The sequence below is a fragment of the Tropicimonas aquimaris genome, assembly GCF_042676185.1.
In the GTDB taxonomy this organism is placed as follows: Bacteria; Pseudomonadota; Alphaproteobacteria; order Rhodobacterales; family Rhodobacteraceae; genus Tropicimonas; species Tropicimonas aquimaris.
Window position 1 is genome coordinate 57,672 of sequence record NZ_JBHTJT010000006.1, and the last position, 56,455, is coordinate 114,126.

Sequence of the window (56,455 nt, forward strand, 5' to 3'; positions counted from 1 at the left end):
AGCTCGCCTACGGGCAGGTCTTCGTGTTGCTCGCAGCCTCCAGCGCCAAGCTGGCCGGCCACCCGGACGCCGACCGCCTGCTCGCCGATGTCTCCGAGGTGATCGACCGCCACTATTGGGACGAGGCCCCGGGCCTGCTGCGCGACGAATACACCCGCGACTGGCAGCCGTTCTCGACCTATCGCGGCATGAATGCCAACATGCACGGGGTCGAGGCGCATCTCGCCGCCTTCGAGGCCACCGGAGAGCGGCTCTATCTCGACCGGGCCGGGCGGATCCTCGATTTCTTCATCACCCGGATGGCCGCCGGAAACGACTGGCGCGTTCCCGAGCATTACACCGACGCCTGGGAGGTCGACCCGGATTATGCCGGCAACCCGATGTTCCGCCCCGCCGGTACCACGCCCGGCCATTCGCTGGAACTCGGCCGCCTGACGCTGCAGCACTGGGATCTCGCCGGCCGCCCCGACGACGGCGCACCCGAACGCGCGCGTCACTTGGTCGAGCGCGCACTGGCGGATGCCTGGGCGCCCGAGGGCGGCATCGTCTATACGCTCGACCACGGCGGCGCGGTGGCGATTCCGGACCGCTACTGGTGGCCGGTCTCCGAGGCGATCGGAGCGGTCGCGGCACTCATCAAGGCGCAGCCCACCCCCGGCGACGAGACCTGGTATCGCAGGCTCTGGACCTTTGCCGACACCGCCTTCATCGACCACGACCACGGCGGCTGGTTCCCCGAGATCGACCCCGCGGGCAAGCCGACGGGCCGCCAGTTCCACGGAAAGCCCGACATCTACCACTCGCTCCAGGCGGCGCTCTACCCGTCGCTGACCAGCCTTTCTCGCCACGTCGAGGAACTTGCCCGGGAGCGCTAGCGCGGCCTGAAACTGTCGTTCCGGAAGAAAAAACCGCCTGTCAGCCCATCGCTGGCGGGCGAATTTCTTCGTAAAATCGACAAGAACTTCAAAATTATTTCAATGACTTGAGATCATCTCCGGAATGATCACCGCCAAAAAATGTAATAACTCTTCACATCAACTATTGAACCGGGCCGCGACTCCTCCCATCTTCCGTAATGTGAAAGGTATTCACATCATTTCGCAACGAGGAGCAAGACATGACCACCGCACAAGCCGCCAACCCGTCCTGGTTCGCCCGGACCGAGGCCTGGCTCGACGATCGCGGCAAGGGTGCATGGATCGCAGTCATGGTTCTGGGATTCATTTTCTTCTGGCCCGTCGGCCTCGCCCTTCTCGCCTACATGATCTGGAGCAAACGCATGTTCAGCAAAGGCTGCCGCCATTCGCGGCGCGCGCAATACCACGGCTTCCGGGCCGCCATGAAACCCAGCGGCAACACCGCCTTCGACGCCTACAAGGCCGATACGCTGCGCCGGCTGGAAGAGGAACAGGATGCCTTCGAGGCCTTCCTGCAGCGGCTCCGCGAAGCCAAGGACAAGCAGGAGTTCGACGCCTTCATGGAGGACCGTTCCCGCGCAGCCAAGGCGACCAACGGTGACGAGAGCCTGCCGGAAAACGCCACCCCGGCGTGATCCGCTTCCGGTGCCCCGCTTCCCCCTGGGCGGGGCACCATGAGACCGGCGGCGTGCGGCATGGATGGCGCGCGCCGCAAGTTCCAGAGGCCGTTGAATTTCACGGAGACACAGTGCACATGAGCCTTATGACCGAACCCTCCTGGGGCCTGCCCGACCCCGAGTACAACGCAGAACTCTACGCCGATGTGCCGGTCAAGCGGGCCATCGCATGGATCGTCGATGCCCTTGTGATTTTCGGGCTTACGCTGCTGGTCCTGCCCTTCACCGCCTTTACTGCGCTTTTCTTCTACCCACTGCTCTGGCTGTTCGTGAGCTTTCTCTACCGGACGTTTACCATCGCCAACGGCTCGGCCACGCTCGGAATGCGGCTGATGTCCATCGAGCTGCGCACTTTCCGCGGCGAGCGGTTCAGCCTTCCCGATGCGGCAATGCACACGCTGATGCACATGGTTTGCTTCTCGTTTCTGCTTCCGCAGGTCGCCTCCGGGATCCTCATGCTGACCACGACGCGCGGCCAGGGATTGCCCGATCTCGCACTCGGGTCGACGGCGCTCAACCGAACCCGCTGAAGACACAGGACAAACGGGGGTTGGCGAGTTGGCCAACCCCTGCTACCGTTTTCCCAAGTTTTCACGAATTCACGTCAGCCGGCATGCGCCATACACTTCCAATTGCTCCGCAGTTCTATGTAACTGCCCCACAGCCATGCCCGTACCTGAAAGGTCGCATGGAACGGAAGCTGTTCACCGCACTCCAGGGCGAACACGCCGAACAGCTCAACGATGCCTTGTCCAAGCAGGGCTTCCGCCGATCGCAGAACGTGCTCTACCGCCCGTCCTGCGCAGATTGCAATGCCTGCCTTTCCGCCCGGATCCGGGTAGCCGATTTCCAGCCCAGCCGCAGCCAGCGCCGCGCCATGCGCAAGAACAGCTCGCTGGAGCGCAACGCCACCTCGCCCTGGGCGACAGAGGCGCAATATGCGCTCTTCCGGCGCTACCTCGACAGCCGCCACGCCGATGGCGGCATGGCCGACATGGACATCTTCGAATTCGCCGCGATGGTGGAAGAGACGCCCGTGCGCTCGCGTCTTGTGGAATACCGCGAGCCCGGGCTCGATGTGCCGGAAAATCCCGAGGCCGGCGACCTCGCCGCTGTCTGCCTGACCGACGTGCTCGATGACGGGTTGAGCATGGTCTACAGCTTCTACGAGCCCAACCTCGCGCACCGGTCGCTTGGCACCTACCTGATCCTCGATCACATAGAGATCGCCCGCTCTGCCGGCCTTCCCTATGTCTACCTCGGCTATTGGGTGCCCGGCAGCCCCAAGATGGGCTACAAGGCAGGGTTCAACGCGCTGGAGATTTACAAGGGTGGCGCCTGGCAGCCCATCGGCGACCCGGAGGAGCACAGCTCCGAGACCCATCCCCTCTCCGTCGATCCGATCGCCGAACAGGTGGCGCGGATCCACCTTCCCGACACCCGCCCGACCCGCGGCTGAGATGCAGTTCGTCTCGGCCGTCTCGCTCGTCGTACCGGATTACGACGCGGCCATCGCCTTCTACTGCGGTGTGCTTGGCTGGGACCTGCTGGAAGACATCCCCCAGGGCCAGAAACGTTGGGTCACCGTGGCGCCGCCGGGTGGCCAGTGCCGGCTGGTGCTTGCCCGCGCCGACAGCCCGGAACAGGAGGCCGCCATCGGCAACCAGACCGGCGGTCGCGTGGGCTTCTTCCTCACAACCGACGATTTTGCGCGCGACCACGCGGCGATGCTGGCCGCCGGCGTGACGTTCCGCGAGCCTCCGCGCCACGAGTCCTATGGCATTGTCGCCGTCTGGGAGGATCCGTTCGGCAATGCCTGGGATCTGATCGAACCCAAGATCGCCTGACCCCTGCCCCCAAAACGGTAGCGGGGCCCGAAGGCCCCGCATTTCCACGCGCTCCACTTTCCCGCTAGTGCGGGATCAGGTCCGGCACGATGGTCACGATGGACGGCACCAGCCAGAGCAGCCCAAGCGCGCCAATCTGGATCAGCACGAAAGGCAGAACACCGCGATAGATGTGCCCTGTCGTGACCTCCTTGGGCGCCACGCCGCGCAGGTAGAACAGCGCGAAGCCGAAGGGCGGCGTGAGGAAGGAGGTCTGCAGGTTCACAGCGATCATGATCGTCACCCATTTCGGGTCCATCGTGCCGCCATAGATGACCGGCCCGACGATCGGGATGACGATGTAGATGATCTCCAGGAAGTCGAGCACGAAGCCCAGGATGAAGAGCACCAGCATCACGATCAGGAAGACGGTAATCTCGCTGTCGTAGGAGCGCAGGAACTGCTGGATGTAGTGCTCGCCCCCGAAGGAGATCACCACGAGGTTCAGCAACTGCGAGCCGATCAGGATGGTGAAGACCATCGAAGTGACCTTGGCGGTCTCGCGCACCACCGGCCGGAGCACCCCCTTGGCGAAGAGCACCCAGCAGGCATAGAGGATGCCGAACATCGCGAAGAGATAGGCGCCCTGGGCGACGATGAAGGCGATCCAGTTCTCCGCGGAGACGGAGTCCTGGTTCACCCGCAGGTCGAAGTTCACGCCAACGAGGATCATCACGATGATCGCGAAGGTGGACCAGATGATCACCCCGCCCTTGCCGTCCTCCTCCGCCAGCCGCCGATAGGCGGCCAGCATCAGAGCGCCACCGGCGCCGAGCGCCGCGGCGGGCGTCGGGTTGGTGATGCCGCCGAGGATCGAGCCGAGCACGGCGACGATCAGCACCAGCGGCGGGAAGACGACGCGCAGCAGCTCGCTCTGCCCGAGGAAGCCCGCCGCCGTCCGGCAGCCGTAGAGCACCAACGCGAGCGGGACCACCAGCAGCAGCACAGTCTGGCCCGGCGTCGTCATTGGTCCGATGAAGGCCGCGTCCACCGCAAGCGCCAGCAGGATACCTGCCCCGCCGATCCGAAGATCGCGCGGGTTGCCCGAGGGTGAAACGCCGCGCGCCGTGGTCAGCACCAGCGCGAGCAGCAGGAAGCCGGTCACGATGGAGCTCGACAGGATCGGCGCATTGGCGATCTTCTCGGCGCGGAGCGTCTGGATTTCCTCCTCGGAGAGCTTGCGGCTTTCCTCCACCCCGCCGGCAGCGTCGATCTCGGCCTGCTGGGCGACGGCGGTATCCCAGGCCTCCTGCCCGTGCAGCTCGATCATCGCCGCCTGGCATTGCTCGCCCACCCCGGTGCGCAGGCTCGCCGTCTGGCCAGCATCCGAGAAGCTGTCGACGGTGACGTCCTGTGAGCCGATCACGTTCATCGAGGACAGAAGGAGAGTGCCGCCGATCAGCGCGGCCGGAATGAAGAGGAACCAGGTCAGCGCCTCGCTGCGGGCCACCGGTTCGCCACTGCCCGGCTCCATCGCCACCGGCGGTGCCTTCTCCGGGTTAAGTAGCGCATAGACGAGCGCATAGAGTCCGTACAGGACGGCCAGCAGGATACCGGGAAGCAGCGCTGCCTGAAACAGCGTGCCGACCGAGACGACCGCCGGTTCGCCCAGGTAGGTCAGCGCATCCGAACAGCCCACGAGCTGCGCGCGCTCTTCCTGCGCGGCCGAATAGAGGTCGCCCGCGAGCGTTCCCAGCAGCACGATCACGATGGAGGGCGGAATGATCTGCCCCAGGGTTCCGGAGGCCGCGATCACGCCCGTCGCCAGCTCCGGCGCATAGTTGTTGCGCAGCATGGTCGGCAGGGCGAGCAGGCCCATCGTCACCACGGTCGCGCCGACGATGCCGGTGGAGGCGGCGAGGAAGGCGCCCACGACGACGATGGAGACCGCGAGACCGCCCGGCAGCGGGCCGAAGACGCGCGCCATGGTGGTCAGCAGGTCGTTGGCGATCTTGGAGCGCTCCAGCGTGATGCCCATCATCACGAACATCAGCACCGCCAGCAGCGTCTCGATCGACTGGCCGGCGAGCACGCGCTCGTTCATCCGGTTGACGATGAAGCTGAGGTTGCGGTCCATCGCCTGTTCCCAGCCGCCGGGGAAGACGGCCTCAGCCACCCGCGGCAGGTCCGGATAGCGGAAGATCGAGACCGCATCCGGCGGCACCCCCTCCCGCAACAGGGCGTTGTAGGCGTCCGAACCGGTGTCGATCGCCTGGTGGATCAGCAGCCCCGCCGAATCCAGCGCCGCGATGATGCCGAAGGAAATCAGCGCCGCGCCGCCGATGGCGAAGGCGACCGGGAAGCCGGAAAGAATTGCGCCGAACAGGCACAGGAACACGATGATCAGGCCGATTTCGACCCCGTCCAGACCGAGAAACATCTGACCAGCCTCTTAGTGAATTTCCGCGACACGCTCGGCGTCCGCGTCGCCCAGCTTGTCCTTGTCGAGATACTTGCCTTCGCTCGCCTCGCCCTCGATCAGTTCGAGATAGGAGCGGTAGAAGAAGGCGATGGCCTGCAGGAACACCATCCCGGCGAAGGCGACGAGCAGCAGCTTGAACAGGAAGTAGGCGTTGAACCCGTTCGGCGAGAAGCCGATCGTCTCCACGTTCCACTTCACGATCCGCGCCTTGCGCACCATCAGGTCGAGCTGGTCGGAGGCCGAGATCTTGGGCGTTATCAGGTGCCGCCACATGAAGAACCAGCCGTACATCCAGATCACCACGGCCATCGGCATCATGAAGATCAGGCTGCCGGCCATGTCGATCATCTTGCGGGTGCGATGGCGGACCACCGAATAGACGAGGTCGACCCGCACGTGGCCGCCCTGCACTGCGGTGTAGGTGGCGCAGAGCGCGACGATGGCGGCGTTGTAGAGCTTGAGTTCCTCAGACCACCAGGAGACGTCGAATGTCGCCGTCATGCCGAAGCCGAGCGAGATCTGGCTGGCGGCGAAGATGCGCTGCATGAAAACGATGACGATCTGCTGGAGCACCATCAGCAGCCCCGCCCAGGCGATGACGCGCCCGACCGTGTTGGCAAAGGCCTCGAGCCCGATCACCACGCCCCACATCACCCGGTTCCAGACCATCCCGACCGCGGTCAGCACCAGGAAGGCGGTGAAGACGACGAAGAAGAACTCGACCGACCCGCCGTAATAGGCGAAGCGCATGATCGCTTCCGGGTTTGACCAATCGAGCCAGAGGCCCGGATGGGCGATGGCGTAGAAGAAGTTGTAGAAGGATTCGATGATGTTGGCGGCAAGCCAACCGAGGGCTGTGCCGCCCCATGCCTCGACCAGTCCCATGTGGCCCGTCCCCCGAAGGTCGTGTACGTGTCACCCCGGCGCGCCGGGGCGCGCCACGGATGGCGAACGGGCAGGCCCCGAAGGCCTGCCCGCCGTGACGCGAATGTCCCGATCAGCCGAGAACGCGGTCCCGCTGGGCACGGTAGGTGCCCTCGGAAGCCTCGATCCAGCCGGAGGAGGAACGCATCGACGCAAAGGCGCTGTCGTAGATCTTGTCGTAGAGATCGCCGTCGCGATTGCCTTCGAGCGTTTCCTTGGCGGCGTTGCCCATCGCGTCCCAGACGGAATCGGGGAAGCTCAGGACCTTCACGCCGGCCGACTGCAGGCGCTGCAGGGCAGCGCCGTTGTTGGCCAGGAACTGCGCGAGGTTCCACTGGTGGGTTTCGGCACAGGCGATCTCGATGATCTTCTGCTGCGCGGGGGTGAGGCTGTTGAACACCTCGAGGTTGGTCGCGACCGACAGGCCCGCACCCGGCTCGTGGAAGCCGGCGGTGTAATAGAACTTGGTGATCTCCTGGAAGCCGGCCTTCTCGTCCGCCCAGGGACCGATCCACTCGGTGCCGTCGATGGCGCCGGAGGCCAGGGCCTGGTACACCTCGGAGCCCGGCAGGTTCTGCACGGACGCGCCGAGCTTGCCGAGCGCTTCGCCGCCGAGACCCGGCATGCGGAACTTGAGGCCGTTGAAGTCTTCCGGCCCGGCGATTTCCTTGCGGAACCATCCGCCGGCCTGTGCGCCGGTGTTGCCGGCGAGGAACGACTTGATGCCGAACAGCTCACCCAGCTCATGGTGCAGCTCCATGCCGCCATCCATGTAGTACCAGTTGGCCAGCTCCTGCGCGGTCATGCCGAAAGGCACCGCGGTGAAGAAGGCAAAGGCCGGGTGCTGACCGACGAAGTAGTAGTCGGCGCCGTGGTACATGTCGGCCTGACCAGCGGTCACGGCGTCAAAGACCTCAAAGGCGCCCACGAGCTCGCCCGCAGCCTTGACCTCGACGGTCAGCTGGCCGTCGGTCATGGCGGTCACGCTGTCGGCCACGCGTTGCGCCGCGTCGAAGACGCCGGCAAGGCCGCGGCCCCAGGTGGTGACCATGGTCAGCGTGCGCTTGCCCTGGGCATAAGCCGGCGCGGCCAGAGCGGTCGCGGCAGCGGCCGAGCCGCCCAGTGCCGACGTCTTCAGAAATGAACGACGATCCATTCAGAGTCCTCCCAATCGTCTTGGATGCCCACCCTTCGGCGGGCGGATCGTTTTCGAGTGTTGGGCACACTACTCACAAGCCGGCCGTGGTCAAATACCGACAAATACGTATGACGCGGGGGAAACCGTCCTGTTGTCGCCGGCAAATCACGTAGATGGGGGACAAACAGCCCACCCGGACGCCCCGTCCGCCCCCCCCGAAAGCCCCCGGTTCGAATCGACGGCAAAGATAGCCATCGCCGATTCGCGTCGTTTTCCGAATCGCCCCCGCCGCCTTGCATCGCTCCCCTGAAGAGGCGTAGATTCGAAGCCGGACAGACGCTTTCGATGCAAGCGGCAGGTTCAGGGAGGACGTGCCTGGCAGAGGCTCATCGCACACCGCGCGCCGCCCCACGGCGGGGCCGCCTGAGCTACGCCCAGAAGCTCTCGCTTCTGGCGACGGTACCGCTCGTCCTCGCCGTGGCGGCGATCTCGGTGCTGGTGGCGGTGCAGGCGCGTAGCCTCGCCGATCGCGAGATCGCCGAACTGGAACGGCAGATGATCGCGGCCAAACGCGACGAGCTGGAAAACTACATCTCCCTTGCCCGCACCGCGATCCTCGAAGACTATGGCCGCGCCCTGCCCGACGATGTGGATGCCAAGCGGCGGGTCATGCAGACCCTCGCCGCCATGATCTACGGCCAGGACGGCTATTTCTTCGTCTATGATTACGACGGCACCAACCTCGTCGCCCCCCGCCAGACCAACCTGATCAACCGCAACTGGATCGATCTCGTCGATGCAGAGGGCACCCCGATCGTCAGCGATCTGATCCGGATCGCGCGGAGCGGCGCCGGGTATCACAGCTTCCTGTGGCGCAAACCCTCGACCGGCGAGACGGCGCGGATGGTGGCCTATGTGGTCGGGCTGCAGGACTGGCAATGGGCAATCGGGACGGGCATCTTTATCGACGACGTGCTGGACACGGTGGCGGCGACACGCGCCGAGACGGAGGCCCGTGTGCAGCGGACGTTCCTCTGGATCGCCGCGATCACGCTCAGCGCCCTGCTTCTCGTCTTCCTCTCCGGACTCATCCTCAACATCCGCGAGCGCCGGCTGGCCGATGCCAAGCTCAAGGCCCTCACCCAGCGGATCTTCGACACGCAGGAGGAGGAGCGCGGCCGGGTCGCGCGCGAGCTGCACGACTCGATTAGCCAGATCCTCGTCGGCGTGCGTTATGCGCTGGAACTGGCCCGCCGCAGGATGCGTGCAGGCGACACGCGCGCGGAGGCGAACCTCGATGCCGGGATCGATGCGCTCGGCGGCGCGATCCAGGAGGTCCGCCGCATCAGCCGCGACCTGCGTCCCGGCGTGCTCGACGACCTGGGCCTCGGCCCGGCACTTCAGTCCCTGATGGAAGAATTCGGCGCAAGAACCGGAATCGAAACGGATTTCGAGACGGTCGTATTCCGTAACCGGCTTGACCAGGAGGCCAAGATCGCGCTCTACCGGATCGCGCAGGAGGCCCTTACCAACATCGAGCGTCACGCCGGCGCCAGCCGCGTCAGCCTGCGGGTCTTCGGCCACAAGGCCGGCGCCACCCTGCGGATCGAGGACGACGGGCGTGGAATGGCGGCCGCCGGCGAGACCGATGGCGCGAGGGCCCAGGGGCTCGGGCTGCGCAACATGCAGGAGCGGGTGGAGCGCCTTGATGGCACGCTGAGGATTCTCAGTTCTCGCACCGGCACGGTGATCGAGGCGCAGGTGCCGCTCAGCCACATGCTGCCGCCGGAATCCGGCTCAGGAACCACGCCGCGCGACGGCGAGACGAGAGAAAGGAAACGCGCATGACCCCGACCCGCGTGCTGATTGTCGACGACCACCCGATGGTGGCCGAGGGGATAGAGGCGATCCTGGAGACCTACCCCGACATCGAGGTCGTCGGCACCCTGTCGAACGGCCGCGAGGCAGTGGATCAGGTGGCAGCGCTCAAGCCCGACGTGGTGCTGATGGACCTTAACATGCCAGAGGTAAACGGACTTTCGGCGACCGAGATGCTGATGGAGGACCACCCCGACCTGCGGGTGCTCATCCTGTCGATGCACGACAGCCCCGAATACATCTCCACCGCTCTCAGCCACGGCGCCAAGGGCTATGTTCTCAAGGACGTGCCGACCGATGCCATCAAGGAAGCGATCGACCGGGTGATGGCGGGCGAGCAGTATCTCTGCACCGGCGCCACCACGGCGCTCCGCCCGAGCGACGGCGCCGGACGCGAGCCGCTGACCAGCCGGGAACAGACGATCCTGCTGCAGCTGGCGCAGGGCAAGTCCAACAAGGAGGTGGCAAACACGCTGGATATCTCGGTGCGCACGGTCGAGACGCACCGCAAGAACATCAAGCGCAAGCTGGGCATCTCCTCGACAGCCGGGCTGACCCGCTATGCGATGGAACACGGGGTCCTTCAGGGCACCGGCGTCGGGCTCTGAGCCCCGCGACTGGCCTTGCGCATCCTCGCCCTGTGACCTCCGGCGCACGCCCAGCCAGCCCGGGCACGGCCACACCATAACAAATGTTGCCAAACGGCTCCCGGGCATTCTACTGCTTTCTCCGAGGCGGCGCCGCCGTCCATACTATTGTTAACGTTAAGAAAGCATAAGAATGCCTGTTTCCGTCTTTACCAAGGCCGCGGCCGTTCCGTCCTACAACGCCAACGTCCTCTACCAGTTCACCAACGCCCAGATCTTTTTCGAACAGGACAGCTGGGACGCCGCCCTGCCAAAGACCAAGAGAGCCGACGTCATCCGACTGAAGGACGACTTCACCGATTACACGGGATACCAGATGAAGGTGGTGGTGTCTTTTGACGGCACCTTCAAGAAGGTCGGCGGCGCCTGGACCGGCGAGATCACCGGAGTCACCTTCAAGGCCGACGGGGTGACCCAGGCCAGCATCGACATCAACTCAGGCGTCGACCTGTCGCGGATCATCAATGTCGGCAGCTCGACGCTGGTATGGAACGAGCTCACCAGCACGGGCCTGCGCGGCAAGCTCAGTGGCGGCAACGATCACATGAACGGCTCGGTCGGCGACGACAACCTCAACGGGCGCGGCGGCGCGGACTTCCTGAACGGCGGACTCGGAGACGACAAGCTGATCGGCGGCGGCGGCAGTGACCGGCTCAACGGCCACATTGGCGACGACACCCTGATCGGCGGCAACGGAAACGACTACCTCGACGGCCGCGACGGTACCGACGTCGCCAGCGGCGGCAAGGGCAACGACACGTTCCTCTTCGACTTCAACGGAGATAACGTCTGGACCGGCGGCGGCGGGGCCGACAGGTTCCAGGCGGGCGGCGTCCCCGGAGAGCCTTATGGCTGGACGAAGGTCACCGATTTCAAGGTGCGCCAAGGCGACAAGCTGGACCTGACCAATGATTCCGCCCTGCTCTTCGATCCGATCGACGAGATCCGCTTCATCGGCAAGAAGGGCTTCAGCGGCGAGGAAGGCGTCTACGAGATCCAGTTGCGAAACGGCTTTGTCCGGATCGACCAGAACGGCGACGGCACCGCCGACGTCGGGATCGAGCTCGAGGGTTTCGGCAACCAGCGCGTGAGCAACACCAGCTGGATCCTGCTCCCGGACCAATTCGACTTCGCCTGACGATCGCGGGGCGTCCCGCCCCGCACGCTTCGGCCGGCGAACACCATTGCCGGCCGGCATCGCCTCCCGCGAAAGAAAATTCCAAACCGCACCCGCCCTGCGTCATTTTATCCGCAAAAGCCGTTGACGCTTCCGGCGGACACGCCTAAGGTCCCGCGCACGAAAGCAAGGGAACCCCGAGAATGGCGATCATTCTTGTACTCGTAGAGGAAAGGCGCATGGGCCGGTAACGGTTGACCATAACGGTTCCCCATGCGCCCTCGTCCACGACGGGGGTTTTTTATTGCCGCAACGCCAGACGTAGATGGAGAAGCAAGATGGCGCAGCAGATGACCGGAGCAAGAATGGTGGTCCAGGCCCTGAAGGATCAGGGTGTGGACGTCGTGTTCGGCTACCCCGGCGGCGCCGTGCTCCCGATCTATGACGAGATCTTCCAGGATCAGGGCATCAAGCACATCCTGGTGCGCCACGAGCAGGGCGCAGCCCACGCCGCCGAAGGCTATGCCCGGTCCACCGGCAAGCCCGGCGTCGTCTTGGTCACCTCCGGCCCCGGCGCGACCAACGCCGTCACCGGCATCACCGACGCGCTGATGGATTCGATCCCGATGGTCGTCCTGTCAGGTCAGGTTCCGACCTTCATGATCGGCTCCGACGCCTTCCAGGAAGCCGACACCGTCGGCATCACCCGCCCCTGCACCAAGCACAACTGGCTGGTCAAGGAGACCGACAATCTCGCCGAGACGATCCACGAGGGCTTCCACGTCGCCACCTCCGGCCGCCCCGGACCGGTGCTGATCGACATCCCCAAGGACGTCCAGTTCGCCACGGGCACCTATGTCGGCCCGCGCGAAGCCAAGGGCGGGCACTACCACCCGAAGGTCAAGGGCGACATCGAGATGATCACCGAGCTGGTCGCCGCGATGGAGCGCGCCGAGCGTCCGGTGTTCTATACCGGCGGCGGCGTGATCAACTCCGGCCCGGTCGCCAGCCAGCTGTTGCGCGAATTTGTCGAGGCCACCGGCTTCCCGATCACCTCGACGCTGATGGGGCTCGGCGCCTATCCCGCGTCGGGCGAAAAGTGGCTGGGCATGCTGGGGATGCACGGTCTCTACGAGGCCAACCTGGCGATGCACGGCTGCGACCTGATGATCAACGTCGGCGCCCGCTTCGACGACCGCATCACCGGCCGCATCGCGGATTTCAGCCCGCATTCGATCAAGGCGCATATCGACATCGACCCGAGCTCGATCAACAAGGTGATCCGGACCGAGCTGCCGATCATCGGCGACATCGCTCACGTTCTGGAAGACGCGCTGAGGATCTGGAAGGCGCGCGGGCGCAAGGTGAACAAGGAAGGCCTGGCGAAATGGTGGGCGCAGATCGAGGAGTGGAAGGCGGTTCGCTGCCTGACCTACAAGAACTCGGACACGATCATCAAACCGCAATACGCACTGGAGCGGCTGGAAGCGCTGACCCGCGGCTATGACCGCTACATCGCGACCGACGTGGGCCAGCACCAGATGTGGGCCGCGCAGTTCCTGACCTTCGACGCGCCGAACCGCTGGATGACCTCCGGCGGGCTGGGCACCATGGGCTACGGCCTGCCGGCCTCGATCGGCGCGCAGGTGGCGCATCCCGACAGCCTGGTCATCAACGTCGCGGGCGACGCCTCCTTCCTGATGAACATCCAGGAGATGGGCACCGCGCGGCAGTATGACCTGCCGGTCAAGCAGTTCATCCTCAACAACGAACGTCTGGGCATGGTCCGCCAGTGGCAGGAGCTGCTGCACGGCGAGCGCTATTCCCACAGCTGGTCCGAGGCCCTGCCCGATTTCGTCAAGCTGGCCGAGGCTTTTGGCGCCAAGGGCTTCATGGTCTCGGATCCCAAGGACCTGGACGACGCGATCATGGAGATGATCAAGCACGACGGACCGGTGATCTTCGATTGCCTTGTCGAGAAGCACGAGAACTGCTTCCCGATGATCCCGTCGGGCGAGCCGCACAACAACATGCTGCTCGGCGAAGCTTCCACCAAGGACGCGATCGGCACCTCGGGCGCGGTCCTGGTCTGATCCGAGGCCCGCTCCGATCATGTCCGTCGAACGGGAACAGCCCGAGGACGCAGGCGATCTTCGCCTGCGCCCTTTCGGGACCGACACCGGCCGGTTGGCCGCAAGGATCGCCCTGATCTTCCTGATCAGCAACCTGTTGGCCACCTTTGCCAAGGCGATCCTCGCGCCTGAGTTCGCCGGCCCGGTTCCCGTGGCGATCGACTTCCATGTCTACTGGGAGGCCGCGCGCCAGGCCGTTCAGGGCATGCCGCTGGACGCCTTCGCGCCCGTGGCCGTGCCGGGGTCGGAGGCAACCGGCCCGGGCGGCGCGCCGTCCTATCTGTTCTGGGTGTATCCGCCGATCTTCCTGCTGCTGCTGACGCCGCTCGGGGCCCTGCCCTTCGTGCCGGCCTGGGCGCTGTTTGACGCGATGTCGCTCGCGGCCGTCGCGCTCGCGCTGCGCCCCTTCACCCGCACCGAACCGGCGGCCTGGCGCTTCATGATCGCGGCGCCGGCACTGCTTCCGGCGCTCTGGGTCGGGCAGAACTCGCTGCTGTTCCTGGCCGGGCTGGTCGGCGCGCTCGCCTGCATCCGGGACGAGCGCATGGTGACTGCCGGCATCCTGATCGGTCTGCTGACCTTCAAGCCGCAGCTCGGCATCCTGATCCCCGTGGCGCTGCTCGCCGCCGGGCTCTGGCGCACGATCCTGGCGGCCTGCGTCTCCGCCGTGGCGGTGGCGTTGCTGCCCACGCTCGTCTTCGGTTTCGGCTACTGGCCGGCGCTGTCCGACACCCTCAGGGAGTTCGGGTCGGTGCTGCACGCCGGCGCGGCGCAGGAGCCCCTGATCTGCACCACCTTCGGCGTGCTGTCGCAGCTCGGCGTCAACCCGGATGCCGCGATGGCCGCGCAATGGGGCATCGTGGCCCTCGCCGCCTGGGCCGTCTGGCGCTGCTGGCGCAGCCCGACCGCGAGTTTCGACCTCAAGGCGGCGACGCTCGCGGCCGCCATTCCCGCCGCCTCGCCCCACCTCTGGCATTACGACACCGCCTTTCTTGCCGCCACGGGCCTGTTCCTGCTGCGCGCCGGGGTGCTCGAGTTCCGCCCGGCCGGCCTCACGGTCTTCGGCTTGTGCTGGCTCGGCGCCGGCCCCGCGCTGCTGGTGGTGAACCTGCTCGGCGGCGTCGAACTACCGGTCGGCTTCATTCTGGCGCCGCTGGTCCTGGCCGCGCTCGGCCTGTGCATCGCCGCCGTGCCGCGGCGCGATGCAGCGGCCCGGGAGGCCTGACCCATGACACCCATCCACGCATATTTCCGGCAAATCGCGCTCCTCGCGCCCGCCGTCCCATGCGTCGGTATCGACCTTTCCTGCCACGACCTCGCGGTGTATGCACGTCGCTGCACGCGCGAGCTGGCGCAATAGACGAGGAACACCAGATGTCCGCACTCAAGATCGAACAGGGTTCGTCGAAGCATTCCGCCTACGACCTGCGCAACCCAAACGCCGAGGTCATCGAGACGCATACGCTGGCCGTGGTCGTCGACAACGAGGCCGGCGTGCTGGCCCGCGTGATCGGCCTGTTCTCGGGACGCGGCTACAACATCGAGAGCCTGACCGTGGCCGAGGTCGACCACACCGGGCACCGCTCGCGGATCACCGTCGTGACGACCGGCACGCCCGAAGTGATCGAGCAGATCAAGGCGCAGCTTGGCCGGCTGGTCCCTGTACACAAGGTGCAGGACCTGACCACCGAGGGCCCCTCGGTAGAGCGCGAACTGGCGCTGCTGAAGGTTGCGGGCACCGGCGACAAGCGGGTCGAGGCGTTGCGCCTGGCCGACATCTTCCGCGCAAACGCGGTGGATTCCACGCTCGAGAGCTTCGTCTTCTCGATTGCCGGTTCGACGGAAAAGATCGACGCCTTCGCCGAGCTTATGCGCCCGCTCGGCCTGGTGGAGATCGCCCGGACCGGCGTCGCCGCCCTGACCCGCGGCGCGGACTGACGGGCGAGGCGAAACAGGGGTCAGCGCCGGGGAACCGGCGCCGCCCGCACTGTCAGACGATGTTCAGATCGTCCCTCAGCAGGGACGCATCATCGATCCCTTCGACGATGAGCACCTCGTCGCCGAAGTCGAAGACCACGTTGCCTTTCTGCACGTCGGCAAACTTGCGGATCACCTCTGCCACATTGAGCGTGCCCGACCAGAGCGCATCGTCCAGCCGGACAAGGTCCAGATCGTCCTGGAAATCCGTGATCGTGTCGGTGCCGTAGCGGGCCCCGAAGACGAAGCGGTCCGCGCCGCTGCCACCGGTCAGGCTGTCATTGGCGAGCCCGCCATCGAGCAGATCCTTCTGGTTGCCGCCAAAAAGCCTGTCCTGGCCATTGTTGCCGCGCAATACATCCGCGCCGAGCCCGCCTTTAAGGATGTCGGCCCCTTTCCCGCCCGTGAGCAGGTCCTGCCCCTTCTGGCCCTGAAGCTCGTCGGCGCCGCCAAGTCCTTTGAGGGTATCTGCTCCGCCTCGGCCTTTCAGGATGTCCGCGCCCGCCCCGCCGGAGAGCGTCTCGGCCGCGTTCGTTCCGGAGAGCACCAGGGAGCGGGACAGGGCTGCGGACGCGTTGACCGTATCGAGCGCCACCGTCGCCGAGGTGGAGGCGAACGTCTGGGTAACCATCACGGCGTCCCAGCCATCGTAATCTCCGGTCTCCACGCCGATGCCGACGTAGTCGAACCCCTCTTTCAGGATGTTCGCCCGGTGTCCGTCGCTGTTCATGAGGGCGTCAAAAAGGTCTTCGACATCGTCGGAGATGCCGGAGGCGCCGCGTTCGCTCTGCCAGGCGACGTTCTCGCCCCAGCTCCAGCTGCCGCTGAACTCGAAGCCCGCGGCCTTCATGCGATCGCCGGGAGACGACCCGTCCACGCCGGTGTGCGAGAACGTGTCCGTCTTCAGCATCCAGTCGCTGTGATCCTCGGCGGCCGCGTTGAGATCGAGTTCAAGTTGCAGCGGATGCAGTCCGACCTCGGCGCGGGCCTTGTTGATCAGTTCGAGCATCTGGCGCTCAACGGTGCTTGCGGTCGACATGTGTAGTTTCTTTCCGGGCCATTGACGGGTCCGATATGGACCCCAAAACTTGGCCGAAAGCGTGTCGCAAAGAAGGCCCTGCCGGCAACCGCCCGGGGCCAGGGTCGGCATCTATCCGCTAGAGCAGCACGTCCGACGCCTGCAGATCGTCCAGGGTGCAGCCCATCAGATCCAGCTTGTCGGTCGAGGTCACGAAGATCCGCAGCCGATCTGCCAGTTCGACAGCCACGTCCTCCACGGCGGAAAAGTTGGCGAACCCGGCATTGCCGAGATCGAGCAGATCCTCGCCCGGCGTGAAATCGTGGATGACGTCCTTGCCGTAGCCCTTGGAGAATACGAAGGTGTCGTTGTAGCTGCCGCCGGTCAACTGGTCGTTGCCCTTGCCGCCATCGAGCAGGTCGTTGCTTCCGTCGCCCTGGAGGATATCCGCCCCGTTGCCCCCCAGCAGCGTGTCCCGCCCCCATCCGCCGATCAGCAGGTCGTTCGAACTGCCGCCATCCAGCTGGTCATGCCCGGTGCAGCCCTCGATCGTGTCCTTGCCGGCACCGCCCGTGACCACGTCCGAGCCATCTCCGGCGAGAACCGTATCCCAGCCGTCGCCGCCCTCGATCCAGTCGTTGCCGGTGCCGCCCTCGATATGGTCCCCGCCTGTGCCGCCGATCAGGGTTTCAGCACCGTTGCCGCCGATCAGCGTGTCGTTCCCGCTGCCGCCCAGGGCCTGATCATCGCCGCCGTTGGTCTCGATCCGGTCGTTTCCCGCGCCGCCCCGGAACTCCTCGTAGTCTGCGGTGCCGATCAGCACGTCATCGAACTGCGAACCGATGGCGCCTTCGATCGAGGTGATCACGTCGCGGCTCGATCCGCCGGTCTCCTGCGTCGAGGTGCCGGCGCCAATGGTCAGCGTGACCGGCCCGGAGGCGTCGGAATAGTCCAGGATGTCGAAGCCGCCGGCCCCGTCGACCCTGTCCTCGCCCAGACCGGGACGAAACTGGTTCGCCGCATCGTCGCCGGCGAGATCATCGGCAAAGGGCGTCCCCTCCACACCTTCGATCCCCGCGAGCTGGTCTCCGGCCGCATGCCCGCCGGAGGCAAGTCCGGCCGCGAGGTCGATGACGACCGCATCGTTGGAGCCGGCATAGCTCGCCAGGTCGATCCCCGCGCCGCCGTCGATCGCGTCCGCGCCATCGCCGCCGATGAAGATATCGTCGCCCGCATCGCCGAGCAGGGTGTCGTCGCCCACCCCGCCGGAGAGCCTGTCCTTGCCAGCACCGCCCGTGACCACATCCGCGCCAGCCTCGCCCAGAAGCCAGTCGTCGCCATCGCCCCCCTCGAGCGCATCGTTCCCGGCTCCGCCGACGAGGTGGTCGGCGCCAGCGCCGCCGATCAGGGTGTCATTTCCATCTCCGCCGAGCAGGAAATCATCGCCGGCGCCGCCATCGACCCTGTCGTTGCCCGCGCCGGCAAGAACGGTGTCGTCGCCGTCGCCGGCCCAGACGATATCCGCGCCGCCTTCGGCCAGGATCATGTCATCGCCCTCGAGGGCGTAGAACGTCTCGTCCAGCGAGCTGCCGCCGAGCAGGTCGTCGAACTCGTTGCCGTAATGGGAATCGGGACGCGTCACACCCGTTCCGTAGTTGAGGATCCGCGCGAGCGTCTCGTCGGGAATCCCTTCCAGCATGGTCCCGGGCAGCGGGCCTCTCAACACCGCGAGCATCGCCTCGGCCTGCGCAAGGTCATAGCTCTGGACACCGAAATAAAGGATCGACGCGCTCTCCCCCGGAGCCAGGGTCACCGTGTATTCGAAGATCACGTCGTCGTTGCTGATCAGTGTGTAATCCGCCGGGCGCGCCCCGTCGCCAAAGGCGATGCCGACCATGGGATCACCCTGCGCATTGCCGTCGTCGGTGAGGATGCTGCGGTCGCCAATGTCGAAGGTCAGGTCGCCCGATGAGGTGGCGAGGATCTGCGTGGCGTAGTTGGAGCCCAGGTCCGTCCGCACCGAGAAGGTGACGGTCTGCGACGCGGCGCCGATGTTGGTTGCGGTATCGACGAAGCGTGCCCAGCCACCGACGGACGGCACATAGAGGCTGCGCTCAAAGGTAATCTCCGCGCCCGCCTCGTTCGATGCCCCTGAGATCGTGAGCTGCCGCCCGGACATCGAGCTCGTCACGTCGCCGACATAGGGCATGTGGAACAGGTCGAACCCGGCGTCGAACGCGTCATTCGTGCCATTGCCGATCCGGCCGTCGTTCCACATGTCCCAGGTGAAACCGGATCCGTCGATCAGCGTCTGAGGAAAACTCGTCATGACCCGTTCCCGCCACGGAAGCGCAACGGACGGGATCTTCCCCGCTCGACCGTCGCTGTCCGTGGTCTCTTTCGGATCTGGATAGGATCAAGAGGTTACGACGTGGTTAATGTCGCCGGGAAAGCAGTTAACGCAAGGCGTGCCAGCTCAATTGGTAAGCGCCTCGGCCTCGGCGATCGCTGGCAGGATCTTGTCCCGCATGATCGCAGTGGTGATCGGACCCGCGAAACGCAGCATGACCGTGCCATCGCCCGCAACCACGAAGGTCTCAGGCACGCCGTAGACTCCCCATTCGATCGCGTTGCGCCCGTTTCTGTCGGCTCCCGACAGGGTATAGGGATCGCCGAGGCCTGCGAGGAACTTCAGCGCGTTCGCGCTCTCGTCCTTGTAGTTGATGCCGTGCACCGCGATCCCGTCCCCGGCCATGGCCATGAGCTGCGGATGCTCGACCCGGCAGGGCGCGCACCAGCTTGCCCAGAAGTTCACCAGCTTCACGCCCTCGGACCGCACAGCCGCATCGGTCAGGAGCGGCCGGTCGCCCAGCGGTGTCAGCTCGACCACCGGCGCCGGTTTGCCTGTGAGCTCGCTCGGCAGCGAATCCGGATTCTCCCGCATCATCCCGGCATAGAACAGCCCGGCAACTGCCAGGAAAATCGCCGGCGGCAGGATCATCAGCGGCGACACCTTAGCCATGAGATGCGGTCTCCTTCTGGGCTGTATCGGCAGGGGGCGCACGGCGCGCGGCCTGCGCATTTTCGATGTCGCGCAGCCGAGTGCGCGTGCGAACCGACTGGCGCATCGACACCACGACCAGCGCCACGACCAGGCCGAGGGTCACGGCATAGGCCGAGAGCACCTCGACCGCATATTTCCCGAGTTCCGGCATCATGCCATCCGCTCCCGCGCGATCAGCGCCTTGAGCCGGCGGTCCCGGACTTCGGTACGGGTCCGCAGCAGCACCAGCGTGATGAAGAGTCCGACGAAACCGGCGATACAGATCAGCAGCGGCCAGTAGAAGACATCGGAGACGTTCTCCTCTTTGTCGAGCGACAGCGACGCCCCCTGGTGCAGGCCCTGGTTCCAGAACACCAGCGCGTAGCGGCTCAGCACCGCAAAGACGGAGCCCACGATGCAGAGCACCGAGGTCAGTTCCGCCGCCGTGTCGGGGTTCTCCACCGCCGCCCAGAGCGCCATGTAGCCGAGGTAGAACAGGAACAGGATCAGGAACGAGGTCAGCCGCGGATCCCAGGCCCACCAGGTGCCCCACATCGGCTGGCCCCAGATCGCGCCGGTCAGCAGCGCGATCACCGTCATCGTCGCCCCGATCGGCGCCGCGGCCTTGGCGGCCAGCGCGCTGACATGGTGGCGGCGGATCAGCCAGACCAGCGAGGTGATCAGCATCATCAGCCAGCAGTTGATGGCGATCATCGCCGAGGGCACGTGGATATAGATGATCTTTACCGTCGAGCCCTGGCGGTAATCGTCGGGGGTGAAGAAAAATCCCCAGACCAGCCCGACCACCATCGCAACCACCGTTCCTACCGCTGCAAAGGGCAGAACGGCACCGGACAGGGCCATGAATTTTCGCGGATTGGCGTATTCCCAGAGTGACATGCGCGCGAACCTAGTCCTTCGTTCCTGTTGGCTCAAGCAAGCCTAACGGTTGTAGCTCAGCGGAGGTTGATGCGGATTGCCGCAGCCGAGGCAAAGGGCAGCAGCGCGAGCGTTCCAAGCGTAATCCCGGCCAACAGCGCCAGCGGCGTGGAGAAATCCGAAAGCGGCATCCCTTCTGACGCGCGCCGCGCCACTTCCGCGCCGAAGATCAGCGTCGGGACGTAGAGCGGCAACACGATCAAAGACAGCAGCAGTCCGCCGCGCTTCAACCCCACCGTCAGCGCCGCACCGAACGTCCCCACCACGGAGAGCGCCGGCGTGCCGATCGCCAGTGACAGCGTCAGCCACAGGTAGCCAGGCTCAGGCAGGTTCAGCAGCACGCCAAGAAGCGGAGCGACCAGCGTCAGCGGCAGGCCCGTGGTCAGCCAGTGGGCGAGCGCCTTGATGCCCGCCACCGCCTCCAGCGGAATGGGCGCCGTGGCCAGCAGCTCGAGCGCCCCGTCCTCGTAGTCTAGCGCCAGGATCCGGTCGAGCGAGAGCAGGCAGGACAGCAGCGCTCCGAGCCACAGTATCCCCGCCGCGATGATCGAGAGCGTGCCGGAGTTGGGGCCCACCGCGAAGGGCGTCAGTGTCACCACGATCAGGAAGAAGGCCAGCGCCAGCCCGAAGCCGCCCCCGGCCCGGACTGCCAGCGCCAGATCCCGTTTGAGCAGCGCGATCACAGGAAGGCCTCGTGGAAATCGGCGTCATGTTCGGGCGGAGCAGCCTTGAAGGGGCCGAGTTCCAGCACCTCCGCGCCGTCGATCCCGAGGTCGATATGGGTCGCGATCACCGCGCTGCCTCCCGCCTCCAGGTGCCGCCGCACCGCCGCGGCGAAGAGCCCGACGCTGGCAAGGTCAAGCGAGACTGTCGGCTCGTCGAGCAGCCAGATCGGCCGCCCCGTCACCGCCATACGCGCCAGGCCAAGCCGTCGCTTCTGCCCCGCCGACAGGCTGCCCGCGGGCCGTGCCTCCAGCGCCTCGAGGTTGAAATCGAGAAGTGCCTCCGAGATCGAGCCCACCCCGTGAAGCCCCGCCCAGAACGCGAGGTTCTCGGACACGCTCAGCGTCGCCTTGATCCCGTCGGCGTGGCTTGCATAGGCCATGACTTCCGGCCCCGGCGCCACCCGGCCAACATCGGCAGGCTGAAGCCCGGCCAGCGTCCGCAGAAGCGTGGTCTTGCCGATTCCGTTCGGCCCGCGCAGCACCAGCGCGCGCCCGGCCTCCAGCCGGAACCCGACGCCTTCCAGCACCCGCATGCCGCCACGGACGACGGCCAGATCCTCGACGATTACTTCCATGGCACGCGCTTACCCCAAGCCCCTCCGGGACAAAAGCGTCCCGCCATCAACTGTTCGAAAGTATCCTCGCGCGACGCGGGAATTGACACCGCGCCCCATCGTCGCCCCCGCCACCGACGGGCACCTGTGACAGGCCAGAGGCGTCAGAGCGCCAGCACTGCCGCCGCCACCCGACGCCCTTCGGATACCAGCACGTTGTAGGTCCGGCAGGCCGTGGCCGTGGCCATCAGTTCGACCCCGATCCCGGCCTCTTCCAGCGTGCGCCGGAATGTACCCGGAATGGGCGTCATCTCGGCCCCGGTCCCGACAATCACGAAATCGATCTCTCCGGCCAACGCCAGCACTGCCTCCGCATCGCCGTAACCGCCCCAGCCGCGCAGGCTCCGGGCCGTCACCAGCAGATCGCCCTGCCGAACCTCACCACCGATCCGGAAGAAGCCGGAGCCGTAGCCCTCGAACGGGACAGCATCGGGAAACTCGACTTCGATGAACTCCATGGCCCGGCCCTCCTCCGCGGCGCGTCCGGTCGCCTCAGGCGTCGATATTGGCGAACTGGGTGCCCCCGCCCTGGCTCGGCTTCGACCAGTCACGCTTCACGCCCAGCCACAGCAGGACCGGCGAAGCGACGAAGACGGTGGAATAGGTGCCGACGATGATGCCCCAGATCATCGCGAAGACGAACCCACGGATGACGTCGCCGCCGAGGATGTAGAGCGCGACCAGCGCGATCAGCGTCGTCAGTGAGGTCATCACCGTCCGGCTCAGGGTCTCGTTGATCGAAAGGTTCAGCACTTCCTTCAGGCTCAGTTTCTTGAACCGGCGCAGGTTCTCCCGCACCCGGTCGAAGATCACCACCGTGTCGTTGAGCGAATAGCCCACGATGGTCAGCAAGGCGGCGATGATCGTCAGGTCGAAGCGGATCTGCAGCAGGCAGAACACGCCGATGGTCACCACCACGTCATGCACCAGCGCCACGACGGCGCCAACCGAGAACTGCCATTCGAACCGGAGCCAGATGTAGAACAGCACCGCCACGATGGCGAGCAGCACGGCCTCGATAGCCGTCCAGACCAGTTCGGCCGAAACCTTGGGCCCCACGCTCTCTACCGACGGGAAGGTGATTTCCGGGTCGATCGCCTGCAGCGCCTCCTCCAGTGCCTGGATGGTCTCGGGCGATACCGCCTCCTCGTCCGCCTGCTGCTGGATGCGGATCTGCGCGACGTGCTTGTCCTCGTCGAAGCTGCTGTCGAACACCTCGGTGATCGTCACGTCGCCCAGGTCGAGCGGCGCGATGGCTTCGCGGTAGCTGCCGACATCGACGGCCGAGGTGCTTTCGGCGCGGATCGTCGTGCCGCCCAGGAAGTCGATGCCGAAGTTCAGCCCGACCGTGAAGAACAGCACAATGGAGGCCAGCATGGCGAGCGCCGAGGCGCCGAAGGTGATCTGCCAGCCCCGGAAGAAGTTCCAGTTGGTCTCGTTGGGTACGAGTTTCAGACGCATCTCAGACCTCGATGGTTTTTGGCCGGCGGCGATCGAACCAGACCGCGATCAGCAGGCGCGTCACGAAGATCGCGCAGAAGACGGAGGTCATGATCCCGAGACCGAGCGTCACGGCAAAGCCGCGGACCGGTCCGGAGCCGAGCGCGAACAGGATCGCTGCGGTAAGGAAAGTGGTGATGTTGGCATCGATGATCGCCGACAGGGCCTTCTCGTAGCCCAGTTCGATCGCGCGGGCGGGGCCGCGGGCCGTTTTGAGCTCCTCGCGGATCCGTTCGAACACCAGCACGTTTGCGTCGACCGCCATGCCGACGGTCAGCACGATTCCAGCAATGCCGGGTAGCGTGAGCGTGGCGCCGATGATCGACAGCAGGCCAAAGATCAGGCCGACGTTGACGATGAGCGCGATGTTGGCGAAGAGCCCGAACAGCCCGTAGCTCAGCCACATGAAGGCGAGCACGGCGACGAAGGCCACGATGGTCGCGATGCGGCCGGCCTCGATGCTGTCGGCGCCCAGTTCGGGGCCGATGGTCCGTTCCTGCAGGAAGGTCATCTCCGCCGGAAGGGCGCCAGCGCGCAGCAGGACGGCCAGTTCGTTGGACTGCTCTATGGAGAACTGTCCGGTGATGATGCCCGAGCCGCCGGGGATGTGATCCTGGATGACCGGGGCCGAGATAACCTCGTTGTCGAGCACGATGGCGAAGGGCGAGCCGACGTTGTCGCGGGTGTAATCGCCGAACTTGCGCGCGCCGCTCGGGTTGAACTGGAAGCTCACCGCCGGGCGGCCGTTCTGGTCAAAGCTCGGCTGGGCATTGGTCAGCTCCTCGCCCGTCACAACGGCCGTCTGCTCGATGATGTAATAGACGCCCTCGTCGTCTATCGACGGCAGCAGCAAGTTGCGCGCACCGGGGTTTGCATCGGGATCGGTGGTGCGGCTGACCACCGGGTTGAAGGTCAGCTTGGCGGTGGTGCCGATCAGGCTCTTGAGCTCATCGGCAGACCCGATGCCGGGCACCTGGATCACGATCCGGGTATCACCCTGGCGCTGGATCGACGGTTCCCGCGTGCCGACCTCGTCGACACGGCGGCGCACGATCTCCACGCTGTGCTGCAGGGTGCGGTCGTCGGTGGCGCGCTTCTCGGCCTCGGAAAGCTGCACGGTGAGCACGTCGCCGCTGCCGCTGACCTCGATGTCCTGCGCGCCCGCGCCGGTCAGGGTCAGGATCGGCCGCGACAGCCCCCGCACAACTTCCAGCGCCCGCGCCATCCCATCGGGATTGCCGATGCGGACCCGCAATTCCCCGGCAGGGCCGTCGATCCGGCGGATTGCGCCGACCGTGTCGCGTTCGTCCCGCAGCGCGTCCCGAACCTCCGGCCAGTAATTGTCCATCCGGTCGGCATAGACATCCGCAACTTGGACATCGGCCAGCAGGTAGGCACCGCCGCGCAGGTCGAGCCCGAGATTGACGAGGCTCGACGGCAACCAGCTCGGCCAGCCGGCCACATCGGCCGCCAGTTCCGGCGTCTCGCCGCTCGTCTCGATCGTTTTCACCGCGTCATTGTGCCGTTCGACCCGCGGGTAGAACAGGTTCGGCATCGCCATGAGAAGAATCAGGGCGGTCACGCCGGTGATCAGCAGGCGTTTCCAGAGAGGGAATTGCAGCATGAGAGAGGGTGCCTTCCGTGCGGGACGGTCAGCTTTCGGCTGCCGGTTCGGTCTTGCTCAGGACCTGCGAGACGGTGGCGCGCACGATGCGCACCTTCACGCCCTCGGCGATCTCGACCTCGAGTTCCTTGTCGTCCTTGACCTTGGAAACCTTGGCGATAACGCCGCCCTGGGTCACGACCTGGTCGCCCCGGCGCAGCTCGGACACCATCTTCTGGTGTTCCTTCATCTTCTTCTGCTGCGGACGGATCAGCAGCAGATACATGATCGCGAAGATCAGGATCAGCGGCAGGAACTGCATGATGGCGCTGCCACCGGCGCCTCCGGCGGCCTGGGCGTAGGCGGGCGTTGCGAACATGAGCGTTACCTTTCGTCTTTTATTGCGGCAGGCGCGGGCTTCCGCGATTTGGCGCGCACCCTATGGGGCGCACATGACAAGTGCAAGATGCCCTGGTATGTCCGGCCGCCGGATCGGCATGGACAGGTCGGGCTGCATGCGGCTCTCGTGCCACTGGACAGACCGGCCCCTCACGTTAGGCTAAGGCCGTCAACCCGTAGCCCGCAGGAGCGGCGGATGCGCATCACTTTCCCGTTTCCGGCCACCGCGCGGCGCACGGCCGTAGCTCTGCTGCTGGCGTTCGCTCCGCTTCCGGGCGTATCCGATCCCGACGACGGAGACCGAGAGCCGGTGCTTCTGCCAGAGGCGGATCAGCCGGGCTGGAACGCCATCGGCAGGGTCAACGTGGCCGGGTTGCGCCGCAGAGGCATGTGCACGGGCACCCTGATCGCGCCCGATCTGGTGCTGACCGCGGCGCATTGCCTCTACGGCGCCGATGGCCGCCCCGCCCGGCCTGAGGATGTCCATTTCGTCGCCGGCTGGCGGCAAGGGGACTTCAAGGCGCATCGGATCGGCGACCAGGTCCGGATCGACCCGGATTTCGTCAACGACGAGTCGCCCGCCCCGGAGCGGATCGCCTATGACACAGGTATTCTTGTCCTGAGCGAGCCGATCGACTCCGAAGAGATTGCGGCTCTGCCACCCGCAGGAATGCCCGAGACCCCGGTGCCGCTGACACTGATCGGCTACCGGCAGGATCGGCCGCATGCGCTTTCGCTCCAGCCGCATTGCGAGATCACCCACCGAAGCGCGGTCGCGCCGGTCGGCGGTGGCTATGTCGGGCTCGACTGCCCCGTGATCAGCGGCGCGTCGGGCGCCCCGGTGCTGTGGGAGTCTCCGGCGGGCTGGCGGGTCGTCGCCGTGGTCTCGGCCTCGGTCAGTGGCAGCGGCGGCGTCCGGACCCTCGCGCCCCTCGCAGATGCGGCCCGGCGCAACGTGGGTCTGTCCAACTGACGGGCCGGAGGCGCTGACGCGGCTCATGGGGCGGAACGCCACACGCGGCAGTCCCCGCCAACGGATCGATCCGTTTCGTGCTATAATGGCCCATGACCCGAAGCATCGTCAGACCACGCCGGGGGGCCGTGTCTTTCGCAGCGATCGCTCTGGCTCTTGCCCTGCCCGCGCATTCAGAACCGGCGCCATGTCCGGACCCGCTGCTGCGCATCGACACAACGCCGGGCAGTGACATTTCCCGGCTCTGCGAGGTCGCGACCGCCGCCCGCAATGATGCCCGTGTCTGCGGCATCGATCAGCACAAACCGTTGGACATCGTGCTTAAGGATGAAGTGGATTTCGCAGCCGGGCACGCGCTGGCCGCGTTCGACTGCCGCAACAATTCCATCAATATCCTGCCGCCGGAACTGATGGCCGCGAGCATTACGGAGGATGATGGCTATGCCGGCCTCTCTACCGAGCACCTGTTCCGCTCGGTCCTGACCCACGAAATGGCCCACGCCCTTCTGCACCAGACGCTGGACGGCTGCCCGGTGGCGAGTGTCGACCACGAATATGTGGCCAATGCGCTGGAGCTCTCGGCAATGTCCCCTCGGGACAGGGCCCGGCTGCTCGATGCCGTCGATCTGAAATGGGAGGTCACGCCGGAGATGATCAGCCTCTCCATCTACATGCTCGCCCCGCGCCGCTTCGCCGTGACCGCCTGGCTGCACTACGAAAGCCGCGGATGCGAGGCCATCGAAGGCATCCTTGACGGCTCCTACAGCTTCCGCGCGCCCCGCTGACCGCTCCCTCCCCGGCCCGTTCGGGCCCCTTCCCCCTTTCCCTTCGCGCCGCTTTGCGGCATGACGCGGCTGCACCTGATACGAAGGGCCAAGGAGAAACCCGATGCACGACATTCGCTTCATCCGCGAACACCCCGAAACCTTCGACGCCGGACTGGCGCGTCTGGGCGTTTCGGCGATGTCGTCGGAGATCCTGGCCGTCGATGCCGCGCGCCGCGAGAAGATCGCCGCCGCCGAGGCCGCGCTGGCCGAACGCAACGCCGCCTCCAAGCAGGTGGGCGCGGCCAAGGCCAAGGGCGACGAGGCGGAGTTCGAACGGCTCCGCGCGCTGGTGGCGGAGAAGAAAGACGAGATCGCCCGGCTCGAGGAAGAGGCCAAGACCGAGGACGCGCGCCTGCGCGACCTGCTGGTCAGCCTGCCCAACCTGCCGCTCGACGAGGTGCCGACCGGCGCGGACGAGAACGACAACGTCGAGATCCGCCGCTGGGGCGAGCCGCGCGCCTTCGATTTCGAACCGAAGGAGCATTACCAGCTCGCCGCCGTGCAGGACGGCATGGATTTCGAGACCGCGGCCAAGCTCGCCGGCTCCCGTTTCGTGCTGATGTCGGGCGCGGTCGCCCGCGTTCACCGTGCGCTTGCGCAGTTCATGCTCGACACCCACACAACCGAGAACGGGCTGACGGAAGTCAACGGCCCGGTCATGGTGCGCGAGGAGATGATGTTCGGCACCGGCCAGCTGCCCAAGTTCGGCGACGACAGCTACCTGTTGCGCGAGGGCTGGTGGCTGATCCCGACCTCCGAGGTCACGCTCACCAACATCGTCAACGACGTGATCGTCGAGGAAGGCTACCTGCCCCGTCGCTACGTCGCCCATTCGCTCTGCTTCCGCTCGGAGGCCGGCAGCGCGGGCAAGGACACCTCGGGCATGCTGCGCCAGCACCAGTTCGAGAAGGTCGAGATGGTCTCCATCACCCATCCCGAGAAGAGCCTCGACGAGCACGCGCGCATGACCCGCTGCGCCGAGGGCATCCTGGAGGCGCTCGGCCTGCCCTACCGCACCATCGTGCTCTGCACCGGCGACATGGGCTTCGGCTCGCGCAAGACCCACGACATCGAGGTCTGGCTGCCCGGGCAGAACACCTACCGCGAGATCTCCTCGGTCTCGGTCTGCGGCGACTTCCAGGCCCGGCGCATGAACGCCCGGTTCCGCCCCGAGGGCGGCGGCAAGCCGGAATTCGTGCACACACTGAACGGCTCCGGCCTCGCCGTCGGCCGCTGCCTGATCGCGGTGCTGGAGAACGGCCAGCAGGAAGACGGCTCGGTGCTGCTGCCGCAGGCGCTGCACCAATGGCTCGGCGGCAAGACACGGATCACCGCCGAAGGCCTGCTGGCCTGACGGAGACGACGCGCGGCCGCCCTCCCCGGGCGGCCGCCGCACGCTCCCCCGGGGGCGTCCACCTATCGCAGCAGAGGGCTCCGGCATGGCCACCAATGATCCCGTCTTCATCCTTGGCGTCGGCGCGCAGAAATCCGGCACCACCTGGCTCTATTCCTACCTGCGCAAGCATCCCGACTGCGCGATGAGCGCCGAGAAGGAACTCGGCTTCTTCAATGTCCACTTCACCGAAGCCGATTTCCCCAAGGCCCGCGAAGTGCGCCTGCAACGGCTGGTGAACTCCGCCACCCGGCAGATCCGGAACATCCAGGAGGGGAAGCCCAAGGCCGAGTCCAAGGCCCTGGTGGCGCTGATGGATTCGATCGCGATGCAGTTCGAGCCCCGGCGCTACATGCGCCACTTCAAGCAGATGCGGGCTGATCATCCCAACGCGCGGCTCTTTGGCGACATCACGCCCGAATATGCCGGGCTCTCGGCGGACAACTTCCGCACGATCCGCGAATGGATCACCGGCGCCGGGTTCCGCCCCCGCGTCGTCTTCCTGATGCGCGACCCGGTCGAGCGCTGCTATTCCGCCTTGCGCATGGCCGACCGCAACCGCAAGGACGACGGCGGCGCGATCCACCGCCCGGCTCGCGAGCGGCTGGCGACCGAGGCCGTGAGCCATTGGTGCGAGATCCGCACCCGCTACGAACGCACCATCCCCGCGCTCGAAGCCGCCTTTGCCCCGGACGAGCTCTACCTCGGGATCTACGAGGATTTCTTCCGCACCGAGGTCACGCAGGATCTCTGCCGGTTCCTTGACATTCCTCATGTCGCTCCCAATTTCGAGCACATGGCCAACAGCTCTCCGCGTGACAGCGAGCCGGCGGCCGAGGACGTGGCAACGGTCCGCGCCTTCTACAGCGACACCTACGATTTCTGCCGGGAGCGTTTCGGCGCGGAACGGATCGACAGGCTCTGGACCGCAGCCTGATCGCCCGCTGCCCGGCGCAACACCAGCGAGGCAGTGACATGAGCGACCCCCTTCAGGACCCGTCGGGCGACAGCCCCGGGAAGATGAAAGCGATCCTGCTGGTGACGGCGGCCGCCGCTTTTGCCGCGGCACCCGCCTTCGTGCCCTTCAACGGCTTCGATCCCACCCTTTTCCCGATCCCGCAGGTCGACGCACCGGCGCAGCCGGCCGGCTATGCCTTCGCGATCTGGGGCGTGATCTATCTCTGGCTGGTGGTCCACGCGGTTTACGGCCTGGTGGCGCGCGCCGATGATCCGGCCTGGGACGCGCCGCGCTGGCCCCTGATGGTCGCGCTGGTGCCCGGCACAGCCTGGCTCTCGGTGGCGAGCTTCAGCCCGATCTGGGCGACAATCCTGATCTTCGTGATGCTCGGCGGCGCCCTCGCGGCGATGCTGTCAGCTCCGCGCGCACAGGATCCGTGGCTCCTCGGCGCGCCCATCGAGCTCTTCGCGGGCTGGCTGACGGCGGCCTCCTGCGTCTCGCTGGCGCTGCTCGGCGCGGGCTACGGGATCGTCTTCGGCCAGACGATCTGGGCGGTCATCGCGCTCGCGCTGGCCACCGGCATCGCGCTCTGGGTCCAGCAGCGCCGCCCGGGCAGCTGGTTCCATGCCCTCGGCGTGATCTGGGCGCTGATCGCGGTCGCCGTGTCGAACTTCGGCGGCCAGTGGCTCCTGGCGCTGCTCGCGCTCGCCGCCGCGGGCCTCATCGCCGCCCGGACCCTCCGCGCGGTGCGCTGAGCAGGTTCAGCCGAGCGGCTTCTTCCCGAGGTGCTTTCGCAGACGCGAAGGCGTGGACTTCTTGCGATCCTTGTAGGGGTTCTTGTCGGACTGGCTGCGGAAGGTCAGCCGGATCGGCGTGCCGGGCATGTCAAAATCCTCCCGCAAGCCATTGACAAGATAGCGCTTGTAGCTGTCCGGCAATTTCTCCGGGAAGGACGCCATCACGACGAACGCCGGCGGCCGGGTCTTGACCTGGGTCATGTAGCGCAGCTTGATCCGCTTGCCCTGCGGCGCCGGTGGCGGGTGCGCCTCCATCATGCCCGCGAGCCAGAGGTTCAGCTTGGCCGTCGTCACCCGGCGGTTCCAGGTGTCATGCGCCCGGACGATCGCCTCGTGCAGCCGGTCGAGGCCCCGGCCCGTCTTGGCCGAAACGGTGATCAGCGGCGCGCCCTTGAGCTGTGGCAGCAACCGCTCGAAGGCCTCCTTGAGCCCGGCCAGCTTGGCCTGCTTCTCGTCCTCCAGGTCCCACTTGTTGACCGCGACCACCACCGCGCGCCCTTCGCGCTCCGCGAGGTCGGCGATCCGCAGGTCCTGCTGCTCGAAGGGGATCTCCACGTCGAGAAGGACAACCACGACTTCGGCGAACTTCACCGCGCGCAGACCGTCGGAGACGGAAAGCTTCTCCAGCTTCTCCTGCACCTTGGCCTTCTTGCGCATCCCGGCGGTATCGAAGATCCGCATCGGCGTGCCGTTCCAGTTGATCGGCAGCGAAATCGCGTCGCGGGTGATACCTGCCTCGGGGCCGGTCAACAGGCGATCTTCGCCCAATATCTTGTTGATAAGGGTCGATTTTCCCGCATTGGGGCGGCCGACGACGGCGACCTGCAACGGCTTCGCGGCGGTGATGCGCGCAGCGGCGTCCTCGCCCTCGAACTCATCGCCCTCGGGCAACTCCACGTCCACCTCCGGCGCCTCCGCCGCCGCGCGCTCCTCGAAGGCGTCGGCCAGCGGCATCAGCGCCGCGTGCAGGTCGGCCATCCCCTCGCCATGCTCGGCCGAGATCCGGATCGGATCGCCCAGGCCCAGCCCGTAGGCCTCGTAGACACCGGCATCGCTGGCATTGCTCTCGGCCTTGTTCGCCGCGAGCAGCACATGCGCCGACTTGCGGCGCAGGATGTCGGTAAAGACCTCGTCGGCGGGCGTCACCCCCTCGCGGGCGTCGAGGATAAAGAGACACACATCGGCCATCTCCACCGCCCTCTCGGTCAGGCGGCGCATGCGGCCCTGCAGGCTCTCGTCGGTGGCCTCTTCCAGACCGGCGGTGTCGATCACCGTGAAACGCAAATCTCCCAGCCGCGCCTCGCCTTCGCGCAGGTCGCGGGTCACGCCCGGCTGATCGTCGACCAGCGCAAGACGCTTGCCGACAAGGCGGTTGAACAGGGTCGATTTTCCGACGTTCGGGCGGCCCACAAGGGCCAGGGTGAAACTCATTGCATGCTCGCGGGTCAGGGGACTCGGGTCAGACCGATCCCTTTACACGAGCCTGCCCTCAACGGAAAGCGAGGAGTTGCCCCTTGGTGTTGACCACGTAGAGCGTCCGGTTGACCACGACCGGATTGGTCGTCGCGCCATCGGGGATCGGCACGGCCGAGATCAGCGCGCCGGAGCGCGGGTCGAAGCTGCGCAGGTTGCCGTCGTCGGACGCCACGATCAGCCGCCCGCCGGCCAGAACCGGACCGTAATGGGCATAGACCGCCTGGAAGCGTTTCGGCTTCTTGGCCTTGAAGCCGGGAAGGTCTGTGGCCCAGATCAGCTCGCCCGTGCCGGCGTCCAGCCGCACAAGCTGCTGGATGTCGGTCACCGCGAAGACCGATCCGCCCTCGACCACGACCGGGCTCATCGCGCCCTCGGTCGCCGTCCAGATCCGGTCGCCGCTGTTGATGTCGATCGCCGCGATCCGGCCCGAGGGCGAACCCGCGTAGAGCGTGTCGCCGACCACGACGGGATCGGAGGAGATGTCGCTGACGCCCGCATAGGCCCGGCCGCGGCGCTGGCCCGCAAGGGTGGAGCTCCAGATCCGGATGCCGCCCTGCCGCAGCGCCGCCACCAGTTCGGCCGAGCCGAAGGGGAAGACGGCGAGACGGCTGGTCACCGCCGGCCCTGCCCCGTTGACGGTGACCGAACTGGTCGGCGCGACCGGCAATTCCCAAAGGAGCCGCCCGTTGGAGGCGCGCACGGCGAAGGCGCGGTTGTCGCGACTGCTGACATAGACAAGATCGCCCTGCACGGTCGGCGCACCGGAAACCGGGGCATCGAAGCCTTGCGTCCAGACCACCTGCCCCGTGGCGGGGTCGAGCGCGAACATCTGGCCGAATCCGGTGGTGACGTAGAGCCGGCCGCCGGAGATCGCCAGGCCGCCGCCGGAGGCCTCACCGGTCCGCTCGCGCGACGGCGTCAGGTTGCGGGACCACAGCGTCCCGCCGCCGGTCGAGAGCGCCGTCACGGTGCTCTCCGCGTCCATCGCGAAGATGCGGCCGTCGGCAACGACCGGATCCGCGGTGATCTTGGCCTTGCGGGTTTCGCCCGCGCCGATGTCGGCCGACCAGACCTGGGTCAAGTTGGTGCCAAGTGCGGGATGGCTGAGCCTGTGCGTGGGCGAGCCACCGCGATGGGTCCAGGCGGCATGGTTCACCTGGCCGGGCATGGAGAAGGGCACGTCGCGCCGGGTCGCAGAGGCGGGCGTGACGCCCTGAATCGCGGGAGCCCCCTCCGCGCCCACGATCGCCATAGCCTCCGGCGAACGGATCTCGAGCCGCTCGCCAGGGAGCGGCGTTTCACGCTCGCAGCCCGCAAGAGCCATGGCCAGGGCGAAACACCCAATCGTCGATGCCAGTGCCTTCACCGCTCATTCCCTCGTTCTTCGCCCGTCGCAGACCGTTCCGACAGGCCGGAGCCCAACCGGAAAGCCCGAGCCGTCGGCCGTTCAGCCATTCGCGTCGCCGGGCTCCTCGCCGAGCGTCACGATCAATTGATTGACCCGCTGGAAAAGGCTCTGGGTCAGCCCGTTTTCCTCGAGCAGGGCGCGGGCCGCCGCAAGCGCGGCCTCGGTGTCACCCGCCGCCGCAAGGTCGAGCGCCTTCTGCTCCATCGCGAGGTTGCGATAGGGCGCGCCCGGCTGGGCCAGGCGGTCCAGCACCTGCGCGCGCTCTGTCTGGTCAAAGGCCACATCCCCGAGCAGCAGCATCTTGTAGGCCGCGAGATCGCCATAGACCGCCGGCAGCGCCGGATCCGCCGCGACCGGGCGCAGAACCTCCGCCGCCGCCTCGGGATCTTCCTGACCGAGAAGCTCGGCCGCTGTCAGAAGGTCGACCAGCGCCTTGAGGTCGCCCTCCGCCTGTACGGTCTCGAGCCCGGCGAGGCGATCCGCCGCCTCGGGCTTCTGCAGTTCGGTCATCAGCGTGTCGCCGAGTGCCTGCGCCTTGGCGTTCTGGGAGGCCTTGCTGTATTCGTTCCAGGCCGCTCCGCCGACGATCAGCAGCACGAGAAGCACTCCGATCCAGCCGTAGCGCCGCAGCGTTCCGTACAGCTTGTCTCGGCGCACCGCCTCGTTGACTTCGTCGATGAAACTGTCTGCCTGGCTCATGCGATACCGTCCTGTTGCGGCGTCGGAATGTCGGCCCGACGGCGCCCTGTGAAACGCCCCCTCTTACCCCGAAGCCCAAGCCGATGCCAAGCCCTACGGCAATGGGTGCCCGTTCATCCGCTCCGGTCAGCCGCTATGATACCGTGCAAATCGCCGATACGGTGACCTGATCGGCCGCGTCTTACGGTGCGTCACTCTTGTCGGAACCTGGAACGTCGGTCTTGAGACTTGCCTTCGCAGCCCCTAGGGCACATCTGAGACCAGAGTTTTGTATATTGCTCGAATAGGAAAAGGCGCGCTCCGATGAGGTGGTTTTCTGTCCTTATCGCCGCCCTAGTAGCGGCGATCATCTACTTCCTCGTGATGGAACGCGAGTCGGTCCTCCGCTTTGCCGGCCTCGACCAGCCGGAAACCGCCGTCAGCACCGACGAGGCGCCGCAGCCCGAAGTCAAACCGCAGGCAGCCGAGACAGAGACGCGCGTCTCCGTCGTGGCCATCGCCTCCACAGCCCGCGTGATCGACAATGCGGTCACCCTGCGCGGGCGCACCGAGGCGGCGCGTCAAGTCGAGGTGCGGGCCGAGACCTCCGGGCAGATCATCTCCGAACCGCTCCGCAAAGGGACCTTCGTCACTGCGGGGCAGTTGCTCTGCCAGATCGATCCGGGCACGCGCGAGGCGCAGCTCTCGGAAGCGCGGGCGCGGCTTGCATCCGCCCGCGCCGGAGTTCCCGTCGCCGAAGCGCGGCTGATCGAGGCGCAGGCGCTGCTGGAAGAGGCCGAAATCAACGACCGCGCCGCCAGCCGGCTGATCGAGGGCGGTTTTGCCTCCGAGACCCGCGTCGCCTCTACCAAGGCGGCCGTGTCTTCCGCCCGGGCGGCCCTGGAATTCGCAAATTCGGGGCTGGATTCTGCAACATCGACGGTCGAGGCTGCGGCCGCCGCCGTGGCGCTGGCCGAAAAGGAGATTGACCGGCTCACCATCGAGGCGCCCTTCGACGGCCTGCTGGAGACCGACACGGCGGAGCTGGGCGCGCTGATGCAGGCCGGCTCCTCCTGCGCCACGGTGATCCAGCTCGATCCGATCAAGCTGGTGGGCTTCGTGTCCGAAACCCAGGTGGACAAGATCGCCGTTGGTTCCCCCGCCTCCGCCCGTCTCGTGTCGGGCGCGGAGGTCTCGGGCGAGGTGACCTTCCTGTCGCGCTCCGCGGACAGCCAGACCCGCACCTTCCGGGTCGAGGTTCAGGTTCCCAACACCAACCTGTCGATCCGCGACGGCCAGACCGCCGACATCGCCATCGCCGCCGCCGGCGAGACCGCGCACCTCGTGCCCGGCTCCGCCCTGACGCTCGACGATTCCGGCGCGCTAGGGCTGCGGACGGTGGCGCAGGCCGAAGACGGAAGCGGGCCGGTCGCGGCCTTTGTCCCGGTCGATTTCCTGCGCGACACGACCGAGGGCATCTGGGTCACCGGGCTCGAGACCAATGTCGACATCATCGTCGTGGGCCAGGAATACGTGACCGACGGCGTGCCGATCGACGTCACCTATCGCGAAGACGTCCTGCAATGACCCCTCGCGGATCGGCATAAAGGGAGATCCCGAAGACATGACCGGCATCGTCGACTGGGCCTCGCATCACACCCGCATGATCATCGGGATCATCCTGCTCTCCATCGTGGCGGGGGCGATGACCTACATCAACCTGCCCAAGGAGGGTGAGCCAGACATCGAGATCCCGGCCGTCTTCATCTCGGTCCCCTTCCCCGGCATCTCCGCCGAGGATGCCGAGAAGCTGCTGGTCAAGCCGATGGAGACCGAGATGTCGGATCTCGACGGGCTCGACCGGATGACCGGCACCGCTGTCGAGGGCTATGCCAACCTCGTCCTCGAATTCGAATTCGGCTGGGACAAGTCCGCCACCCTCGCCGACGTCCGCGCGGCCATGAACAAGGCCGAGGCGAACTTTCCCGAGGGCGCCGAGAACTACACGGTCGACGAGTTCAACTTCTCCGAGTTCCCGATCATCATCGTGAACCTCTCCGGCCCGCTGCCGGAACGGACCCTGCTGCGCATCGCCAACGACCTGCAGGACAGGCTCGAGCGGCTGGAGCCGGTGCTGGAGGCCGCGCTGACCGGCCACCGCGACGAGATGGTCGAGGTCACCATCGACCCGCTGAAGCTCGAGGCCTACAACGTCACCGCCGGCGAACTGATCAACGCCGTGGTCAACAACAACCAGCTCATCGCCGCCGGCGAGGTCGAAACCGAGGGCAGCGCCTTCTCGGTCAAGATCCCCTCCTCCTTCGAGACCACGGCCGACATCTACGGCATCCCGGTCAAGGTGAACGGCGATTCGGTCATCACGCTGGGCGATCTGGCGACGATCTCGCTCACCTTTGAGGATCGCACCGGCACCGCCCGCTTCGACGGCGAAAAGACGGTCGCGCTGCAGGTGGTCAAGCGCAAGGGCTACAACGTGATCGATATGGCTGCCCTGGTGCGCCAGACGATCCAGGAGGAAAAGGCCAAGTGGCCGCCGGAGCTGCAGGAGGCGATCGTCGTCGGCGCCTCCAACGACCAGTCGGTGCAGGTGGAATCCATGGTCAGCCAGCTCGAGGGCTCGGTGCTGACCGCCATCGGCCTCGTGATGATCGTGGTGCTGGCTGCGCTCGGGCCGCGTCCGTCGCTGCTGGTGGGCTTCGCCATCCCGACCTCCTTCCTGCTCTGCTTTGGCTTCCTCGCGCTGATGGACGTGGCGATCTCCAACATGGTGATGTTCGGCCTAATCCTCGCCGTGGGGATGCTGGTCGACGGCGCCATCGTGGTCGTGGAATACGCCGACAAGCGCATCCAGCAGGGCACGGGCCCGATGCACGCCTATGTCGAGGCGTCCAAGCGGATGTTCTGGCCGATCGTCAGCTCCACAGCCACCACGCTCTGCGCCTTCCTGCCGATGCTGTTCTGGCCGGGGGTCTCGGGCGAATTCATGAAGATGCTGCCGATCACGCTGATCTTCGTGCTCTCGGCCTCGCTGATCGTGGCGCTGGTGTTCCTGCCGGTGATCGGCGGTGTCTCGGGCCGGCTCGCCCGCACCTTCCACCGCATCGCGGAGGGGCTGCGCCGCTGGCCCTGGATCGTCCGCGCGGCGTTGATCCTGCCCTCGATGTACCTGCTGTTCCTCGGCGCGATGCAGGTGCTGAACCCGGGCTACATCCTGCCCGCCCCGGCGGATGGCGGCTCGATCGGCGCGCCCGGGCGAATCCTCGGCGCCGTGCTCCTGGTGCTCGGCGCCTTCGCCACCTCGATCACGATGGACGCCGCTAAGGTGCAGTGGCGCAGCCAGCGTGTCCGCGCCGGTTACCAGCGCACCGCCTTTGGCTGGGTGATCCGGCTACTCACCAACAACCCGGTCATGCCGCTGGTGGTGATCGCCGGCGTTGCCTTTTTCGTAATGGCGACGTTTCAATATTTCGGCGCCAACAACAACGGCGTGGAGTTCTTTGTCGAAGCAGAGCCCGAGCAGGCCATCGTCTATGTCCGCGCCCGCGGAAACCTCAGCCTCGAGGAGAAGGACGCGCTGGTCCATCAGGTCGAGCAGATCGTGCGCCAGGAACCCGGCGTCGACAGCGCCTTCGCCTTTGCCGGCGAGGGCGGGCTCAATGCCAACACCGGCGGCGCCAGCAGCCCGCGGGACACTATCGGCCAGATCCAGATCGAGCTGATCCGCTGGGAGGACCGGCGCGACCAGCCGGAGCTCGACGGCGACCTGGTGCTCGAACGGATCCAGTCCAAGCTGGAACAGATCCCCGGCATCTACACCGAGACGCTCAACCTCGCGATGGGCCCCGGCTCCGGCAAGCCGGTCCACCTGCGGCTGACCGGCGACGACTGGTCGAACCTGCGCGAGGCGGTCGAGATCACCCGCGCCCGTTTCGAGGAAATGCCGGGCCTGATCGACATCGACGACACGCTCCCCCTGCCCGGCATCGACTGGCAGATCGACGTCGACGTCGAGAAGGCCGGCCGTTATGGCGCCGACGTGGCCACGGTGGGAGCGATGGTGCAGCTCGTCACCCGCGGCATCCTGCTCGACACGATGCGGGTCGACACCTCCGACGAGGAGATCGACATCCGCGTGCGCCTGCCCGAGCAGGACCGGCTGCTGTCGACGCTCGACTCCCTCAAGGTCCGGACCATCGACGGGCTGGTGCCCCTGTCGAACTTCATCACCCGCAAGCCGGTGCCCAAGCTCTCCCGCATCGACCGGGTCGACGGTCAGCGCTACTACGACCTGCGCGCCGACGTGACGCCGGGCCTCGTGAAGCTGGTCAACGGCGATGGCGAGACGGTCGACGTCGTCCCCTCCGATGCCACCACCACCCGCCCCTCGATCCGCGAACAGATCGCGCGCGACGGGCTCTCGGTGGTGCCGATCAATGCCACCGAGCGGATCGGCGAGATCACCCGCTGGCTGCAGGAGGATACCCCTCTGCCCGAAGACATCGGCTGGCAATGGACCGGCGACGAGGAAGAGCAGCAGGAAAGCCAAGCCTTCCTGATGACCGCCTTCGCCGGCGCGCTCGGGCTGATGTTCGTGATCCTGCTCACCCAGTTCAACAGCCTCTACAACGCCGTGCTCGTGCTGCTCGCGGTGGTGCTCTCCACCACCGGCGTACTGATCGGCATGCTGGTGATGGGCCAGCCCTTCTCGATCATCATGACCGGCACCGGGATCGTCGCGCTGGCCGGGATCGTGGTGAACAACAACATCGTGCTGATCGACACCTACCAGGAATTCAGCCAGTACATGCCTCGGCTCGAGGCCATCGCGCGCACCGCCGAACAGAGGCTGCGCCCGGTGCTGCTGACCACGATCACCACGATGGCCGGCCTCACGCCGATGATGTTCGGCCTGTCGCTGGACTTCTTCAACGGCGGCTACTCTATCGACAGCCCGACCGCGCTCTGGTGGAAACAGCTCGCTACCGCCGTCGTCTTCGGCCTCGGCATCGCGACGGTGCTGACGCTGGTCTTCACCCCCGCCATGCTTGCCGCACGAGTGTGGTTCTGGAAGGGCGCCTATGGCGGGCTGCACCTTGTCGGCGCGGTGGCTGGCGGCCGCAAGAGCCGCGCGGCACAGGACTGGACCCTGACCCGCGCCGCCAGCCGCGTCTCCGCCCCCGAGTTCGTCTGGACCCCGGACCTCGTCCTTGCCGGCGCCAACCCGCAACAACTGGCCCCGCCCCATCGGGACGCAGGCGGCGAGAAGACGGAAGACACCCCCGACGGGACCGAAGGCGACGCGGACATGTCAGAAGCACCCGAGACACCGGGAGGCCAGGGCAACGAAGATTCTGACCGGCCCGAGGACCCGAACCACGCCGCCCCGCGCGCGGCCGAGTAACGACAGGGTCGCCGCCGCTCACACGATCGGCGGCGCCCGGAACGGTTACAGAAACTCCAGCATCGCGCGCGACGGCCGAGGCCAGTGGTAATGGCCCTTTTCCAGCCAGCTGGCGCTGGAGCAAGCGCTGGTCGATCGGGCAACCCAATCGAGCAACGCGTCATGCGGAACGACATACCGAGCGTCGGGCAGTCTGAGATCCAGGACAACATCCGACGCTTTCCAATCCAGCCTGATCCAGGGTCGGTGCACCAGCTTCACACGCCCCACCCGTAAAGACCGCAGCGCACGCGAGCTTGCTTTGGTTTCTCGGCTACGCCGCTCATTCCTCGCGCCGGGAGCGGTTTCATAGGAATTCTGGGGATCGTTAGGGCAGCGGTCCGTTGGCATGTCGCCGCCCAGATCTCGAAAGAGACGCACACAGCAACCGCCATAGAGTTCGGCGTATCGACGGACCACCCATTCGATGATATCCTTCCGTCCGCCATGTCGGTGCCAGCAAGCCTTTGCGACGAGAGTGACATTGCAGGGATGGACGTTCGCGAGCGTCCGCAACCGTAGCTCTTCCCGTGACCACGACCGCCAGTCCGTTTGACCATTCTTCGCAGGGATCAGGTGTGCCGCGTGATACCCTGCCCCATTCAGATATTCCCGATCCCGTGGCGCCCTGAACATGTGGGCTGGGATCCGTTCGAACAGGGCCGCCGAGTCTTCCGGCAGCGGTTCCCCTGACCGCAGGACTGCCTGAATCCACCAGACGGGCATATTGTCGGTGGGAAGAATTCGCGCGCCCGCGTCCGTGAAACAAACCTCCCCGCGGACCTGGTCTCCCGCGACCCGCACCACATGGAGTGGATCGTCCGATCCAAGGTAGTTCCGCAACAATGCGTCGAAGGCCTCGACCCGGTCCGGAGGCGGCAGATTAGGAACGACGAACCGATCGAAGAAGGCCGAGAAATGCCCCGAATACGCTGCCGGTGGTTCTGAATAGGACATTGTCCCATCCCTTCATGACCCTGCCGCGCTCAGGCGGCATCCGCACCTTCGCTCTCCGCCCGTTGTGTCAGCCACAGGCCCGCGTATCGCCCGTTCTCTGCCAGAAGCTGCGCGTGGCTGCCTCGCTCCACCACCTCGCCCGCTTCCAGCACCACGATCTCGTCGGCCTCCACGATGGTCGAGAGCCGGTGCGCGATCATGATCACCGTGCGCCCCTGCCCCATCCGCGCCAGCGAGGCCTGGATGCCCTGCTCGGTACGGGTGTCGAGCGCCGAGGTCGCCTCGTCCAGCAGCAGGATCGGCGGGTTCTTGAGGATCGTCCGGGCGATCCCCACCCGCTGCTTCTCGCCGCCCGAGAGCTTCAGGCCGCGCTCGCCGACAAGCGTGTCGTACCCCTTGGGCAGCGTCATCACGAAGTCATGGATCTCCGCCGCCCGCGCAGCCTCTTCCACCTCTTCGCTGCTGGCGTCCGGACGGCCGTAGGCGATGTTGTACCAGATCGTGTCGTTGAACAGCACCGTGTCCTGCGGCACCACGCCGATCGCGCAATGCAGGGAATGCTGGGTCACCTCGCGCACGTCCTGCCCGTCGATCCGAAGCGCGCCTCCGTCGACATCGTAGAACCGGAACAGCAGCCGCCCGATGGTCGACTTGCCCGACCCGGTCGGCCCGACGATCGCCAGCGAGCGGCCCGCTGGAACCGTGAGCGAAACCCCCTTGAGGATCGGCCGCTCCGGATCGTAGGAGAAATGGACATCATCAAAGACGACCTCCCCGCCGGAAACCTTCAGATCCGGCGCGCCGGGGCGGTCGACGACCTCGGCCGGCTGCTCCAGAAGATCGAACATCTGCCCCATGTCCACCAGGCTCTGGCGGATCTCGCGATAGACCGTGCCGAGGAAGTTCAGCGGCATGATGATCTGGATCATGTAGGCGTTGACCATCACGAAGTCGCCAACCGTGAATTCGCCTGCGGCGACGCCGCGCGCCGCCATCACCATGACGATAACCAGCCCGCCGTTGATGATGATCCCCTGCCCCAGGTTGATCAGCGCCAGAGAATAGGCCGTCTTGAGCGCCGCCGTTTCGTAGCCCGCCATGGCCTCGTCGTAACGCTCCGCCTCGCGGCGGTCGGCGCCGAAGTATTTCACCGTCTCGAAGTTCAGCAGCGAATCGATGGCCCGCTGGTTGGCCTCGTTGTCCTGCTCGTTCATCTCGCGGCGGATCCGGACCCGCCATTCGGTGATGGCGAAAGTGAACCAGACATAGAGTACGATGGTCACCACCAGCACGGCCAGGAAGCGCCAGTCGAAGAGCGTCACGAGGATGCCGCAGACCAGGATCAGCTCCAGCAGAAGCGGCCCGATGGAGAACAGCAGGAACCGCAGCAGGAAGGAGACGCCCTTCACCCCGCGCTCCATGATCCGGCTCAAGGCCCCGGTCTTGCGGCTGATGTGATAGCGCAGGCTGAGCGCGTGGATATGCCGGAAGGTGCGCAGTGCCAGCTTGCGCAGCGCGCCCTGGCTTACCCGGGCAAAGACCACGTCGCGCAGTTGCTGCAACGCGATGTTCATCAACCGCACCACGCCATAGGCGACGGTCAGCCCAACCGCGCCGAGCGCCAGCATCGTGGCCCCGTCGGGGCTGTCGCCGGCGAGCGCATCCACCGCGCCCTTGTAGAAGAATGGCGTCGTCACCGCGACCAGCTTCGCCAGCAGCAGGATCACCAGCGCGGTCACCACGCGGACCTTCACCCCGGTCTCGCCCTCGGGCCAGAGGTAGGGCGCAACGTCGCGCAGCACCTTCAAGCCGCGCTGCCGTTCCTGGCGCTCGATCTGCTCGTCCATGGGTCGCCCTTTAATGCCTGCCCGCAACCTAGGACGCTGCACAGGCAAAGACCAGCCGCCTCCCCGCTCGGGCCCGCCCACGTTCTCGCGCATTTCTCCCGCTCCAGAGGGGCGCCGGCGCGCCTTTGTGCCACCCTTGCCCCCCTTGGCGCACGCTGCTAGGGCTGCTGGAAACCCGACCGAAACAATCGAGCAAACGCGCGACGTGCCCACGCCCCCCCGCCTCGAAATCCAGGATCTCGCCCGCACCTTCGAAGGGCGGGACGTGGTTGCCGGCGTCTCGCTGACCGTGGCGCCAGGACAGGTGACCTGCCTGCTCGGCCCCTCGGGCTGCGGCAAGTCGACCACCCTGCGGATCGTGGCGGGCGTCGACCGCCAGAGCGGCGGGCGGGTGCTGGTCGACGGCACCTGCGTATCGGACGACACCATGCACCTGCCGCCCGAACAGCGCGGCATCGGGCTGATGTTCCAGGACTTCGCCCTGTTCCCCCACCTCAGCGTCGGCGACAACGTGGCCTTCGGGCTCGACGGCGGGCTCAGGCGGCACCGGGAGCGGGTAGCGGAACTGCTGGAGCGGGTCGACCTCGGCGGTTTCATCGACGCCTTCCCGCACCAGCTATCGGGCGGCGAACAGCAGCGAGTCGCGTTGGTCCGGGCGCTGGCGCCGCGCCCGGCGATCATGCTGATGGACGAGCCCTTCTCCGGGCTCGACAACCGCCTTCGTGACGACATCCGCGACCGGACGCTGGCGCTGTTGAAGGAAGAGAACACGGCCGTCCTCCTAGTCACCCACGAGCCGGACGAAGCCATGCGCATGGCCGACGAGATCGCCCTAATGCGTGGTGGACGGATCGTTCAGCGCGGCGCGCCCTATCATGTCTACAACAACCCCAAGGATCGCGCTGCCGCGGCGTTTTTCAGCGATATCAACATTGTGCGCGGAGAAGTTCACGGGGCGCTCACGGACACTCCGTTCGGCCAGTTCCTGACGCCGGGGATGAAGGACGGCACCCGGGTCGAGATCGTCATCCGTCCGCAGCACCTGCGGATCGATTTCGACCGGCAGGGACGCGGACCGAGACCGACGGCCAGCGACGGGGTAGCGGCGCGCGGGGTCGTGGAGCGGGCGCGGTTCATGGGCCGCGAAAGCCTGGTCGAGTTCCGCATGGACCACGACGCCACGATCCTGAAGGCAACCGTCCCGGCGGTCTTTCTGCCCAAGCCCGGCACACCCCTGTGGCTCACCCTGCGCAGGGACCGCTGCTTCGTCTTCCCCGCCTGAGAAGGCCGGCGGCAGTAGGTTCCCGCCCTCCATTGCGGCATTGAGGATGCCGCGCCGCCGGTTGGGCCGGGCCGCGCGTAGGACGCGACGAGCGATCTTTCGGAGAAAGAGCCTGCCTGCGGAGCGGATATTTGGAGACAGAAGAAGACGTTAAAGCTGATCCTGCATCACGCGCGATGCCGCAACACCGTTGCGGCAGACTCCCTCCCCGGGCAAGGAAAATTCTACGAAGGGCGTCGTTTGGGGCTTTGATCTGACCGCCGAACCCCATAAATAAGATCGGACTTCAACAAGCAAGGGTCCGGCAAGATTTGATCGGGCTCGCAAGGGAGAAACAGATGGGTATCGGAAATATCGGCGTTCCCGGCCTGATCCTGATCGCGGTCGTGGTGCTCGTTCTGTTCGGCCGCGGCAAGGTCTCGTCGCTGATGGGCGAGGTCGGCAAGGGCATCACTGCCTTCAAGAAGGGCGTGGCCGAAGGCAAGGAAGAGATCGAGGACAAGTCCTCCGAGAGCGCGCGCGACGTGACCCCCGAAGAGACCACCGACAAGGACAAGGTGTGACATACCCCTCCGGGGCGAATGAACCGATGCAGGGCTGAGACGCGATGCTGGACCTCGGATGGAGCGAATTGCTGGTGATTGGCGTTGTGGCGCTGATCGTCGTGGGTCCGAAGGATTTGCCGGTGATGTTCCGCACGCTCGGCAAGTTCACTGCCCGGCTGCGCGCCATGGCGCGGGACTTTACCCGCGCGATGGAAGACGCCGCCGACGAGGCTGGTGTGAAGGACGTGGCGAAGGATCTTCGCAACGTGACGAACCCCAAGGCGATGGGCGTCGATGCGCTGAAGAAGGCCACGAACTTCGATGATTTCGACCCGTTCGGCGAAGATGACGAGGTCGCCGACGAAGCGTCGGCCACCCCGGCGGCCCGCGGCCCGCAGACAGCGAAGATGACCGAGGAGCGCGCCGAAGCGGCCCGCAAGATCCGCGAAAGCGCTGCCGCGCGGGCCACCGCGCGCATGGAAACGGAGGCGGCCGCCAAGGCGGCGGCATCCGAGGAGACGGCGGCCCCGGCAGAGCCCCCCGCCGATACCAACAAGGCATGAGCGACCCTAAATGAGCGACCGCCCCGACGACGAGATCGAAGACAGCTCCGCGCCGCTGATCGAACACCTGGCCGAGCTGCGCACCCGGCTGATCCATTCCGTCGTCGCATTCTTCATCGCGATGGTGGCCTGTTTCTTCGTGGCAGAGCCGATGCTCAATTTCCTCGTGGAGCCGATCGCGGACATCCTGCGCGCCCGCGGTGAGAACCCGCAGCTCATCTTCACCGCGCCGCAGGAGAAGTTCTTCGTCCTGATCCGGATCTCGCTGATCTTCGGCCTGGCGCTCTCCTTTCCTTACATCGGCTACCAGATGTGGCGCTTCGTGGCCCCGGGCCTCTACCGCTCGGAAAAGAACGCCTTTCTGCCCTTCCTGGTCGCCTCGCCGCTGTTGTTCCTGGCCGGCGCCTCCTTCGCCCATTTCGTAGTGACGCCGCTGGCGATGAACTTCTTCATCGGATTCTCCGACGCCATCCCCGCGCTCGCGGCCATGCTGACCGGCGAGAGCCTCCCCGAGACGGTGGAGAACGAGGAGCTGCGCACGATCTTCCTCGGCTCGGTCCGGGAAAGCCTCGACCTGACGCTCAAGTTCATCCTCGCCTTCGGCATATGCTTCCAGCTTCCGGTGCTGCTGACGCTGATGGGCAAGGCCGGGCTGGTCTCGGTCGAGGGCCTGCGGAATGTGCGCAAATACGCCATCGTGGGCATCCTGACCCTGGCCGCGCTGGTCACGCCGCCCGATGTCATCACCCAGGTGATCCTCTTTGCCGTGGTCTACTCGCTCTACGAGATCTCGATCCTTCTCGTTGCGCGGGTCGAGCGCAGGCGCAATGAGGAATTGCGCAAGATGGGGCTGCTCGACGACGAGGAAGACACCGAGGCAGCGCCGGCGAGCAAGCCGGAGAAGGCCTGATGGATCTGAGCGTCGAGGAGCTGGACCGCATCGCGGCGGCGCTGGAGCGTATCGCCCCGGCCCCGGCAGCCGCGCCGGATTTCTCCTCCTCCGAAGCCTTCGTCTGGCACACGTCCCCCGACCACCTCGCACCCGTCGAGCGCGTGAACCGCGTGGATCTGGGCCTGCTGATCGGCATCGACCGCGCCCGCGACACGCTGCTGGAGAACACGCTCCAGTTCGCCCGCGGCCTGCCCGCCAACAACGCCCTTCTCTGGGGCGCGCGCGGTATGGGAAAATCGAGCCTGGTCAAGGCGGTGCACGCCGATGTTCGGGCGCAGGGCGAGGATCTCAAGATCGTCGAACTGCAGCGCGAGGACCTGCCCTCCCTGACCCGGCTGCTGGCGATCCTGCGGACGGCGCGGCAGCACCGCTTCCTGCTCTTCTGCGACGACCTAAGCTTCAGCCACGACGACCAGCACTACAAGTCGCTAAAGGCGGTGCTCGACGGCGGCATCGAAGGGCGGCCGGAGAACGTGCTGTTTTATGCCACCTCCAACCGCCGCCACCTGATGCCCCGGGACATGATCGAGAACGAGCGGTCCTCGGCGATCAACCCGTCTGAGGCGGTGGAGGAAAAGGTCTCGCTGAGCGACCGCTTTGGGCTCTGGCTCGGCTTCCACCCCTGCAGCCAGGACGAGTACTTGGCGATGATCGAGGGCTATTGCGCGGCCCATGGCGTCGAAATTGACGCCGGTACGCTGCGCGCCGAGGCGATCGAATGGCAGGCCACGCGCGGGGCCCGTTCGGGCCGGGTCGCCTGGCAATACTTCACCGATCTCGCGGGCCGGAGAGGCGTGCGGCTCGGCTGAAACGGCGACAGCCCGACCGCGACGGTCAGGCTGCGCCGCTTTCTCTCTATGCCGGAAAAACGAACGAAGGGCCGCCCGGCATGAAGCCGGGCTGCGCCCGTCAGTTCAAGTAAGGCGTCGGATCGACGGCTTCCACGCCTTCGCGCACCTCGAAGTGCAGGAACGGCGAGGAGGAGGCCCGCACCTTGGCGATCGGCTGACCGCGCGAGACGCTGTCGCCCTTCTTGACCGCGAGGTTGTCGACATTGGCATAGACCGTCAGCAGGCCGCCATCGTGGCGCAGCACGATGATCGGCACCTGGTCGGTGTCCTGGGTGATCGCGGCGACCACGCCCTTGTCGGCGGCCTTGACCGTCTCGCCCGAGGTGGCCGATATGTCGAGGCCGTCGTTCCTGCCCTTCTGGAAATCGCGGATAATGCTGCCCGAGACCGGCGCGGCCATCCGCGACGCCGATGCCGCGGTGGCCTCCTTGGCGAGGTTCGGCGAGGCCGGCGTGCCCGGCGCGGGCGTGTTTGGTTTGGTGGAGGCGGGCGGCGTCGTCTTCTCGTCGGGCAAGGGCGTCGCGGCGCTTGGCGGCGTCGGGGTCGGGCTGCCCTGCCCCGGCGCGGTGGTCGAACCGGCGGGCCGCGCGGTCGGCCGCTCCGTCACCACCGGGATCAGCAGGTACTGCCCGGTCCGGACTTCGAGGTCCGCTCCCAGTCCGTTCCACTCCGCCAGCGACTTGGCCGACACGCCGTAGAGACGGGCGATGGAATAGGCAGTCTCTCCAGAGGCCACCTGGTGACGCACCGGCTCCACGCCGGTCTGCGTCGTTGCGGTGCTGGCAGCCGGCGTGACGGTCCCGCCGGAGCGATCGATGGCGCTGCCCGCGAGGGTCTCGATATCCACCGAGTCGGCCGGCCGGATCGGCCCTGTCCCGACGGCCCCGGTCGCGGGCGATGGCTCGGCCACCCGGCGCGGCAGCGCGAGCACCTCGCCCTGGTTCAGCGGCGCGTTGACCGGAACCCCGTTGTAGCGCGCGAGTTCGTCGGCGCTGACCGTTCCAAGGCGGGTGGCCACGTCGGCCACCGTGTCGCCGCGGCGGGCCACCACGACCTGGTAGCTTGGATAGGAGATGACGCCCCTGTCGTCCGGCGTCGGCCGCTGGGCGGTCTGGGTCATGACGGCGTCGGAGGTGTCAAAGCCCCTACCGATGTCCCGCAGGTCGAGATCCATGTTGGTTGTGGAACATGCGCTCAAGGCCAGCGCACTGACACAGAGGCTCAGGATCGGCCGCATAGGCTTGCTCTCCTCGATCGCGGCGCCCTCTTTCCGGGGCGTCCGGGTCACTCCATTACGACATCGCGCCCACAGGACGCCACGATGCCCTCGAAAACTCATTCCCGCCCCAGCCCTTCAAGAAGCGGCACAAAACGCACCGGGCAGAGCTCGTCATAGTCATACCCGTCCTCCGTCCGTCGCACGCGAATGAGCGTCTGGACCGCGTCGGACTGGCCCACGGGCAATACCATGATACCGCCGATGCGCAACTGCGCCAAGAGCGGCCCGGGCGGATCCTCCGCGGCGGCGGTAACGATAATCTTGTCGAACGGCGCGTGGTCGGGCAAGCCATGGCTGCCATCGGCCAGAAAGGTAATGATGTTGGTCAGGTCGAGGGTCTCGAACACGGCCTCGGCCTGCTCGATCAGCCGCTTGAAGCGCTCCACCGTGTAGACCCGCCGCGCCAGCAGCGCCAGGATCGCCGCCTGGTAGCCCGAGCCGGTGCCCAGCTCCAGCACCTTGTCGCGCGGCGTCACCTCCAGCGCCTGGGTCATCAGGCCGACGATCGAGGGCTGGCTGATGGTCTGGCCGCAGGCGATCGGCAGCGGCGTGTCGTCATAGGCCCGGTCGGAAAAGAGCCCCTGCACGAAAAGACCGCGGTCGATCGTCTCCATCGCCGTGAGCACGCGCTTGTCGGTTACCCCCTTGGAGCGAAGGGCGAACAGCAGCCGCATCTTCTGTTCCGCGGTCCAGGTCATTCGAGCGCCGCCTTCAAGGCCTCGATCCGGTCATGCGCCGTCAGGTCGGCACGCATCGGCGTGACGGCAATATAGCCGTCGAGATTGGCCTGCACGTCCGTGCCGGGGCCTGTCTCCACGTCCTGCGGCCCGCCTCGCACCCATAGGAACCGCCGCCCCGATGGGGCCTTGGTCGGCTCGACGGTGAAGCGCACGCCGGGCCGCATCCCCTGGATGGCGACCCGCCTGCCCCGGACCTCGGCGGCGGGCACGGCGGGGAAGTTGACGTTGTAGAAGGTGCGGTAGCCGCCATTGCTGCCCCAGTCCCCGCGCTCCAGCAGGTCGCGCACCAACGCCGCGCCGTGCACCGCCGCCGCCTCGAACTGGTTCTCGAGGCCGACGTTGCCGGGCCCGTAGAATTGCGACAGGGCGATCGCCGGAAGCCCCTGCAGGGCGGCTTCCATGGCGCCGCCGATGGTTCCGGAATAGAGCGCGTTCTCGCCGGCGTTGTTGCCGCGGTTGACGCCGGACAACACCACGTCGGGCGGCGCGTCCTTCATGACATCGTGCAGTCCCGCCATCACGCAGTCGGCCGGGCTGCCCTCGGCCGCGTAGCGCCGCTCGCCCATCTTGGCGATCATCGTCGGGTGGGTGTAGCTGATGCAATGGCCGACGCCGGATTGCTCGAAGGCGGGGGCGACGGTCCAGACCTCGCCCTGCGGGCCGGCGACGGCCTCGGCAATCGCCTCGAGCACGCTCAGGCCGGCGGCGTTGATCCCGTCGTCATTGGTGATGAGAATGCGCATGCCCGGCCCCTTGTCTTCCTGCCCTGCTTAGCCCCGCCCCGACGGGGGAGCAAGCACCCCGGCGGCTCCGACAGGGAATCGCGGCACCGCAACCCTGGTCAGAGGGCCTCCCGACCGGCCATTCCGAGCCAGCCAGCCGCCTCCGGAGCGCGCGCGCGTCAGCGCGCGCCACGCCCAACCGGGCAAGACGCGCCAGCGTCGCACCCGGGCGGGAGCCCTCCCGCCCGCCGTCACCACATCAAGGATGTGTCTCCGCCGGTTGGGCCGGGCCGCGCGCAAGCGCGCGGGAGACAGCCCCGAAAGCCGGCGCCCTTCTATCTCAGTCCGCCGCGGCCTCGGCCAGCAGGCCCGCCAGTCGCGCCCCTTCATCCAAAACGTCGGAGAGCTTGCTGCGGTCCTCACCCGGGAAGAAGCGGCCGCGCAGCGCCGTCGGCACCGGCTCCGGCTTCAGGATCACGACTCGCGGCCCAGTCCGCTGCGTCTCCGCCTGCCAGGACCGCACCAGCGCCATCTGCGCCGCCTTGGTGGCCCCGTAATTGCCGAAGAATGCCTGCCCGGCCCGGTCGTCATCGAGGAACACCGCCCGCGCACCGGGCCGCGCCATCAGCAGCGGCGAGACATATTCGATCAGGCGCCGCACTGCATCCACGTTGACCGCTAGCGAGGCATCCCACCGCTTGGCGTCGATCATGTTCGTGGGCGTCAGCGCCGCAGCATGGATCGCCGTGTGCACCCACAGGTCGACCCCGCCCCAGCGGTCGTGGACCGAGCGGCAGAGGTGCTGCATCGCCCCATCGTCGGTGATGTCGAGCGGCGCCAGCGTCGCCTCGCCGCCCCTGGCCTTGATGCGGTCGTCAAGCTCCTCCAGCCCGCCCACGGTGCGGGCGACGGCGAGGACATGGTAGTCAGGCGCGAGCGCCTCGGCGATGGCGGCACCGAGGCCGCGGGAAGCGCCGGTCACGAGGGCAAGTCTTGTCATGCGCGCTGAGTGCACCTTTGCAGCCACCGAGGTCAAGCGATTGCCTTTCAGTCCGACGGCATTTCCAACTTCCGCGTCCCCGATCCCGATTTCAGGATCAGCTCCGAGGCGCCGATACCGACGATGGTCGCACCGCCGACCCGCTGGCCCGGCTGCACCCGCACGATCCGCCCGGACGACTGGCGCAGCAGTGCACGGCGATCGGTCTCGGTGCCGAATACACCGATCAGGGCCAGTTGGTTGAGGCTGATCTCGTTCTTTTGGGTCGCCGCCGAAGCAACCAGCGCATTGTCAGACATCTTCATCTCCTTGCGTCGCACTCCCACAGCCGGAACCGGCGGCGGATCACCCGGCCGCGCGGCAGAATCGGTGGCAATGCGAACGTGAATCACTGGGCCCGGTGGCGCCCTGTGGCGCCCGCCCCGGGCGAACGTCGGCGGGCTATCACCCCGGCGCGGAAGGGGGAAGTCACGCAAGCGTGTGATCGGCGCGCCTCGGCCGAATGCCGCGCACCGCATCCGGGGGCGCGCGCGGCCGGTCCCAAACGGGCGCAATCGTCACGGCCCGAGCATCTGGCGCCGCCGCCTGCGAGGTGCTTAACTCCGCCTCAAGGCGTGGCCGGCAGGGGCGCGCCCGGGAACGGCACGACACGCCTCTGGGAGACGATCCATACCCAACGACGCAAGCGGCGACGCAACCTTCGTGTTCTACCTGATCGGGCTGACCGCGATCCTGATGGCCTCGAGCAAGGTCCGCTACGACCTGATCGCGCTCTTCGTGCTGGTCACGCTCGCGCTCAGCGGCATCCTGACCCCGACCGAGGCGGTCTCGGGCTTCGGCGCCACGATCATCATCATGGTCGCGGGCCTCTTCGTGGTCGGCGAGATGCTCGACCGCACCGGCGTCGCCCGAACCGTGGGCGACATGATCCTCAAGCAGGGCAAGGGCGACGAGGTCCGCCTCATGATCCCGCTCTGCGTCGGCGCGGCGCTGCTCGGCTCGGTGATGTCCTCGACCGCCGTGGTGGCGATCTTCATCCCGATCGTGATGCGCATCGCCCGCGACACCGGGATCAACGCCGCCCGCCTGCTGATGCCGATGTCCTTCGGCGCCCTGCTCTCCGGCATGCTCACCCTGATCGGCACGCCGGGCAACCTCGCCGTCTCCGACGCCCTGCGCGACGCCACCGGCCAGCCGCTCGGCTTCTTCAGCTTCTCCGTGATCGGCCTGATCGTGCTCGCCGGAACGGTGCTCTTCTTCGCCCTTTTCGGCCGTCACCTGCTCGGGCCGCTTATGGCCGACGGCTCGGACCGCCCGCGCCGCGCCGACCGCTCCTTCGCCGAGCTCTACCACATCCACGGGCTGGACCGGGTCGAAGTGCTGCGCGTCGAGCAGGCCTTCACCGGCACCGCCGCCCGCGAGGTCGAACGCAACGCGCCCCGTATCCTCGCCCGCCGCCGCCGCGGCCCGCGCGGCAACCCGCACACGGCGCTCTACTCCCCCGGCATGGACTTCCAGCAGGGCGACCTGATCGTGGTCACCGGCTCCGACGCCCAGCTCGCCGCCTTCTCCGGCCTGCCGGGGATCGAACCGGTGCAATCCTTCTTCAACGACATGAATACCTGGATCGACACGCTCGGCATCCTCGAGGTGATGGTCCACCCCGAAGCCAAGATCCGCGGCCGCAGCATCACCGAGCTGGAGTTCCGCTCCCGCTACGGGCTTGAGGTGATCAACGTGCTGCGCGGCACCAAGCCGCTCCAGGAGATGGAGACCACGCCGCTCAAGGCCGGCGACCGTCTTCTCGTCACCGGCAAATGGACCCGGCTGGACGAGATCAACAGCACCGGCCGCGATTTCGTGATCATCGAGGAACCGGCCGAACGGGCGCAATCCGTGCCCAATTCCAACAAGCTTTGGATCGCAATGATCATCCTCTTCGCGATGATCGCGGTCTCCATCGGCGGCATGTCGATCACCATCGCGGTGATCCTCGCCGCCGTCGCCGCCGTGATGACCGGCACCATCTCGACCAACCAGGCCTACGGCTCGATCCGGCTCGAGACCCTGGTGCTGATCGCCGGGATGCTGCCGCTGGCGCAGGCGCTCGACAAGACCGGCGGCACCCAGATCATCGTCCAGAACCTGCTCTCCATGGCCGGCGAGGAAAGCCCTCGCGCGGTCATGTTCGCGCTGTTCTTCATGACCATGGCGCTGAGCTGGATCCTGTCGAACACCGCGACGCTGGTGCTGGTCGCCCCGATCGCGGTCAACGCGGCGCTGGAGATGGGCGTCTCGCCGATGCCCATGGCAATCGCGGTGCTGATCGCGGGCTCTGCGGGCTTCGCCTCGCCGGTCTCCAGCCCCGTCGTGACCCTGGTCGTCGGGCCCGGCAAGTACACCTTCGTCGATTTCCTGAAATGCGGCCTGCCGCTCACCCTGCTGGTGATGGCGACGACGCTCTTCGTAATCCCGCTGGTGTTTCCCTTCTGACCTTTGCCGGCGGCTCGCCACTGGCAAGAACCGCCCCCGCCCGGATGGCGGGAGCGGCACATGGAAAGGCCGTATCGGCGTGTCCTGCCTGAAGGCAGGTGTTAGCGCACGATGTAGGTGATGCGGCGGTCCGACGGCTCCACCAGCACCGGCAGGCCATTCACGTTGGCATAGCGCAGGTCGCTGTCCGGGATCTCGACCAGCGCGACCTCACCGGGCAGGCCGGCTCCCACCACGACCTCGCCATCCAGATAGACCGGCTCGACCGGGTGGTTGACCACATAGGTCTCGACATGGGCGCCCGGGTCGCTCGCGGCGCCGACGCCGGCCCCCGCGAGACCGCCCACCGCGGCCCCGAGCGGCCCGCCGACCACGGCACCGACCATGGCCCCGACCGTGCCGGAGGCAATCGCCGTCTCGGCGGTCGTATCCTCGACGCGGATCACCGGAACCGGCACGCTTTCGGGCACGGCGGTCAGCGCGGCGATCTCGTCACCGACATTGACCGAGAGATAGTCGCCATAGGCCCAGCCGGTCTAGCCGTCGAGCACGACCTCGCACCAGTTGGCTTCTTCCAGACAGCCGTTCACGGCCACGGGCTGTTGCGCGGGGATGACCGAAATCACCTCGGCCGCCGGCCCCGGCGCGGCGCGCAGATTGAGGTCCGTCGTGGCGGTCGCTGACGTCGAGGCCTGGGCGGCAGCGGTCGAAAGGGCAACAGCGGTCATGGATACCAGAAGGGTTTTCATGGGTCTTTCCTCTTTCATTCGAGCCCGTCGCCGCGGAAACGATCGCGTGCCGCCTCCGCGTCGGGCTTCGGGGAATGAACACCGCCGCCCGGCTCCAGTTCCCGACCGGGCGAACCCGGCCCGGCGGAACTCGGCAAAGCCTCGCCTGCCGGTCAGCAGGTTCCCTCCGAACCCGCGCTGGAAGAGGTTTGTCACACGAAAGCAACAGACTGGAGCGCCACCCTAAAGCGTTGCAGGACGCACCCGAACCGGCGAGTCCGGCAGCCCCAAGGGCGCGCGAAACCCGATGGTTACCTCGCCGCTGTGTTCCATGAAGGCATGGGCCAGACGCTCCGCCGGGGCACCGCCCCGGCCGCGTTTCACTCGGCCGCGGTCTTGAGCTGGAAGCCCCGTTCCAGCATGTCCGACGGCGCCACCGGGTACTCGCCGGAGAAGCAGGCGTCGCAATAGCGCGGGCACTTCGGGTCGCGCCCGTTCGCCTCGCCCACCGCGCGGTAGAGACCGTCGAGCGAGATGAACTTCAGGCTGTCGACCGCCAGGTGCTCGCGCATCTCGTCCTCGGACATCGTCGCCGCCAGCAGCTTTTCACGCTGCGGCGTGTCGACACCGTAGAAACAGGGCCAAGCGGTCGGCGGCGAGGCGATGCGGAAATGAACCTCCGCCGCGCCGGCATCCAGGATCATCTCCTTGATTTTGCGGCTGGTGGTGCCGCGCACCACGCTGTCGTCCACGAGGATCACCCGCTTGCCGGCGATCAGCGCGCGGTTCACGTTGAGCTTGAGCCGCACGCCCATGTTCCGGATCTGCTCGGTGGGCTCGATGAAGGTCCGGCCCATGTATTGGTTGCGCACGATCCCCATCGCATAGGGAATGCCGCTTTCCTGGCTGAAACCGATCGCCGCCGGGGTGCCGCTGTCGGGCACCGGGCAGACCAGGTCGGCGTCCACCGGAGCCTCGCGGGCCAGCTCCACGCCGATCTGGCGGCGCGTCTCGTAGACCGACCGGCCGCCGAGCGTGGAATCGGGGCGCGAGAAATAGACATGTTCGAAGATGCAGAACCGCGGCTCGCGGGCCTCGAACGGGCGATGGCTCTTGACCCCGGCATCGGCCGAGATCACCACCATTTCGCCCGGCTGGATCTCGCGCACGAACTCGGCGCCGATGATGTCGAGGGCGCAGGTCTCGGACGACAGCACCCAAGCGCCGCCAAGCCGGCCCAGAACCAGCGGCCGTACACCCAGCGGATCGCGCACGCCGATCAGCTTGCTCCGGGTCATGGCGACGATGGAGAACGCCCCCTCGACCCGGCGCAGCGCGTCTTTCATCCGCTCGGGGATGTCGCGCTGCAGCGAGCGGGCCATCAGGTGGATGATGCATTCGCTGTCGCTGTTGGACTGGAAGATCGAGCCGCGCTCGATCAGCTCGCGGCGCAGCGCCTCGGCGTTGGTGATGTTGCCGTTATGGGCAATCGCCGCCCCGCCCATCGAGAACTCGCCGAAGAAGGGCTGCACGTCGCGAATCTCGGTGCGGCCCTTGGAGCCGGCGGTGGAATAGCGCACATGCCCGATGCCGAGTTCGCCCGGCAGCGTTTCCATCAGCGTGGCGGAGGTGAAATTGTCCCGCACATAGCCGAAACGCCGGGCCGAGTGGAATCCCGTCCCCTCGTTGTGGGTAACAATGCCCCCGGCCTCCTGCCCACGGTGCTGCAGCGCGTGCAGGCCGAGGGCGACGAAGTTGGCCGCATCCGCGGCGCCGATGACACCGAAGACGCCGCATTCCTCGCGGAGCTTGTCGTCGTCGAACGGGTGGGCATAAAACGGCTGGGACGTTTCAAGCGCGGCAGGCATATGGCAGAGGGCTCCGAATCCGGGCTGTGAGCGGCGAGGCCTGTTTACGGTGTTGCACCCCGGGTGTCATCCCTTTGTCACGATGACGCGCCCCCGAGCGGCTACTGCCCGACGCCCTGCCTCGCAAAGTCCCACACCTGCGTGAAAAAGGGCGCCCGAAGGCGCCCGTTTCCGCGACCGTTTCGCAGCGCGCTCAGTTGGCGGGCGGAGTTTCCGGAGCGATCTGGCCCGCAGCTTCGGGTCCGCAGGAGCTCTCGATCAGCGATTCGAACTTGTCGGTCAGCCAGGCCAACGCGGTCTCCTGGTCGGCGATCTCGCCACTCACCCGCTGCTGCATCGAGGCGAAAACCTGCGCCGAGCGGCTCTGGTCGACGACCTCGACCCCCTCCTGGCCCACGGCGAAATCGTAGACGACCAGCGCGATCACCACGAGCAGCATCCCGCGCAGCACGCCGAACAGGAAGCCGAGGCCCTGGTCGATGGCATTGAGCGCCGAGCGTTGCACGATCGAGGAAAACAGCGGCGTGAACAGCGCAAAGACCACGAGCGCCAGCGCAAAGACGCCGGCAAAGGCCGCGATGGTCGAGGCCGTGCAATTGTCGAGGAAGTCGCGCAGCACGGGAATCTCGCTCACCAGCGGCTCCGCCTGCGGCGCAAAGATATAGGCCAATACGGCTGCGGCCACCCAGCCGGCGATCGCCAGCGCCTCGCGCACGAAGCCGCGCGAATAGGCGAGGATCGCCGAGAACACGATGATGACCGCGACGCCCGCGTCGACGATGGTGAAGCCTTCCATTCGCTTGCCTTCCTGCCCCGGACCCTTGGTATCCTGGCGCCTTCTACCCTGCGCCGAACATCTCACCGACAAATGCGGTCAGGTCTGCGACCGACCGCACGGAGACGCCTTCAGGGGCCGATCCTGTCGACCTTTCCGGAAGCGCCGCTTGCGAGAAACCAAGTTTCTGCGCCTCTTTCAACCTGTTTTCTGTCTGGCTGACCGGCCTTAATGCGCCACTGAGACTTATTTCCCCAAAGACGACCATGTCGGAGGGCAAAGCCACATCTTCCCGCGCCGAAAGCAGGGCCGCCGCAACCGCCAGG

General features: G+C 66.6%; 53 protein-coding genes (2 of these 53 only partly in view). 24 read left to right on the forward strand and 29 right to left on the reverse strand.

Features of this window, described 5'->3' with window-relative positions; translation table 11 throughout:
- The 5 genes from ACFQ2S_RS02150 to ACFQ2S_RS02170 form a co-directional block, all read left to right on the forward strand.
- Window positions 1–875: the 3' portion of an AGE family epimerase/isomerase gene (locus ACFQ2S_RS02150; RefSeq protein WP_386072325.1), read on the forward strand. The gene continues 364 nt to the left of window position 1, outside the view; 875 of the gene's 1,239 nt are visible here — the last part of the coding sequence; its start codon lies beyond the left edge, outside the window; it ends in the stop codon at window positions 873–875.
- 242 nt (window positions 876–1,117) lie between these two features.
- Complete coding sequence (locus ACFQ2S_RS02155) at window positions 1,118–1,552, forward strand: DUF2852 domain-containing protein (RefSeq protein WP_089233069.1); 435 nt, start codon at window positions 1,118–1,120, stop codon at window positions 1,550–1,552.
- 128 nt (window positions 1,553–1,680) lie between these two features.
- Window positions 1,681–2,124, forward strand: a complete 444-nt coding sequence (locus ACFQ2S_RS02160; RefSeq protein ID WP_386072792.1) for an RDD family protein — start codon at window positions 1,681–1,683, stop codon at window positions 2,122–2,124.
- 83 nt (window positions 2,125–2,207) lie between these two features.
- Complete coding sequence (locus ACFQ2S_RS02165; RefSeq protein ID WP_386072327.1) at window positions 2,208–3,053, forward strand: arginyltransferase; 846 nt, start codon at window positions 2,208–2,210, stop codon at window positions 3,051–3,053.
- Between the two features lies 1 nt (window position 3,054).
- The gene (locus tag ACFQ2S_RS02170; RefSeq protein WP_386072328.1) at window positions 3,055–3,441 is read left to right on the forward strand and encodes a VOC family protein; all 387 of its coding nucleotides are present in this window, start codon (window positions 3,055–3,057) and stop codon (window positions 3,439–3,441) included.
- A gap of 64 nt (window positions 3,442–3,505) precedes the next feature.
- Here the strand turns inward: ACFQ2S_RS02170 and ACFQ2S_RS02175 are convergent, their stop codons facing one another.
- The 3 genes from ACFQ2S_RS02175 to ACFQ2S_RS02185 form a co-directional block, all read right to left on the reverse strand.
- Window positions 3,506–5,860, reverse strand: coding sequence for a TRAP transporter large permease (locus ACFQ2S_RS02175; RefSeq protein WP_386072329.1), 2,355 nt, complete (start codon window positions 5,858–5,860; stop codon window positions 3,506–3,508).
- Window positions 5,861–5,872: 12 nt separating this feature from the next.
- Window positions 5,873–6,787, reverse strand: coding sequence for a TRAP transporter small permease subunit (locus ACFQ2S_RS02180; protein WP_386072331.1), 915 nt, complete (start codon window positions 6,785–6,787; stop codon window positions 5,873–5,875).
- Window positions 6,788–6,899: 112 nt separating this feature from the next.
- On the reverse strand, window positions 6,900–7,982 hold the full coding sequence (locus tag ACFQ2S_RS02185) for a TRAP transporter substrate-binding protein (protein WP_386072333.1): 1,083 nt from the start codon (window positions 7,980–7,982) through the stop codon (window positions 6,900–6,902).
- Window positions 7,983–8,309: 327 nt separating this feature from the next.
- Here ACFQ2S_RS02185 and ACFQ2S_RS02190 point away from each other — a divergent pair, with 327 nt between their 5' ends.
- The 6 genes from ACFQ2S_RS02190 to ilvN all read left to right on the forward strand — a co-directional run bounded on the left by ACFQ2S_RS02190 (window position 8,310) and on the right by ilvN (window position 15,676).
- On the forward strand, window positions 8,310–9,812 hold the full coding sequence (locus ACFQ2S_RS02190) for a cache domain-containing protein (RefSeq protein WP_386072335.1): 1,503 nt from the start codon (window positions 8,310–8,312) through the stop codon (window positions 9,810–9,812).
- Entirely contained in the window at window positions 9,809–10,450 is a 642-nt protein-coding gene (locus ACFQ2S_RS02195) for a response regulator transcription factor (RefSeq protein ID WP_386072337.1), read from the forward strand. The genes ACFQ2S_RS02190 and ACFQ2S_RS02195 overlap by 4 nt, the downstream gene beginning before the upstream one ends.
- 172 nt (window positions 10,451–10,622) lie before the next feature.
- Window positions 10,623–11,627: a calcium-binding protein gene (locus ACFQ2S_RS02200; RefSeq protein WP_386072338.1), complete on the forward strand. Its 1,005-nt coding sequence runs from the start codon at window positions 10,623–10,625 to the stop codon at window positions 11,625–11,627.
- Between the two features lie 317 nt (window positions 11,628–11,944).
- Window positions 11,945–13,699 (forward strand): acetolactate synthase 3 large subunit, encoded by a 1,755-nt coding sequence (locus tag ACFQ2S_RS02205; RefSeq protein WP_386072340.1) that lies wholly within the window; start codon window positions 11,945–11,947, stop codon window positions 13,697–13,699.
- Window positions 13,700–13,718: 19 nt separating this feature from the next.
- Complete coding sequence (locus ACFQ2S_RS02210) at window positions 13,719–14,963, forward strand: glycosyltransferase family 87 protein (protein WP_386072342.1); 1,245 nt, start codon at window positions 13,719–13,721, stop codon at window positions 14,961–14,963.
- A gap of 149 nt (window positions 14,964–15,112) precedes the next feature.
- A complete protein-coding gene (ilvN, locus tag ACFQ2S_RS02215; protein ID WP_386072344.1) occupies window positions 15,113–15,676 on the forward strand; it encodes an acetolactate synthase small subunit in 564 nt (187 codons plus the stop codon).
- Between the two features lie 52 nt (window positions 15,677–15,728).
- Here ilvN and ACFQ2S_RS02220 read toward each other — a convergent pair whose 3' ends face one another.
- The 11 genes from ACFQ2S_RS02220 to yajC form a co-directional block, all read right to left on the reverse strand.
- The gene (locus ACFQ2S_RS02220) at window positions 15,729–16,754 is read right to left on the reverse strand and encodes a CAP domain-containing protein (RefSeq protein ID WP_386072346.1); all 1,026 of its coding nucleotides are present in this window, start codon (window positions 16,752–16,754) and stop codon (window positions 15,729–15,731) included.
- 118 nt (window positions 16,755–16,872) lie between these two features.
- Window positions 16,873–19,062: a calcium-binding protein gene (locus tag ACFQ2S_RS02225; protein ID WP_386072348.1), complete on the reverse strand. Its 2,190-nt coding sequence runs from the start codon at window positions 19,060–19,062 to the stop codon at window positions 16,873–16,875.
- A gap of 147 nt (window positions 19,063–19,209) precedes the next feature.
- Window positions 19,210–19,755 (reverse strand): DsbE family thiol:disulfide interchange protein, encoded by a 546-nt coding sequence (locus tag ACFQ2S_RS02230; RefSeq protein ID WP_386072350.1) that lies wholly within the window; start codon window positions 19,753–19,755, stop codon window positions 19,210–19,212.
- Window positions 19,748–19,951 (reverse strand): heme exporter protein CcmD, encoded by a 204-nt coding sequence (gene ccmD, locus ACFQ2S_RS02235; protein ID WP_386072352.1) that lies wholly within the window; start codon window positions 19,949–19,951, stop codon window positions 19,748–19,750. The genes ACFQ2S_RS02230 and ccmD overlap by 8 nt, the downstream gene beginning before the upstream one ends.
- On the reverse strand, window positions 19,948–20,676 hold the full coding sequence (locus ACFQ2S_RS02240) for a heme ABC transporter permease (RefSeq protein ID WP_386072353.1): 729 nt from the start codon (window positions 20,674–20,676) through the stop codon (window positions 19,948–19,950). Before ACFQ2S_RS02240 ends, ccmD begins: the two co-directional genes overlap by 4 nt.
- A 56-nt stretch (window positions 20,677–20,732) precedes the next feature.
- The gene (ccmB, locus tag ACFQ2S_RS02245) at window positions 20,733–21,398 is read right to left on the reverse strand and encodes a heme exporter protein CcmB (protein WP_386072355.1); all 666 of its coding nucleotides are present in this window, start codon (window positions 21,396–21,398) and stop codon (window positions 20,733–20,735) included.
- Complete coding sequence (gene ccmA, locus ACFQ2S_RS02250; protein WP_386072356.1) at window positions 21,395–22,015, reverse strand: heme ABC exporter ATP-binding protein CcmA; 621 nt, start codon at window positions 22,013–22,015, stop codon at window positions 21,395–21,397. Before ccmA ends, ccmB begins: the two co-directional genes overlap by 4 nt.
- Window positions 22,016–22,158: 143 nt before the next feature.
- Window positions 22,159–22,512, reverse strand: coding sequence for an Mth938-like domain-containing protein (locus tag ACFQ2S_RS02255; RefSeq protein ID WP_386072358.1), 354 nt, complete (start codon window positions 22,510–22,512; stop codon window positions 22,159–22,161).
- A gap of 34 nt (window positions 22,513–22,546) precedes the next feature.
- Complete coding sequence (gene secF / locus ACFQ2S_RS02260; protein ID WP_386072359.1) at window positions 22,547–23,515, reverse strand: protein translocase subunit SecF; 969 nt, start codon at window positions 23,513–23,515, stop codon at window positions 22,547–22,549.
- Between the two features lies 1 nt (window position 23,516).
- Window positions 23,517–25,178, reverse strand: a complete 1,662-nt coding sequence (secD, locus tag ACFQ2S_RS02265; RefSeq protein WP_386072361.1) for a protein translocase subunit SecD — start codon at window positions 25,176–25,178, stop codon at window positions 23,517–23,519.
- Between the two features lie 28 nt (window positions 25,179–25,206).
- Window positions 25,207–25,536: a preprotein translocase subunit YajC gene (yajC, locus tag ACFQ2S_RS02270; protein ID WP_386072362.1), complete on the reverse strand. Its 330-nt coding sequence runs from the start codon at window positions 25,534–25,536 to the stop codon at window positions 25,207–25,209.
- A 216-nt stretch (window positions 25,537–25,752) separates the two neighbouring features.
- Here yajC and ACFQ2S_RS02275 point away from each other — a divergent pair, with 216 nt between their 5' ends.
- The 5 genes from ACFQ2S_RS02275 to ACFQ2S_RS02295 all read left to right on the forward strand — a co-directional run bounded on the left by ACFQ2S_RS02275 (window position 25,753) and on the right by ACFQ2S_RS02295 (window position 30,462).
- Window positions 25,753–26,529: a trypsin-like serine peptidase gene (locus ACFQ2S_RS02275; RefSeq protein WP_386072364.1), complete on the forward strand. Its 777-nt coding sequence runs from the start codon at window positions 25,753–25,755 to the stop codon at window positions 26,527–26,529.
- Window positions 26,530–26,621: 92 nt separating this feature from the next.
- Window positions 26,622–27,314, forward strand: a complete 693-nt coding sequence (locus ACFQ2S_RS02280; protein WP_386072366.1) for a DUF6639 family protein — start codon at window positions 26,622–26,624, stop codon at window positions 27,312–27,314.
- 103 nt (window positions 27,315–27,417) lie between these two features.
- On the forward strand, window positions 27,418–28,710 hold the full coding sequence (serS, locus tag ACFQ2S_RS02285) for a serine--tRNA ligase (protein ID WP_386072367.1): 1,293 nt from the start codon (window positions 27,418–27,420) through the stop codon (window positions 28,708–28,710).
- Between the two features lie 85 nt (window positions 28,711–28,795).
- Window positions 28,796–29,686 (forward strand): sulfotransferase, encoded by an 891-nt coding sequence (locus ACFQ2S_RS02290; protein ID WP_386072369.1) that lies wholly within the window; start codon window positions 28,796–28,798, stop codon window positions 29,684–29,686.
- 38 nt (window positions 29,687–29,724) lie between these two features.
- Complete coding sequence (locus tag ACFQ2S_RS02295) at window positions 29,725–30,462, forward strand: hypothetical protein (RefSeq protein WP_386072371.1); 738 nt, start codon at window positions 29,725–29,727, stop codon at window positions 30,460–30,462.
- Between the two features lie 6 nt (window positions 30,463–30,468).
- On the opposite strand, the gene der is transcribed toward ACFQ2S_RS02295, so the two are convergent.
- From der to ACFQ2S_RS02310, 3 genes are all read right to left on the reverse strand, one after another.
- Complete coding sequence (gene der / locus ACFQ2S_RS02300; RefSeq protein ID WP_386072373.1) at window positions 30,469–31,935, reverse strand: ribosome biogenesis GTPase Der; 1,467 nt, start codon at window positions 31,933–31,935, stop codon at window positions 30,469–30,471.
- Between the two features lie 58 nt (window positions 31,936–31,993).
- Window positions 31,994–33,346, reverse strand: coding sequence for a PQQ-like beta-propeller repeat protein (locus ACFQ2S_RS02305; protein ID WP_386072375.1), 1,353 nt, complete (start codon window positions 33,344–33,346; stop codon window positions 31,994–31,996).
- An 81-nt stretch (window positions 33,347–33,427) separates the two neighbouring features.
- Window positions 33,428–34,087, reverse strand: coding sequence for a hypothetical protein (locus ACFQ2S_RS02310; protein WP_386072376.1), 660 nt, complete (start codon window positions 34,085–34,087; stop codon window positions 33,428–33,430).
- A 303-nt stretch (window positions 34,088–34,390) separates the two neighbouring features.
- On the opposite strand from ACFQ2S_RS02310, the gene ACFQ2S_RS02315 reads away from it, so the two are divergent.
- Entirely contained in the window at window positions 34,391–35,653 is a 1,263-nt protein-coding gene (locus ACFQ2S_RS02315) for an efflux RND transporter periplasmic adaptor subunit (RefSeq protein ID WP_386072377.1), read from the forward strand.
- 37 nt (window positions 35,654–35,690) lie between these two features.
- Window positions 35,691–39,488 (forward strand): efflux RND transporter permease subunit, encoded by a 3,798-nt coding sequence (locus ACFQ2S_RS02320; RefSeq protein WP_386072379.1) that lies wholly within the window; start codon window positions 35,691–35,693, stop codon window positions 39,486–39,488.
- A 45-nt stretch (window positions 39,489–39,533) separates the two neighbouring features.
- Here the strand turns inward: ACFQ2S_RS02320 and ACFQ2S_RS02325 are convergent, their stop codons facing one another.
- Both ACFQ2S_RS02325 and ACFQ2S_RS02330 read right to left on the reverse strand, forming a co-directional pair.
- Window positions 39,534–40,484 carry a hypothetical protein gene (locus tag ACFQ2S_RS02325; RefSeq protein WP_386072380.1) on the reverse strand — a complete coding sequence of 317 codons (951 nt, stop codon included), beginning with the start codon at window positions 40,482–40,484 and terminating at the stop codon, window positions 39,534–39,536.
- A gap of 29 nt (window positions 40,485–40,513) precedes the next feature.
- Window positions 40,514–42,331, reverse strand: a complete 1,818-nt coding sequence (locus tag ACFQ2S_RS02330) for an ABCB family ABC transporter ATP-binding protein/permease (RefSeq protein WP_386072381.1) — start codon at window positions 42,329–42,331, stop codon at window positions 40,514–40,516.
- Between the two features lie 205 nt (window positions 42,332–42,536).
- On the opposite strand from ACFQ2S_RS02330, the gene ACFQ2S_RS02335 reads away from it, so the two are divergent.
- From ACFQ2S_RS02335 to ACFQ2S_RS02355, 5 genes are all read left to right on the forward strand, one after another.
- Window positions 42,537–43,613 (forward strand): ABC transporter ATP-binding protein, encoded by a 1,077-nt coding sequence (locus ACFQ2S_RS02335; RefSeq protein ID WP_386072383.1) that lies wholly within the window; start codon window positions 42,537–42,539, stop codon window positions 43,611–43,613.
- A 338-nt stretch (window positions 43,614–43,951) separates the two neighbouring features.
- Entirely contained in the window at window positions 43,952–44,176 is a 225-nt protein-coding gene (locus ACFQ2S_RS02340) for a twin-arginine translocase TatA/TatE family subunit (protein ID WP_089233035.1), read from the forward strand.
- A gap of 44 nt (window positions 44,177–44,220) precedes the next feature.
- Window positions 44,221–44,721 (forward strand): Sec-independent protein translocase protein TatB, encoded by a 501-nt coding sequence (gene tatB, locus ACFQ2S_RS02345; protein WP_386072384.1) that lies wholly within the window; start codon window positions 44,221–44,223, stop codon window positions 44,719–44,721.
- A 10-nt stretch (window positions 44,722–44,731) separates the two neighbouring features.
- Entirely contained in the window at window positions 44,732–45,631 is a 900-nt protein-coding gene (gene tatC / locus ACFQ2S_RS02350) for a twin-arginine translocase subunit TatC (protein ID WP_386072386.1), read from the forward strand.
- On the forward strand, window positions 45,631–46,482 hold the full coding sequence (locus ACFQ2S_RS02355) for an ATP-binding protein (RefSeq protein ID WP_386072388.1): 852 nt from the start codon (window positions 45,631–45,633) through the stop codon (window positions 46,480–46,482). The genes tatC and ACFQ2S_RS02355 overlap by 1 nt, the downstream gene beginning before the upstream one ends.
- Window positions 46,483–46,582: 100 nt before the next feature.
- On the opposite strand, the gene ACFQ2S_RS02360 is transcribed toward ACFQ2S_RS02355, so the two are convergent.
- The 5 genes from ACFQ2S_RS02360 to ACFQ2S_RS02380 all read right to left on the reverse strand — a co-directional run bounded on the left by ACFQ2S_RS02360 (window position 46,583) and on the right by ACFQ2S_RS02380 (window position 50,564).
- A complete protein-coding gene (locus tag ACFQ2S_RS02360; RefSeq protein WP_386072390.1) occupies window positions 46,583–47,761 on the reverse strand; it encodes a peptidoglycan DD-metalloendopeptidase family protein in 1,179 nt (392 codons plus the stop codon).
- 98 nt (window positions 47,762–47,859) lie between these two features.
- Entirely contained in the window at window positions 47,860–48,501 is a 642-nt protein-coding gene (locus ACFQ2S_RS02365; protein ID WP_386072392.1) for a protein-L-isoaspartate(D-aspartate) O-methyltransferase, read from the reverse strand.
- Window positions 48,498–49,286, reverse strand: coding sequence for a 5'/3'-nucleotidase SurE (surE, locus tag ACFQ2S_RS02370; protein ID WP_089233029.1), 789 nt, complete (start codon window positions 49,284–49,286; stop codon window positions 48,498–48,500). Before surE ends, ACFQ2S_RS02365 begins: the two co-directional genes overlap by 4 nt.
- 319 nt (window positions 49,287–49,605) lie before the next feature.
- Window positions 49,606–50,265: an SDR family NAD(P)-dependent oxidoreductase gene (locus ACFQ2S_RS02375; RefSeq protein WP_386072394.1), complete on the reverse strand. Its 660-nt coding sequence runs from the start codon at window positions 50,263–50,265 to the stop codon at window positions 49,606–49,608.
- Window positions 50,266–50,312: 47 nt separating this feature from the next.
- Window positions 50,313–50,564, reverse strand: coding sequence for a hypothetical protein (locus ACFQ2S_RS02380; protein ID WP_386072396.1), 252 nt, complete (start codon window positions 50,562–50,564; stop codon window positions 50,313–50,315).
- Between the two features lie 403 nt (window positions 50,565–50,967).
- On the opposite strand from ACFQ2S_RS02380, the gene ACFQ2S_RS02385 reads away from it, so the two are divergent.
- Window positions 50,968–52,758, forward strand: coding sequence for an SLC13 family permease (locus ACFQ2S_RS02385; RefSeq protein WP_386072398.1), 1,791 nt, complete (start codon window positions 50,968–50,970; stop codon window positions 52,756–52,758).
- Between the two features lie 101 nt (window positions 52,759–52,859).
- Here ACFQ2S_RS02385 and ACFQ2S_RS02390 read toward each other — a convergent pair whose 3' ends face one another.
- The 5 genes from ACFQ2S_RS02390 to radA form a co-directional block, all read right to left on the reverse strand.
- Window positions 52,860–53,228: a DUF1236 domain-containing protein gene (locus ACFQ2S_RS02390; RefSeq protein ID WP_386072400.1), complete on the reverse strand. Its 369-nt coding sequence runs from the start codon at window positions 53,226–53,228 to the stop codon at window positions 52,860–52,862.
- 66 nt (window positions 53,229–53,294) lie between these two features.
- Entirely contained in the window at window positions 53,295–53,507 is a 213-nt protein-coding gene (locus ACFQ2S_RS02395; RefSeq protein WP_386072402.1) for an SH3 domain-containing protein, read from the reverse strand.
- A 359-nt stretch (window positions 53,508–53,866) separates the two neighbouring features.
- A complete protein-coding gene (gene purF / locus ACFQ2S_RS02400; protein ID WP_386072403.1) occupies window positions 53,867–55,354 on the reverse strand; it encodes an amidophosphoribosyltransferase in 1,488 nt (495 codons plus the stop codon).
- A 193-nt stretch (window positions 55,355–55,547) separates the two neighbouring features.
- Entirely contained in the window at window positions 55,548–56,150 is a 603-nt protein-coding gene (locus tag ACFQ2S_RS02405) for a CvpA family protein (protein WP_386072406.1), read from the reverse strand.
- 43 nt (window positions 56,151–56,193) lie between these two features.
- Window positions 56,194–56,455, reverse strand: partial view of a DNA repair protein RadA gene (radA, locus tag ACFQ2S_RS02410; protein ID WP_386072408.1) — the 3' portion only. It continues 1,103 nt past the right edge of the window; only the last 262 of its 1,365 coding nucleotides appear in the window; its start codon lies off the right edge, out of view; its stop codon occupies window positions 56,194–56,196.

Bases quoted from the DNA above. Each gene is read 5' to 3' on its own strand.
- ACFQ2S_RS02155 (WP_089233069.1), top strand. From the start codon at position 1,118: ATGACCACCGCACAAGCCGCCAACCCGTCCTGGTTCGCCCGGACCGAG.
- ACFQ2S_RS02160 (WP_386072792.1), top strand. From the start codon at position 1,681: ATGACCGAACCCTCCTGGGGCCTGCCCGACCCCGAGTACAACGCAGAA.
- ACFQ2S_RS02165 (WP_386072327.1), top strand. From the start codon at position 2,208: ATGCGCCATACACTTCCAATTGCTCCGCAGTTCTATGTAACTGCCCCA.
- ACFQ2S_RS02170 (WP_386072328.1), top strand. From the start codon at position 3,055: ATGCAGTTCGTCTCGGCCGTCTCGCTCGTCGTACCGGATTACGACGCG.
- ACFQ2S_RS02175 (WP_386072329.1), bottom strand. From the start codon at position 5,860: ATGTTTCTCGGTCTGGACGGGGTCGAAATCGGCCTGATCATCGTGTTC.
- ACFQ2S_RS02180 (WP_386072331.1), bottom strand. From the start codon at position 6,787: ATGGGACTGGTCGAGGCATGGGGCGGCACAGCCCTCGGTTGGCTTGCC.
- ACFQ2S_RS02185 (WP_386072333.1), bottom strand. From the start codon at position 7,982: ATGGATCGTCGTTCATTTCTGAAGACGTCGGCACTGGGCGGCTCGGCC.
- ACFQ2S_RS02190 (WP_386072335.1), top strand. From the start codon at position 8,310: ATGCAAGCGGCAGGTTCAGGGAGGACGTGCCTGGCAGAGGCTCATCGC.
- ACFQ2S_RS02195 (WP_386072337.1), top strand. From the start codon at position 9,809: ATGACCCCGACCCGCGTGCTGATTGTCGACGACCACCCGATGGTGGCC.
- ACFQ2S_RS02200 (WP_386072338.1), top strand. From the start codon at position 10,623: ATGCCTGTTTCCGTCTTTACCAAGGCCGCGGCCGTTCCGTCCTACAAC.
- ACFQ2S_RS02205 (WP_386072340.1), top strand. From the start codon at position 11,945: ATGGCGCAGCAGATGACCGGAGCAAGAATGGTGGTCCAGGCCCTGAAG.
- ACFQ2S_RS02210 (WP_386072342.1), top strand. From the start codon at position 13,719: ATGTCCGTCGAACGGGAACAGCCCGAGGACGCAGGCGATCTTCGCCTG.
- ilvN (WP_386072344.1), top strand. From the start codon at position 15,113: ATGTCCGCACTCAAGATCGAACAGGGTTCGTCGAAGCATTCCGCCTAC.
- ACFQ2S_RS02220 (WP_386072346.1), bottom strand. From the start codon at position 16,754: ATGTCGACCGCAAGCACCGTTGAGCGCCAGATGCTCGAACTGATCAAC.
- ACFQ2S_RS02225 (WP_386072348.1), bottom strand. From the start codon at position 19,062: ATGACGAGTTTTCCTCAGACGCTGATCGACGGATCCGGTTTCACCTGG.
- ACFQ2S_RS02230 (WP_386072350.1), bottom strand. From the start codon at position 19,755: ATGGCTAAGGTGTCGCCGCTGATGATCCTGCCGCCGGCGATTTTCCTG.
- ccmD (WP_386072352.1), bottom strand. From the start codon at position 19,951: ATGATGCCGGAACTCGGGAAATATGCGGTCGAGGTGCTCTCGGCCTAT.
- ACFQ2S_RS02240 (WP_386072353.1), bottom strand. From the start codon at position 20,676: ATGTCACTCTGGGAATACGCCAATCCGCGAAAATTCATGGCCCTGTCC.
- ccmA (WP_386072356.1), bottom strand. From the start codon at position 22,015: ATGGAAGTAATCGTCGAGGATCTGGCCGTCGTCCGTGGCGGCATGCGG.
- ACFQ2S_RS02255 (WP_386072358.1), bottom strand. From the start codon at position 22,512: ATGGAGTTCATCGAAGTCGAGTTTCCCGATGCTGTCCCGTTCGAGGGC.
- secF (WP_386072359.1), bottom strand. From the start codon at position 23,515: ATGCGTCTGAAACTCGTACCCAACGAGACCAACTGGAACTTCTTCCGG.
- secD (WP_386072361.1), bottom strand. From the start codon at position 25,178: ATGCTGCAATTCCCTCTCTGGAAACGCCTGCTGATCACCGGCGTGACC.
- yajC (WP_386072362.1), bottom strand. From the start codon at position 25,536: ATGTTCGCAACGCCCGCCTACGCCCAGGCCGCCGGAGGCGCCGGTGGC.
- ACFQ2S_RS02275 (WP_386072364.1), top strand. From the start codon at position 25,753: ATGCGCATCACTTTCCCGTTTCCGGCCACCGCGCGGCGCACGGCCGTA.
- ACFQ2S_RS02280 (WP_386072366.1), top strand. From the start codon at position 26,622: ATGACCCGAAGCATCGTCAGACCACGCCGGGGGGCCGTGTCTTTCGCA.
- serS (WP_386072367.1), top strand. From the start codon at position 27,418: ATGCACGACATTCGCTTCATCCGCGAACACCCCGAAACCTTCGACGCC.
- ACFQ2S_RS02290 (WP_386072369.1), top strand. From the start codon at position 28,796: ATGGCCACCAATGATCCCGTCTTCATCCTTGGCGTCGGCGCGCAGAAA.
- ACFQ2S_RS02295 (WP_386072371.1), top strand. From the start codon at position 29,725: ATGAGCGACCCCCTTCAGGACCCGTCGGGCGACAGCCCCGGGAAGATG.
- der (WP_386072373.1), bottom strand. From the start codon at position 31,935: ATGAGTTTCACCCTGGCCCTTGTGGGCCGCCCGAACGTCGGAAAATCG.
- ACFQ2S_RS02310 (WP_386072376.1), bottom strand. From the start codon at position 34,087: ATGAGCCAGGCAGACAGTTTCATCGACGAAGTCAACGAGGCGGTGCGC.
- ACFQ2S_RS02315 (WP_386072377.1), top strand. From the start codon at position 34,391: ATGAGGTGGTTTTCTGTCCTTATCGCCGCCCTAGTAGCGGCGATCATC.
- ACFQ2S_RS02320 (WP_386072379.1), top strand. From the start codon at position 35,691: ATGACCGGCATCGTCGACTGGGCCTCGCATCACACCCGCATGATCATC.
- ACFQ2S_RS02325 (WP_386072380.1), bottom strand. From the start codon at position 40,484: ATGTCCTATTCAGAACCACCGGCAGCGTATTCGGGGCATTTCTCGGCC.
- ACFQ2S_RS02330 (WP_386072381.1), bottom strand. From the start codon at position 42,331: ATGGACGAGCAGATCGAGCGCCAGGAACGGCAGCGCGGCTTGAAGGTG.
- ACFQ2S_RS02340 (WP_089233035.1), top strand. From the start codon at position 43,952: ATGGGTATCGGAAATATCGGCGTTCCCGGCCTGATCCTGATCGCGGTC.
- tatB (WP_386072384.1), top strand. From the start codon at position 44,221: ATGCTGGACCTCGGATGGAGCGAATTGCTGGTGATTGGCGTTGTGGCG.
- tatC (WP_386072386.1), top strand. From the start codon at position 44,732: ATGAGCGACCGCCCCGACGACGAGATCGAAGACAGCTCCGCGCCGCTG.
- ACFQ2S_RS02355 (WP_386072388.1), top strand. From the start codon at position 45,631: ATGGATCTGAGCGTCGAGGAGCTGGACCGCATCGCGGCGGCGCTGGAG.
- ACFQ2S_RS02360 (WP_386072390.1), bottom strand. From the start codon at position 47,761: ATGCGGCCGATCCTGAGCCTCTGTGTCAGTGCGCTGGCCTTGAGCGCA.
- ACFQ2S_RS02365 (WP_386072392.1), bottom strand. From the start codon at position 48,501: ATGACCTGGACCGCGGAACAGAAGATGCGGCTGCTGTTCGCCCTTCGC.
- surE (WP_089233029.1), bottom strand. From the start codon at position 49,286: ATGCGCATTCTCATCACCAATGACGACGGGATCAACGCCGCCGGCCTG.
- ACFQ2S_RS02375 (WP_386072394.1), bottom strand. From the start codon at position 50,265: ATGACAAGACTTGCCCTCGTGACCGGCGCTTCCCGCGGCCTCGGTGCC.
- ACFQ2S_RS02380 (WP_386072396.1), bottom strand. From the start codon at position 50,564: ATGTCTGACAATGCGCTGGTTGCTTCGGCGGCGACCCAAAAGAACGAG.
- ACFQ2S_RS02395 (WP_386072402.1), bottom strand. From the start codon at position 53,507: ATGAAAACCCTTCTGGTATCCATGACCGCTGTTGCCCTTTCGACCGCT.
- purF (WP_386072403.1), bottom strand. From the start codon at position 55,354: ATGCCTGCCGCGCTTGAAACGTCCCAGCCGTTTTATGCCCACCCGTTC.
- ACFQ2S_RS02405 (WP_386072406.1), bottom strand. From the start codon at position 56,150: ATGGAAGGCTTCACCATCGTCGACGCGGGCGTCGCGGTCATCATCGTG.